This window comes from uncultured Algibacter sp., from assembly GCF_963976535.1.
In the GTDB taxonomy this organism is placed as follows: Bacteria; Bacteroidota; Bacteroidia; order Flavobacteriales; family Flavobacteriaceae; genus Algibacter_B.
The window spans coordinates 115,344-173,014 of record NZ_CAXBLF010000002.1 but is presented as its reverse complement, the minus strand read 5'-3'; the positions used below and the strand labels follow the sequence as shown (position 1 = coordinate 173,014).

Genomic DNA, 57,671 nt, shown 5'->3' with positions numbered 1-57,671 from the left:
TCATTCAAAAATTAAGAAGTGGTGTTTCGATAGCACTAATAAGCGATGCAGGAACACCAGCCATTTCAGATCCTGGGTTTTTACTGTCGCGTGCATGTATCGAAAATGGTATTGAAGTAGACTGTTTGCCTGGAGCAACAGCATTTGTGCCTGCATTAGTAAATTCTGGCTTACCAAATGATAAATTTGTGTTTGAAGGTTTTTTACCTGTAAAGAAAGGCAGGCAAACCCGACTGTTATTATTAGCAGAAGAAACCAGAACCATGATTTTTTACGAAAGCCCACATAAATTATTAAAAACCTTAGGGCATTTTTGTGAGTATTTTGGAGAAGATAGGCAAGTATCTGTTTCCAGAGAACTCACTAAATTATTTGAAGAAACTATTCGCGGAACAGCCAAAGAAGTATTAGAACACTACACAAATAAACCACCAAAAGGGGAGATTGTTATTGTGGTTGGCGGCAAAAAGTAATAACGTCATGTTGTGCGCCGTCTAAACATCTCATGAATGAAAAATTTACTAAACAATATAAAGCAATGCACTATTTGCGAAAAGCATTTGATTTTAGGACCACGACCTGTAGTATCTGCACACCCAGAATCTAAAATTGTAATTATTGGTCAAGCACCAGGAACAAAAGTGCATGCTTCAGGAATCCCTTGGGACGATGCAAGCGGCAGACAATTGCGAAAATGGCTCAATGTTTCTGTTGAAGATTTTTATGATGAAACAAAATTCGCTATCATCCCCATGGGTTTTTGCTATCCTGGAAAAGGAAAAACAGGCGATTTACCACCACGACCAGAATGTGCACCACAATGGCATAAACCATTGTTTGATGAACTTAAAAATGTGGAACTCGTTATTTTAATTGGTATGTATGCCCAAAAGTATTATTTGGGAAAAGTAGCTAAGAAAACCTTAACGGAGACTGTAGATAATTTTCAAGAATACTTGCCTAAATATTTGCCGTTACCACATCCATCGCCTAGAAATCGATTTTGGTTGACTAAGAATCCTTGGTTTGAGGTTGAGGTTTTGCCTGAGCTAAGGAACATCGTTAAAGATTTGATATAAAAACTGGTGTAAAAAATCCTCCACATCCAGATAAAAAATCAAAGAATAATTTATTTTTCATTTTTGTTTAAGGTACTATTAGAGAATAAATTAAAAAATCTTTTAATTGGAAGGTTACTAAAAAACTCACCCATGTATTTTATTTTTGGGTTAGGGATATCTTTAATAATAAACACCATGATAATTATCCATATAAGAAAAAAAATAAAGCATATACTTAGAGTTATAGCAATTGTTATTGACGCATTTTTAAATATTTCCATGATGTTTAATTAATTTCAGCTAAAGTAAATCAGTCTTTTGAAATGGTTTAAGACATGAAATTCTTCTGATTAATGCAATGAAAACATTATTAATTAAATGAAGAGCTTTTAGGAGTAATCTAAAGTTGTAAATAAGCCAAAACGGATTTTAAAATAGAATTCAACAAAAAAACCTCCCCATTTCTGGAAAGGTTTCAAATAAATTATTCGTGTATTAGCGGCTAATAAAAAGGCAGATAATTATCATGAGATTCCTGCCTTCGCAGGAATTAAATATGTTTTCCCTTCTCCCAACCATGTTTTCCCAAATATTGGTCGCCACTTTCAACAGCACCACCTTCAATTGAGGTTCCCATACTATCATTCCATCTATTTAAATATCCAAATAATGAAATAACACCCAACATTTCAACAATTTCACCTTCATTCCAATGTTCATATAATCGTTTTTTAATTTCTTCGTCAACGCCATTTGGTACTTGAGAGGCAAGTAAAGAAAAATCAAGTGCAGCACGTTCCGATTCACTAAAAGCGGGATGTGTTCGGTATTCCCAAATATTATCAAGCTGTTCTTGTTCTGCGCCATAGCGCTCTGCAGCTCGAATAGCATGTGCTTGACAATATCTACAACCTGTAGAATTGCTAGACACCCAAGCAATCATTCGTTTTAACGCCGATGTAACTTTGCCTTCATTTGCCATAACAGCTTTATTCAAATTAATAAACGCTTTACTTATTGCAGGGCGACGTTGCATGGTTAATACCGAGTTAGGGCAAAACCCTAAAGTTTCATTAAAAAACTCAGCAAGTTCTTTGGTTTCTTTATCGTAATCAGCAGATAATGGTGTTACTAAAGGCATAGTTTTATTTTTTGTAGTATTTTTGACACCTACAAGAAACATCAAATTTATAACTCCAAATATAACTGGGGTTTTTTATAGATGTTACTTGTGTCAGACTTATTAAAGTAATATTATCACAAGAAACAAAAATTATTTATAAAAATGGCAGATCAGGTTACTACAAAGTGGTTAGGCAATATGAAGTTTGAAAGCACAAATCCATCAGGACATAACTTATTTATTGATGCAGGAGAAGAAAGCGGAGGAAAAGGCGAAGGGTATCGGCCCAAAGCCTTAATGTTATCAGGTTTAGCAGGGTGTTCGGGTTTAGACGTGGCGGCATTAATAAAAAAGATGAAGCTAGAAGTTGATACGTTTAAAATTGAAACTGAAGCTAATTTAACTGAAGAACATCCCAGATATTATGATAAAGTAGCGATGCATTTTCATTTTTATGGTGATGATTTAAACGAAAAAAAGCTTCAAAGAGCCGTTGATTTATCTATTGAAAAATATTGTGGCGTTATGGAAATGTTTCGTCAGTTTTCAGAATTAAAAATAGAAACACATTTTCATAAGAATAAAGGGCAATAAAATTCGTTGAACTTTTATCATAAATTTTCATTCTCTCAATGCGTTGGACTTTAAAACCTAAACCTCATACTGAAACAGTTGAAGCTTTACAAAAAGCACTTCAAGTAGATTGGACAACAGCTACTATGTTGGTGCAAAGAGGCATTGAAACATACGAGGATGCCAAAACCTTTTTCAGACCCAGATTAGAAGATTTACATGATCCATTTTTAATGAAAGATATGGATAAGGCTGTGGCGCGTATTGAAAAAGCCATTGCAAATAATGAAAGTATTCTTGTTTATGGTGATTATGATGTTGATGGAACAACTTCTGTGGCGTTAATGTCTTCTTACTTAAAAACAAAGCATAATTTAGTTTACACTTACATTCCAAATAGATATGACGAAGGTTACGGCATTTCTTATAAAGGTATAAACTTTGCTTTAGAAAATGGGTTTTCACTAATTATTGCATTAGATTGTGGGATTAAGGCTGTTGAAAAAGTAGCGCACGCCAAGGCTTTAGGAATCGATTTTATTATTTGCGACCATCACAGACCTGCAGATAAAATTCCAGAAGCGGCTGCAGTTTTAGACCCAAAACGAGAAGATTGCGAGTATCCTTTTAAAGAATTATGTGGTTGCGGTGTTGGTTTTAAATTAGTTCAAGCTTTAGCATCAAAAGAAGGTAAAACAGCTAATGATTTAACTGAATATTTAGATTTGGTAGCCACCGCTATAGGTGCAGATATTGTTCCTATAGATGGAGAAAATAGAGTGCTCGCTTATTTTGGTTTAATGGTTATAAACACCAATCCTAGGTCTGGAATAAAAGCGATTTTAGATCAGGTTGAAAAAACGGAATTAACGATTACCGATGTTGTTTTTATTATTGCGCCTAGAATAAATGCTGCAGGACGCATGAAACATGGAAATTATGCGGTAACTTTATTAACTGAAGAAGAGCCAGATATGGCTGAAAAATATGCTGCTGAAATTAATGACTATAATTTAGACAGGCGTGAAACAGATAAGCAAATTACAGAGGAGGCTCTTAAGCAAATTGAAGAACAAAAAGAACAGAACCGCCTTACTACTGTTGTTTACCATGAAGATTGGCATAAAGGTGTTATTGGTATTGTGGCTTCTAGATTAACTGAAACCTATTACAGACCAACATTAGTATTTACAAGAAGTGGCAATAAATTAGCAGCTTCTGCGCGATCAGTAAGAGATTTTGATATTTACAATGCTTTGGAAAATTGTAAAGAACATATTGAGCAATTTGGCGGCCATAAATATGCAGCGGGTTTAACCCTTGAAGAAGAAAATTATGAAGCGTTTAAACAAGCTTTTGAAGATGAAGTGTCAAGAACTATAGATAGAAGTCTATTGATACCAGAAATTAAGATTGATGCAAAAATTGATTTAAAAGATATCACACCCAAGTTTCACAGGATTTTAAAACAGTTTGCACCTTACGGGCCAAGTAATATGACACCTGTTTTTTTGACTGAAAATTTAATAGATACGGGTTACGGAAAATGTGTTGGTGCAGATAAAACACATTTGCGATTAACGGCTACCCAACCAGAATCAGCAAGTAGGATGGTGGCGATTGGTTTTAGCATGGGTGATAAATTTGATAAGATTTCTGAAGGAAAGCCATTTAAGGCTGTCTATTCCATTGATGAAAACGAATGGAGAGGAAATGTAAGTTTACAATTGAAGTTAAGAGATTTAAAAAAACAAAAGTAGACCTGAGCTTAAATTATGGCAAAAAACGACCCGTATGCCGCATTGCGAATTAAAGAGTTCAACATTTTCTTATTAGTCCGTTTTGTCTTAGTTTTTGGATGGTCTATGCAATTTATAGTTATTGAGTGGCAAGTATATAGTATTACTAAAGATCCACTTTCTCTTGGTATTATTGGTCTTATGGAAATTATTCCAGCTTTTACAATGGCACTTTTTGCAGGTCATATTGTAGACCAAAAAGAAAAACGAAACCTTTTTGCACTTTGTATTGCTGCTTTTTCTCTTATTAGTTTGGGGTTATTTCTTTTAACTTCTGATGAAGTAGTTGGTAACTGGTCAACAAAGTCTATTTTATATTCTATTTATGCTCTTGTTTTTTTTGGTGGTTTTTTGCGTTCTTTTTTCGGACCAATAATTTTTTCTTTAGTGGCTTTAATTGTACCTAAAAAAATATATCCTAATGCCGCTACATGGAGCACAAGTACATGGAAAACAGCTGCGGTTTTAGGTGCACTTTTTGGTGGGTTTTTTATTAGTTGGATTGGAGTAGATAACACCTTGTGTGTTGTTTTTGTGATGGTTGTTGTTTCTTTTTTCTTAAATTTTCTCATAAAAAAGAAACCTATTCTAAATAAGAAAATAGGCGAGCCTGTAAAAGAGAGTTTAAAGGTTGGTATTCGTTTTGTGTTTCAAAACAAAGCTATTTTAGGGGCTTTAACTTTAGATATGATTGCGGTTTTATTTGGTGGAACAGTAGCAATACTTTCCGTTTTTGCTCAAGATGTATTGGACGTTGGTAGTGAGGGTTTTGGAATTTTAAACGCATCCATATCCATGGGAAGTATTGTTACTATGTTTATTACAACATATATTCCTATAAGTAGAAATACAGGTAAAAAACTACTTATTTCAATTTTTATATTTGGTGTTAGTATTATTGGTTTTGGCTTATCTTCTGTGTTTTGGATAAGCGTTTTAATGTTATTTATTAGCGGAGCTGCAGATGGGGTTTCTATGATTATTCGTCAAACCATTCTACAATTAAAAACACCTGATAACATGCGTGGGCGTGTATCTTCTGTTAATTCTATGTTTGTGGGGTCGTCCAACGAGTTAGGTGCTTTTGAAAGCGGTTTAGCAGCTAAATTAATAGGCCCTGTAGCTGCCGTAGTTTTTGGAGGTACTATGACTTTAATTACAGTTTTTGCTATTGGTGTTAAAAACCCGGTGCTTAGAGATTTAGATTTAAGAGCCGATATGGAAGCTCATGAAGATGAAAATTAATATGCTTTCAACTCCATTGTCTCTCCATCAAAAACACCATAGGTATAATATGTAATCCAATCACCAAGGTTTATGTATTTTGAGTTTTCGTTGAGGTCTATATTTAGTGGCAAATGTCTGTGCCCAAACACAAAATAATTGCGGTGTTTGTCTTTTAGTTTCTCCTTGGAATATTGTACCAACCATTCATTTTCTTCTCCTAAAAAAGTAGCGTCATCATCTCCAGAAATCAGTTTATTTTTCACAGATAAATATTGTGCAATACGCATACCAATATCAGGATGTGCCCATCGAAAAATCCATTTAAAAAACGGATTGGTAAACACTTTTTTCATGCGTTTGTAACCTTTGTCATAAGGCCCTAAACCATCGCCATGACCTATAAAAAAGGTTTTACCATTAAACGTGAATTCTTTTGGTTTGTGGTAAACTGGAATATTGAGTTCTTCTTCAAAATAGCCATTCATCCATAAATCATGATTTCCAACAAAATAGTGAATAGGAATTCCTGAATCTGATATTTCTGCAAGTTTACCTAAAGTTCTAGTGAATCCTCTAGGAACTACGGTTTTGTATTCAAACCAAAAATCGAATAAATCGCCTAAAAGGAAAATAGCAGCGGCATCTTGTTTTACTTCGTCTAACCATGTTACGAATTTCTTTTCGCGAGGAAAAGAGGCTTCTTTTGTTGGGGCTCCTAAATGATTATCTGAAGCGAAATATATTTTTTTGCCTTTTGGGATTTGCATGTTGTAAATATACTAATTCCTGCGAATGCAGGAATCTCATGTTTTTATTTTTCTATGTTCGTTTTGCCTTGATACACTATTTAGCTTTTTTAGGAATGTCTAGTAGACATTTCAAGCTAAATACAAAAACCAAGAAACCGATTTGAAAACTCCGCGTCGAACTTTCGTTCTCCAGTTCTCGGAGCTTTTCTTCATCTATTCTGAGCCTTGACGGTCAATTCTGTGAATTGATTAAGGACTTTACTTTTTGCTAATTATTGGATTATTGATGTTTATATTGACCATCGATTTTGTACCGAAAATTATGGATTTGCCCGTTAGGGATTGAACGGTTCGACTGCGCTCACCGCAGGCTATATGTTTGATCTCCCCCGACGAAGGAGAGCGAGCGAGTAGTGAAATATTTATAGTCATGAGTTCAATAATTTATCGTTTTAGTGTGACATGTCCTGTAAACTTTTGATTATCAATAATAACAACATACCAATAATCGCCTGTTGGTAAGAGTGCATTATTAAAGGTTCCGTTCCAAGAAAAAGGAGTGTTTACAGCATTTTTTAATAGTTTTCCATACCTATCAAAAATAGAGACTTCTGAAAAGCTATAAAACTCGATACCTTTTAAATTAAAGGTGTCGTTTATTGTGTCTCCGTTTGGAGTGAAAAATTTAGGAATGTAAAAATGAATGTGTTGTGTGGTTATAATTTCGGCACAATCTTGATGCTTTACGTAAATAGTATATTGACCACCTTCTATATTGAAAAATGTGGGGTTTGATTGAAATGTAATGCCGTCTATTGAATATAAAAAATCGCCAGTGTTTGATGTTGATATTATGATATTACTACCATCGGAGATAGTGCTTTCGATTATTGGGTTGTCAATTTGCGACAGTATTATGGTTTTTGTGACACTACAGGAGCTATTTGAAACCACAACAGAATATGTGCCTGGGCTTGAAACTTCTATTTGTTCTGCTGTATTACCATTATTCCATAAATAAGACGTTACAGCACTTGGGTCGGTTGGATTTGCTTGTAATGTTATGGATGTGTTTTCGCAAAATGAGATTGATTCATCTGTAACTTCTGGAATTTTAAAATAATCTATTTGTAATACTGTTCTTGAAGCGGATAAGCATCCGCCTTCAATAGTTTCTGCTTCGGCGTAATAGATTCCTGATATGCTCGGGTTGAATGATGTATTATTTGCTAAAAGTAAATTCCCTGCAGTTGTTGCATCATACCAATTAACATTCACATCCGCTGGAACGGTTACTGATAATGGCGTGGTATCATTTTCACAAATCATTAAATCGCCATTGCTGATAGGAGCGTTAGGCAATGGAATGACTCTCATTCCATAAATTTCCGATGACGAATTACAAGAATCATTATTTACATTTACAACAGCTTCGGCAACTTTAACTCTAAAAAACGTGGTGTTATTTATTGGTGATGTAGTGTAACTATTACTTGTTTCTCCCAGAATATCAATCCAGTTTACACCATCTGTACTTTCTTGCCATTGGTAAAAGTGTGACGAAAAAATAGTAAAATCTGGTGTTGCGGTTAGTGTTGTTGAATATGGTAGTTCATCCTCACATAAACTTACTATGTTCATATTCGATGTGTCTTCTATTTTAATGGTGTCGCCACAAGACTTAAAAACAATATCATCAAGTGCTAAATCGTTTCCGCAGCCTCCAACACCATTATTGAGCATTTTTAATATAACTGATGTTTGACTGGGCAAAGACTGAAACACTAGAGCATATTGTTGCCAATTGGGGCTTGAAGTTCCGTTTATATTGCCTGTATCACCACTTGCAAGTAGATTAGTATCTGTGTTATCCCAAATTTCAAATTTTACATTTATTGGAATTCCAATGCCACCACAACGCGAAGTTGGTAGTAAATTAATCATCCATGAAGAAAACTCATAAGTTGTATTTTCACAAAGCCCATTAATTGTTGTTCTGTAAAATTCACCTGAGGTAAAATCAGCATTTACAACCAACATTCTACCATTAGCATCATTTGGTGTATGGTCTACAATATCATGCCATCCAAACCAATTTGTATTGCTAGAAACATTATAAAAACCATCATCAGGAGCCATACTGTTATATGTATATGATGTGGTTCCTGTTGGTAACTGAGTGGTCGATCCTGTTCCAAAAGTTTCCATAAAAATAGGGTCGCCAGAATTACCAGTACAAAACCCTAATTGAGCATAAGATTGCGCTGTTATTGAAAGTACTAATAAGAGCAACCAAAGCCTGTATTTTAATAATTTATGCAGATAAATTTGATTCACAAAAGCTATATTGGATTAGCCAAAATAAGTATTAAACTTTGTTTTATAAGAAAATAATAACATTTTTTTACCTAAATATTTTGATGGACAAACCACTAATCTCATTATTAAAAATCCATATTCTAAATCAGAAAACAATGTGTTTTGGTATCTTGATGAGGTCTATATGGGAAGCACAAAAGATATCGATGAGCTTGGTATATAAACCAAAATAAGGAAAACACATCAATACGGTTGTTGATGAGTTTGGAAATGAAGGAAAAAGAAAGTTTGAAATTTCTAATTAATTTCTGGTCGCAAACAGACTATTTTTTTAATTTGAATTATTTTTGATTTTATTTTTATTTACTTTTTATGAGTTGATGCCGTAGCATCAAGCGATTAAAAATAAATGGAAAGAGCGCGAAAAGAAACAAATTTAATATTGATGTGTTTACGACCAGACACTAATTAGCGTTTTAATGTAAAATGGGCTTTAAACATTTTTCTTTCTCCTGTATTTGTATCAATATATTCTAAAGCAAACCAATAATCATTCACAGGCATTAATTCACCATTAAATATACCACTCCAACCTTCGCCATCTGGACTAATCTGCTTTAATAGTTTGCCATATCTATTGAAAATATAAATTTTTGCATTTACCTGATCTGCGATACTATTAATATTCCATGTATCATTGCTTCCGTCATTATTTGGGGTGAAAAATTTTGGGTAACTTATAACTACAAGTGTTTGGCTACGTTCCATACAACCATTCTTATTTCTAACCGTTACTATGTGTTCTCCATTAGAAACATTATTGAAAATGGACTCGTCTTGCCACGGCTCGTCATCTAATTGATATTCAAAATCTCCAGAACTTATAGTAGTAACTTGAATTGTTGGATTTTCAGAAAAAGGAGCCGTAATTACTTCAGCTTCAAATTCTGGTTCAGATAAGACCGTTACTATAGTTAGCATACTACTTTCGCACATAGTCATTACATGTTGTACAATAACTTCATAATTCCCACCTTCGATGGGCATATAAGTTCCTTGACTAGCACCTGCTATTGGGACTCCATTTAATAACCATTTGAAATTATATTCAGACGTATTTAAACCCGTATCAATAGTTACAGGTATTGCGATAATTCCATTTATATTAAAACAAAGGAAGTATTCATTCTGTAAAGAAAAAACAGGACCATTAAACACTTCTATAGTTAAACTAACGGGAGATGGACAAAATCCAGAGTCGGGTGTAAACGTATAAGTAGTTGTTATAGTATTATCTAATGTAGGACTCCAAGTTCCTGTGATCCCTTCGTTGGATGTGGTTGGTAATGGTGATAAAGTGTCACCACTACAAATAGCCGATATTTGAGTAAAAGTTGGTGTTCCCGTTGGATTCACCATAATGGTCATGGTTTGATTTGCGGCACACTGTCCTGAATCTGGGCTAAATGTATATGTTGTTGTTGCAGTATTATCTAAAACAGGACTCCAAGTTCCGGTTATACCGTCATTGGATGTGGTAGGTAATGCTGATAAAGTATCACCATTACAAATAGCAGATACTTGAGCAAAGGTTGGAGTTACTATAGGATTAACAATAATAGTCATGGTTTGACTCACTGAACATTGCCCCAAATCTGGGGTAAATGTATAAGTTGTTGTTGTATTATTATCTAATGTAGGACTCCAAGTTCCTGTGATCCCTTCGTTGGATGTGGTAGGTAGTGCAGCTAAAGTGTCTCCATTACAAATAGCCGGTACTTGAGTGAAAGTTGGAGTTACATTAGCGTTTACTGTAATACTCATCGTTTGATTCGTTGCGCATTGCCCTGTATTTGGGGTGAACGTATATATTGTTGTCGTTGTATTATCTAATACGGGACTCCAAGTTCCTGTGACCCCTTCGTTGGATGTGGTAGGTAGTGCTGATAAAGTATCACCACTGCAAATAGCAGATACTTGAGTAAAAGTTGGAGTTACTATAGGATTAACAATAATAGTCATGGTTTGACTCGTTGCACATTGCCCTGTATCTGGAGTGAATGTATATGTTGTTGTCGTTATATTATCTAATACGGGACTCCAAGTTCCTGTGACCCCTTCGTTAGACGTGGTTGGTAATGCTGATAAACTATCGCCACTACAAATGGCTGATACTTGGGTAAAGATTGGGGTAATTATCGGATTAACCGCAATAGTCATCGTTTGACTTGTTGCACATTGGCCTGCATCTGGAGTAAATGTGTAAGTCGTTGTAGCTGTATTATCCAATGCAGGAGCCCATGTTCCGGTTATACTATTATTTGAAGTCGTCGTTAATGCCGATAACGTATCACCACTACAAATCGCTGGCACTTGTGTGAAGGTTGGTGGTGTAGGTGATATGTCTGTAACAGTAACAGTAACCGTTATGGTATATTGATAACTTATATACCCATTAGTCACAGGATTGCAACCAGGATTAGAAACAGGTATTATGTCTATACTTAAATTGTCTCCAAAATCTGGTACAATATTAGGATTAAGAGGACTGCCTAAAGGACTTCCAAAATTAAATGGCGGGGGACTTGTATTGGGGGCGTAATTAGGTTCTGCAATCAAATTAGTCGCTGGCAAACACGTAGCGCCCCCAGCGTATGAAGTACATCCGTAAAATAGATTGTAATAAATTTCTAAATGGGGACAAACATTGTTATTAGCGTAGCCTGTAAGACTTATCTCCACTCTTATACCTGTAATCTGTTGGCAAGGATTTGTCCTTGCCGGCAATGTGAAATCATGGGCATAACCATCGCTGAGTGGAGATGTATTACCTAAACCACTCCAAGCTTTCCTGTCAAGTCCTATTGTAGCATCACTATGGGTCTGAGTCAAAACAATCTGGCCAAAGGAAAAATCCGTTAGTAAGATTAAAAATAATACTATAAGGTATCTAAACATTTGATTTATTTTTCAAAAGGTTGGTGAGCGTTAAAAAATAAGGTGACCCAATTTGGGTTCATAAAAATAAGGTCTCCTGAATTTCCGGTACAAAACCTAAGCTGAGCATGTGCTTTTTGAATAAGGAAATAACTTATTAAAACTCCAAATAAAAAAATATTCTTAATGATACGGCACAGCTTTTAATGATACTTCTTTAGTGTAAAAAAGTTTAAAGGCTATATTAAGCAAAATAGAGATTAAGCAAACTAACATATACCCATACAAAAACTATACAAGCTATTTCCTAATAACAGCTTTTACCATGGAATGATCTGATTTAAAAGTACTAATTTTTTCAGCTTTTATAATTTCTAAATCTTTAGAAACCCAAATATGATCTAAAGACAAAAGTGGAATATTCCAAAACCAAGTTTCTCTAAAACCATTTCCTTTTTCCGTTAAAACCTGATTGAAATTGGTTCTAATATCATTTAAAAATTTTGATTCTAATGGTGTATTAAAATCTCCTAAAAGTATTGTGTTTTCAATCACTTTAATAGATTCTGTAACAAATTTCAATTGTTGTTTTCTATAAACATTCATACTTGATGCAACGTCGATAGCATAAAAATTTATGCCATTAGTGAAGAAATTGATAACCACAGTTTCGTCTTCTGACAAAACAACTTCCTTAATATCTATTGTCATTTTTGAAAAAATTCCTATTTCACTTTCTGAATGCCAATAAAAGAAAAAATCAGGGTAGTTCAATTTAGTTTCAGCAAGTTCTTCAGCATGATATTCAACCAAAACTACAACATCTGGCAGTGTTTCAACTTCATCAAATACATCTTTAAATTCTCTTTTATGTGTAGCATTCCAAAAAACGACCTCAATATCGGTTTCTTTAATAGCTTCAGAAGTATTTATCTTGAAACTTCTACCAAACCAAATCACTGATAATACTAACGCTAGAATTAAATTATAAGTTCTAATTTTTTTACTTTGAAAAATAGAAAATAATACTACAGCTATTATAATTAATGGTAACGGAAGGGTGTAATAAAGCAGTGAAAAGAAATAGTTATTTTCTTTTAGCACAAAATGAATCAATAGCAATGCAATGACAACTATAAGATTGATTCGTAATATTTGGTTCTTTAAAAATTTAAGCATTATCTTAAAGGAAAACCTTTACCAGCCCACCAAGGATGAATTTCAATGTTTAATCGTCCAGCTATTACCATGGGGTCTGAATTTGCTAAACTATCTGCCATTTTAAGGGTAGGCACATTGTAGATAGTAATTCCTCTTAAATTTCCATCATCTCCAAAAGGCCCTGAAATATCAGCATAACCTAAATCATACATTTTTTTTAAATGTGCTATATGTAACGCTTGAAGTTCTGCTGATTCTTCTTCATTTTGTCCGCGAATTGGGCCTCTTTTTAAAAACGCCATAAAGTATTGTTGCATTAAAATAGTGTCTTGAGTTTTTTTATCAACATAGTCAAAGGTTTTAAAACCTTTAGCAGTCAGTTCTTCTTTGATTTGCTTCGTTGTTTTTGGAACAACTTTTTCAATAATGGCTTCAGATTCTACAACAACTGAATCTTTAATTTCTTTTGAAATAGCTTTAGCATCTTCATTTATTTCTAATACAGATGCTTTAGACTCATCTTTACAACTCAAAAATAATGAAAAGAGTATTAATGCGAATATGAATTTTTTCATGATTTCCATGTATTATAAGGGTGCTTACTTAATTGCGAATTATAATATTTTATTTGTCCTGTTACTTCTTCTCCTAACCATGTTGGTTTTTCAAAGGTTTCATTTTCACTTTCAAGTTCTACCTCTGCAATGATTAATCCTTCATTGTCTCCAAAAAACTCATCTACTTCAAAAATATGGTTTCCTGCTTTTATATCGTATCGTGTTTTATCTATAACTCCTTTTTCACACAAATTTAATAATTTTAGAGCATCATCTTTTGTAATTTCCTTTTCCCATTCAAAACGAGATAGTCCATTTTTTGAAGATAATCCTTTTACCGTTATAAATCCTAAATCGCCTTTTACCCTAACACGAACCGTACGGTCTTTGTGCGTATTAAGAAATCCCTGAACAATTCTTGTTTCTTGAAATGCTTCATCTTTATAAGCATCAGACTTTACTAAAAACTTGCGTTCAATTTCTATCATTACTAACTCTAAATCAAAACTTAAAATTAAGTCCCCTGAAAGGTAATAATTAAAAGACATTTAATAGTAAATTTACGCTATGTCTAACAAACTACCATTACGAAAAATTATTCATGTAGATATGGATGCGTTTTATGCCTCTGTAGCACAAATGGATAACCCGGAACTTAAAGGGAAAGCTATTGCGGTAGGTGGCGGTGGAAAACGTGGTGTGGTGAGTGCTGCCAGCTATGAGGCTAGAAAATTTGGTGTTAAAAGTGCGATGGCTGGAACTCTAGCAGTGAAATTATGTCCTGATTTAATTTTTGTGAAAACAGATTTTGAAAGATATACTGAAATATCAAAAAAAATTAGAAAAATATTTTATGACTACACTGATTTGGTTGAACCGCTATCTCTTGATGAAGCGTACTTAGATGTTACTAAAAACAAAAAAGGAAACCCAAGTGCGTCTTTAATTGCGAAAGAGATTAGAACACGCATTTTGGACGAAGTTGGTTTAACGGCTTCAGCAGGAATTTCTATTAATAAATTTATAGCCAAGGTAGCGAGTGATTACAACAAACCTAACGGACAAAAAACAGTAAACCCCGAAGAAGTTTTAGACTTTTTAGAAGTTTTAGACATTAGAAAATTTTACGGCGTAGGCAAAGTAACTGCTGAAAAAATGTATCAAAAAGGCATTTTTACAGGAAAGGATTTGAAACAGAAATCTTTGGAGTATTTGGATGAGCACTTTGGGAAGTCTGGAGGATCCTATTATTACATTGTTAGAGGGATTCATAACAGTGAAGTAAAACCAAATAGAATACGGAAAAGTTTAGCTGCAGAGCGTACGTTTAATGAAAATTTGTCTTCTGAAATATTTATGCTTGAAAAATTAGAGCATATTGCTGAAGAAGTTTCACGTAGATTATTAAAAAGCAAAGTTGCCGGAAAAACGGTAACTTTAAAAATTAAGTATAGCGATTTTACGTTGCAAACTCGAAGCAAAACATTGCCCTATTATTTAGGTGATAAAAGCGTGATTTTAGAAACAGCTAAAGATTTGTTATACCAAGAGAAGTTGAGCAATTCTGTGCGGTTATTAGGTATTTCTATGTCTAATTTAAACACTGAAAAGAAGAAAAAACCTGAAGTGAAGAAAAGCGTTAGTGTGCAGTTGAAATTTGAGTTTTAAATTGGTATTAACGATAAATAAACTACTTGACTTTGTCAGAAAAATTAGCTAACTTCGTTTAACAATCGATAAAGTTCATTGAAACGGAACTTTATCTTAGCAGGTTAGCACAAATTAGACGCGACTATATAAAAGGTTTTCAAAGACTAAAGAAATTCAATATGAAACTAGAATCTAATGCAACTATACAAATTCAAAAACCAATAGAAGAAGTTTTTGAAGGGATTGTAAACCCATCGCAAATGACTAAATATTTCATTTCGGAGAGTAGCGGACGACTCGAATCAGGAAAAGAAGTGATATGGAAATTTCCTGAATTTGAAGATAAGTTCCCTGTCAAAGAAATCAAAATTGAAACCAATCTTTCGATTTCCTTCGTTTGGGACCCAGAAACTGTTGTAAAAATTACATTAGAAAAATTAGCCGACAATAGTACCCTAATAAGAGTAAACGAAAACGGGAAAAAACTTAATGAAGACAACCTGAAATGGGCTTTAGAAAATTCGGGAGGATGGGCAAATTTCCTTGCTTGTATGAAAGCCTACCTAGAGTATGGTATACAACTTCGAAAAGGCGCATTTGACTATATGCGAAAATAATAAATCAATTAATAAAGTAAGGGTATGAAATTAACTATTGACATAGAAATAAAAGCACTGAAAGAAAAAGTTTGGAAGGTAATTACAGATATTGAAAATTCTGTGAACACAATTTCTGGAATTGAAAAAATTGAGATCCTGAATAAACCAAAAGACACAGTAGTCGGGTTAAAATGGGAGGAAACAAGAACAATATTCGGTAAATCTGCTACAGAAACAATGTGGATAACAGAAGCCACAGAAAACGACTATTACAAAACAAGAGCCGAAAGTAATGGAGCTATTTATCAAACTATTTTAAAACTTTCAGAAAAAGAAAACACTACTTTTTTAACAATGGAATTTAATTCGGAAGCTATTACAATAAAAGGGAAAATTATGGCTTTTATTTTTGGAAGAATGTTAAACAAGACTATGAAAAAACTTATTAAAAAAGACTTAATAGACATAAAGACTACTGTCGAAAATAAATAAAGATGAAAGTTACAACTGAAAAAAATGAAAAAGTTGCTAATATGATATTTGCATCCATTTATCCACTTTACTTGAATAGGTTGGAGAAGAATGGTAAAACAAAAGAAGAACTCAACCAAGTAATAGAATGGTTTACTGGTTTTGATAAAGGTGATTTACAAGCACTTATTGAAGAGAAAGTAACTTTTAGAACATTTTTTCAAAAAGCTAAAATACATCCAAACGCACACTTGATTAAAGGAGTCGTTTGTGGTTATCGAATTGAAGAAATAGCGGATGAATTTGAATTGTATAAACAATGCAGACGTATGGAAAAGCTGATTGATGAATTGGCAAGAGGTAGAAAGATGGAAAAGATTTTAAGGCAATAATCAAAATCGGAATTATGGCAAAAACAAAGACAACTTACACAGGAGAAAACGTAACAGATTTCATAAACTCATACGTTGATAACGAACAGAAAAAAGCTGATAGTTTTCGTTTGATTGAATTGATGCAGGAATGGTCTAGTGCTGAATCTAAAATGTGGGGACCGACAATTATCGGATTCGACAACTACCATTACAAATATGCTAGCGGACACGAAGGCGATGCGCCTGTTCTTGGATTCTCACCGAGAAAAGCAGCGTTCTCGCTCTACGTTTATTCTGATACGAAGAGAAGTAAATTATTATTAGCTGAACTCGGTAAATTCAAAATGGGAAAGGCTTGTATTTATGTGAAAAAACTTTCTGATATCAATATTTCGGTTTTAAAAGAACTCTGCATAGAATCAATTAAATACATTAACGAGCATCACGAATGTTCTTGCAGAATAAAACAAACCAATTAACGAAAGAAAGAAAAACTTGTGCTAACACCGTATAAAAAAAATTGCTAGCAAAAGCCTACTTACGAAAGTCCTCGCGGACTTTCTATTTGTGATTTATTTGCTAACTTTAGTGCTTAAACCACGCAACTTTCCATATACATAAACGTTAAACGAACTCTCCAAAAATAAAACAACTTTCAAAGTAAATCCAAAACTTAGCAGATAAGTGCGTTAGCGATTGAAACGGCATCCTTTTAAATAGAAAAAACTGCTTTTGGGTAGTTTTTTCTATTTAAAAGATATAGTGCAAAGCGCGACCCTTGTGGTAACGCCCAAATATTTATAATTTAAAAATTACAGGTTTCAATTTCTGTAACACGAAGGGTGTTTACCATACCCTTTTCTTTCATTGGCATTGCTGCTAAACTAATTAGCATATCGCCAACCTCTAAATACCCCATTTTACAGGCTATACCATTAACATCGTCAATAGTTTCGTCGGTACTTACAAATTTGTCATAATAAAACGCACGAACACCCCAAAGTAAACTTAAACGAGTTAAAATACGCTTGTTTGATGTAAATACTAGGATGTGACACGATGGTCTCCATGCCGAAATTTGAAATGCTGTGTACCCACTATTTGTAAGTGTTGAAATAGCTTTTGCATTAATTTCGTTTGCCATATTAGCGGCATGATAACATATAGATTTTGTAATGTAACGGTTGGTACGAATATGTGGTGGCAATTGAGGAACCTGAATTAATTTTGAGTTCTCTACACTTTTTAAAATGTTAGCCATTTGCCTAATTACTTCTACTGGATATTGACCAACTGAGGTTTCGCCAGATAGCATTACTGCATCGGCACCATCCATAACAGAGTTTGCAACATCGTTTACTTCTGCTCTTGTTGGAGTTAAACTATCTATCATAGTTTCCATCATTTGCGTAGCAATAATTACTGGAATTCTTGCTTTTTTAGCACGCAATACCAATTGTTTTTGAATAAGTGGTACTTCTTCCGCAGGTACTTCCACACCCAAATCGCCACGAGCTACCATTAAACCATCACAATGTGCAACAATTTTATCTATATTTTCTACGGCTTCGGGCTTTTCAATTTTAGCTATAATTGGGATTTTATGGTCAGAATGTTTTGCAATTAAATCACGCAATTGCATTAAATCTTCTGCATGACGCACAAAAGAAAGTGCAATCCAATCAACATCAAGACTGATGGCAAAAATGGCATCTTCAATATCTTTTTCTGTTAATGCTGGTTGTGAAATATCAGTGTTAGGAAGGTTAACTCCTTTTTTAGATTTTAACGGACCGCCTTGAATCACTTTTGCTTTTACTTCTTGTTTTTTATCTGTTGAAACCACTTCAAAAAGTAATTTACCATCATCCAAAAGAATACGTTCGCCTGGTTTTGCATCTTGCGGGAACCTATCATAGGTCATGTAAACACGTTCTTTGGTGCCTTCAAAACGTTCGCCCGTAGCAAAAATTATCTCATCTCCAGGATTTACAACCACTTCCTCTTTCATAACGCCTACACGAAGCTTTGGGCCTTGTAAATCTGCAAGAATAGCTGCCGTAAAACCATATTCTTCATTTAGCTCACGTATCATTTTAACACGCTCTTTTACATCGCTATAATCAGCATGAGAGAAGTTTATTCTAAATACATTCGCGCCTTCATCAAGCATGGCTTTTAAAACTTCTTTAGTGCTTGTAGCGGGCCCTAGGGTGGCTACTATTTTGGTTTTTTTATCTATTGACATTAGTTAAAAATTAAATTATCTTTAGATTTCAGTTCACTAGAATCTAGACTGTAAGCCGTTGCAATTTGTGGTATTTTTAATATACTATCTAAAATATATTTCTCTTTGCTGAAACTGAATTCGCTATCTATTTTTAAAAAATAGTTTACAGTTTTATGTTCTGGTAATAACTGAAATATTTTGGTTATTTTTTCTTGGTTGTCGAATAACGACTTATAATCTGTTTGTTGGAGTTCTTCGGTTTTACAAATGTTAGATACCAAACTCCATGTTACTAATTGTTTATGGTCTTCCCATTCAAAAATTGAATAAGAAACCTGTCCATTATTATAGTCTATATCTGATGCTTTTCTGGAAAGCGTAATACCTAAATGCTTATTGAGAAGGTATGCTAAACGATAGTCTTCCAACCTGCAATGTATTGCAATTAAGGTATATATTGCATCCTCAAAGGTATCATCAAGAATAAGTTTGTGAACAGCCATAACTTATATTTAACTTGCAAATATAGTATTTATAAAGGGGAGTTGTATTAAGTTAACTCTAATCTTGGCAATAAACCCAACTAAAACGTTATAGTTGATTCATTTTAAATGTAATACCAACTATCACTCAAAATAATCCATATAATTTGTTTCTGTTTCGCTCATATTTCAATATAAAATAAAACCATAACTTAGGCTATGCTTGAATTTTCTATCTTATCGGAACAAAATATAATTCAAATTATTTATACCTCATTTTAAATAATAATTGGTATAAGAAGATTATAGCATCTTCGACATTCTGCTTTGGAATGCAAAAAAGGCACGTTTTGAAGCTTTTTCTTCGGCCTTTTTCTTAGAAGTTGCTCTGGCTTTAGAAATTACTTTATCATCTATAGATAGCTTTACTGAAAAATGCCTAACATCATCATTGCCTGTGTCTTCATATACGTTGTAACCAAATGTCTTTTTTTCTTTTTGACACCACTCAATAAGTAAACTTTTGTAACTAATGACTCTTCCTTCTAGGGTTTCAATATCTACATAAGGAATTATAACACGCTTAAAAATAAACTTTTCACAGTATTTATAACCTCTATCTAAAAAAATAGCCCCTACTAAAGCTTCAAATAAATTACCGTGGATATTATCTCCGAATTGACCTGCAGGGATTTTACTTTCTACTAAATTTATCAGTTTTAAATCTTTACCTAACTCATTTAGATGCTCTCTACTCACAACTTTTGATCGCATTTTGGTTAAGTAGCCTTCATCGCCACTTGGCACTTCAAGATATAGATGTGATGCAATTACAGAACTTAGCATGGCATCTCCCAAAAATTCTAAACGTTCGTAGTTAAAAGGGTTGCCTTTCGTATCTTTAGTATTCATAGACCGATGCGTAAAGGCTTTTCTGAAGTATTTAACATTCTTAGGTTTAAACCCAAGTATTTTAGTTAACTCCATAAAAAAATTCCCGTTGCGTTTAAAACGGGAATTTAGTATGTTACGAATGCTTTTCATCTGATAATAAATATCTTATTTTAATGTCAGATGTAATAAACCATGTTGCATTTTCATGTAAAATTTAATTTAAGGTTATGGTTTATTTCATTCGGGATTTAATCTATTTTTTTGAATATTACACAAGCGTTGTGTCCGCCAAATCCAAATGTATTACTCATTCCTACTTTTACATCACGCTTTTGAGCCTTGTTTAAGGTTAAATTTAATTCAGGATCAATGTTCTCATCTACTGTAGTGTGGTTTATTGTTGGAGGTACAATACCGTGTTCCATAGCCAATATTACCGAAATTGCTTCAATAGCGCCGGCAGCACCTAAAAGGTGGCCAGTCATTGATTTAGTTGAATTTATATTTATAGTCTTAGCGTGACTTCCAAATACTTCTGAAATTGCTTTAAGTTCTGCAACATCTCCTAAAGGTGTAGATGTACCATGTGTATTAATATGGTCAACATCTTCTGGCTTTAAGCCTGCATTTTCTAAACAATTCCTCATTACCGCAATAACACCGATACCTTCTGGATGCGGCGCAGTCATATGATACGCATCAGAGGATAAACCTCCTCCAATACATTCAGCATATATTTTAGCACCTCTTGCTTTTGCATGTTCATACTCTTCTAGAATCAGGGCTCCTGCTCCTTCACCTAAAACAAAACCATCTCTTGTTGCGTCAAATGGACGCGAGGCTGTTTCTGGGCTTTCATTTCTAGTAGATAGTGCATGCATCGCATTAAAACCACCCATACCAGCAATAGTAACCGCGGCTTCACTTCCACCTGTAACAACTACATCTGTATGCCCTAAACGTATAGAGTTTAAAGCGTCAAACATAGCATTAGCAGAAGATGCACATGCAGAAACTGTTGTGTAATTTGGCCCCATAAAACCATGCTTTATGGAGATATTACCTGGTGCAATATCAGCAATCATTTTAGGAATAAAGAACGGATTAAATCTTGGTGTTCCATCACCTGCAGCGAAGTTTAAAACTTCTTGCTGAAAGGTTTCTAAACCACCAATACCTGCTCCCCATATAACACCAACACGTAATTTATCGACTACATCAAGATTTAATTTAGAGTCTTCAATAGCTTCATCTGCCGCTACCATAGCGTATTGTGCAAATTTATCCATTTTACGAGCCTCTTTTCTATCAAAAAAGTCAGTAACGTTAAAGTTTTTTAATTCGCAAGCGAATTTAGTTTTAAACTTTTCGGTATCATAATATGTTATAGGCGCAGCACCACTTTTGCCACTAATTAAGCCTTCCCAAAATTCATCTTTGGTATTGCCAATTGGTGTTAAAGCTCCTAATCCTGTGACTACAACTCGCTTTAATTCCATAAAGTATTTTGATTGTTTTACTTATTTAGCTTCTTCTATATAAGAGATAGCTTGACCTACTGTAGCGATATTTTCAGCTTGGTCGTCTGGTATTTGAATATCGAATTCTTTTTCGAACTCCATAATTAATTCTACAGTGTCTAAAGAGTCTGCTCCTAAATCGTTTGTGAAGCTAGCTTCAGTAACAACTTCGTTCTCATCTACTCCTAATTTATCCACGATAATCGCTTTTACTCTTGATGCAATGTCTGACATAATCTTTTAATTTAAATGTTTTAATTAGTTGGCAAAAATAAAAAACTTTATTTTATAATACACTTTTAAGTTAAAAATGTGTTGGTAATTTACTAAAATTACTTTTAAGTAATTAGTTTTTCGCTTCTAATTGTTAATAATTATTCTTTTTTTTGTTCGAATAATGTTTAACACGATAGTCTGTAAAATGAAATGAGCTTGATAATTTTGCTGAACATTGTAGTAAATTCGATTTACGAATTACACCTGCCTGCCGGCAGGCAGGTCTAACATTAATTTTAAAATAAAAACCAACAGATGAAACGTATTGTAATTTTTGCGTCCGGAAGTGGTACTAATGCTGAAAATTTAATTAAGTTTTTTCACAACAGCGATAATGTGTCTGTTATTCAAGTACTAACTAACAATCCCCATGCCAAAGTTTTAGAACGCGCAAAAAAACTAAAAGTTAGTGCCCTGTCATTCAATAGAATAGCTTTTTCAAAAACAGATGACGTCTTGAATGTTTTAAAAGCCTCAAAGCCTGATTTGATTGTTTTAGCTGGGTTTCTATGGAAATTCCCAGAAAATATTTTAAACGAATTTCCAAATAAAGTTATTAATGTACATCCTGCTTTACTTCCCAAATATGGAGGAAAAGGTATGTATGGTATGCATGTGCATGAAGCTGTTGTGGCTAATAATGAAACTGAAACAGGAATTACCATTCATTATGTAAATGAACATTATGATGAAGGCGCTACTATTTTTCAGGCTAAATGTGATGTTTCTTCTACCGATAATGCAAATGATGTTGCAGCTAAAATTCATGAATTGGAGATGGAACACTTTCCGAAGGTGGTTGAAAAGTTGCTTCTAAAAAAAATTTAGAACTTATAATTATAAGATTTCCGCCTTCGCGGAAATGAAAAAATGGCAAAGAAGAAAAAAAAATATTATACCGTTTGGAGTGGTCACAAAACAGGAGTTTTCGAATCTTGGAACGACTGTAAAGCTCAAATAAAAGACTACCAAGGTGCGCAATTTAAATCTTTTTTAACTTTTGAAGCTGCAAAAAAGGCTTTGAAGGGTAATTATTTTGATTACGTTGGAAAAAACAAAGGCTTTAAAAGTGAGCTATCTCCTGAACAATTAAAAAAAATAGGACAGCCTAATTATAATTCTATTTCTGTGGATGCTGCTTCCTCTGGCAATCCTGGAAAAATGGAATATCGAGGCGTAGATACTAAAACAAAAAAACAACTTTTTATTCAAGGCCCTTTTGAAGAAGGCACGAATAACATAGGCGAGTTTTTGGCCTTAGTACATGGTTTGGCGCTTCTTAAAAAAAATAAAAGTGATAGAATTCTTTACACAGATTCTAGAACCGCCATAAGTTGGGTTAAAAAGAAAAACTGCAACACCAAACTAGAACGTAACACAAAAAACAAACCTGTTTTCGATTTGGTTGAAAGAGCTATAGAATGGCTAAAAAACAACACATACAATACCGTTATTGTAAAATGGGAAACCAAAGCTTGGGGAGAAATTCCTGCTGATTTTGGGAGGAAATAAGTTATCTTAGTGTGCTTTCAGGATTTATTTATAAATTTCATGAAAACTTAGAAATAACGTATGCCATACCTATCAAAATTAAATATCAACACAGAGAGAACACATCCATTTCCTTTCGATATTCCTGCAATTAAATACGCAAAAAATATAGATTTATCCAACCCAATTACATTTTTGGTAGGCGAAAATGGCACAGGAAAATCAACACTATTAGAAACTTTGGCTTGTCGTTTACAACTACCCCATATTGATGGCTCAAGCTATTCCAAAAACAGTTTTGATGCCGCCAAAACACTATTGCCCTATTTGGAATTAAAATGGAGTATAGAACGGTCTGTTGGTTTCTTTTTTAGAGCTGAAGATTTTGGAGACTATCTAAACAGTGTTCACAGAACAGGTGTTCAAATTCAAGACCAAATGGGCGATTTACCAGACAGTATTCCAAAACATGTTATTGAGCAAATGAAGGAAAGTGCCAATTATCAGTTAAAACGCATGTGTCAAAATTATGGACAAGAACTCAATGCGTTTTCACATGGAGAAGCCTATCTTCATATTATGAACGAAATGATAAGCACAAGAGGCATTTATCTTTTAGATGAGCCTGAAGCGGCATTATCTCCAGCAAAACAACTCACGCTTATTTACTTTATAAACGACCACCTTCAACATCACAACTCGCAATTTATTATTGCAACACATTCACCTATGTTATTGGCTTATCCTAAAGCATCCATTTATGAGATTACCTCTGAAAGCATGAAACAAACATCCCTTGAAAATACTGATCATTACTCGGTAACTAAATCATTTTTGAACAATCCAAATACTTTTTTAAGACATTTTAATCCTGAAAATTAAGGTGCAATATTCACAATAAAGATTCGTGTATTCGTGGCTAAAAAAACTTATATTTGCACAAAATTAGCAATCCTTTTCATGGGTAAATTAGTAATTGTTGGCACGGTAGCTTTTGATGCTATTGAAACGCCTTTCGGCAAAACCGATAAAATTCTTGGTGGCGCAGCCACTTATATAGGTCTTGCTGCCGCTCATTTTAATGTTGATGCTGCTGCTGTTTCTGTTGTTGGTGGCGATTTTCCTCAAGAGTATTTAGACTTATTATCAAATAAAAATATTGATGTTTCAGGAATTGAAATTATAAAAGAAGGTAAAACCTTCTTTTGGAGTGGAAAATATCATAACGATATGAATTCTCGTGACACTTTAATTACTGAATTAAATACCCTTGCGGATTTTAATCCAGTAGTTCCTGAAAATTATAAGGATGCCGAAGTGGTGATGTTAGGGAATTTACATCCAATCGTCCAATCTAGTGTTTTAGATCAAATGACTAAAAAACCTAAAATGGTGATTTTAGACACGATGAATTTTTGGATGGATTGCGCCTTAGACGATTTGCTAAATGTTATAAAACGTGTAGATGTAATTACTATAAACGATGAAGAAGCGAGACAATTAACTGGAGAATACTCTTTAGTTGTTGCAGCTAGAAAAATTCATGAAATGGGACCAAAGTATGTGGTAATAAAGAAAGGAGAGCATGGTGCTTTGTTATTTCATAACGCCCATGTGTTTTATGCGCCTGCTTTACCATTAGAAGAAGTTTTTGATCCTACAGGAGCTGGAGATACGTTTGCAGGTGGTTTTGCTGGCTATATAGCAAAAACAGATGATGTGTCCTTTGAAAACATGAAGAATGCTGTGATATATGGTTCAACTCTGGCATCATTCTGTGTTGAAAAATTTGGAACAGAGCGCATGCAAAATTTATCAAACGAAGAAATTCATAAGCGACTGTTGCAATTTAAGCAACTAACGCAATTTGAAATAGAATTAACATAAAAAAACGCGCTCTATTTTAGAGCGCGTTTTTTATTTAAAACATTTTGTCATTCTCATTAAGGTGGGAATCTAAACATAGTTTTTCATTTCCTCGAAATCAAAGGTTCAAGAATTCAATGATATGAAATAAAATAATCAGTAAAGCGAAAACATTTTTATAATATGAGTGATGTCTTAAAACACGAATGTGGAATAGCAATGATTAGACTTTTAAAACCACTTGAGTTTTATAAAGAAAAATATGGCAGTGCATTTTATGGTGTAAACAAAATGTATTTACTCATGGAAAAACAGCATAACCGTGGTCAAGACGGAGCTGGTTTTGCAAGTATAAAATTAGATACTGAACCTGGGCAACGCTACATAAGTAGAGTGCGTTCTATAGAACAACAACCAATTCAAGATATTTTCGCTCAAATTAATGATCGAGTTAATAAGGAATTTGAGGCACACCCAGAATATAAAGAAGATGTTGCAGCACAAAAAAAGAATATCCCTTACATAGGAGAAGTTTTATTAGGTCATGTGCGTTATGGAACTTTTGGAAAAAATAGCGTAGAAAGTGTTCATCCTTTTTTAAGGCAGAACAATTGGATGCACAGAAATTTAATTATGGCTGGAAACTTTAACATGACCAATGTTAAAGAACTTTTTAGTAACCTAATAGAATTAGGGCAGCACCCAAAAGAATATACCGATACCATTACTATAATGGAAAAAATTGGTCATTTTCTTGATGATGCTGTGAGTAAAATATATAAAGATTTAAAAAAAGAAGGCTATAATAAACAACAAGCATCACCACTTATTGCTGAGCGTTTAAAAGTAGCTAAAATCTTAAGGCGAGCTGCAAAAAATTGGGACGGTGGTTATGCAATGGCTGGACTTATTGGTCATGGTGATTCATTTGTTTTGAGAGACCCAGCAGGAATTAGACCCGCTTTTTATTATAAGGATGATGAGATAGTAGTTGTAGCTTCTGAACGACCAGTGATTCAAACCGTTTTCAATGTAAAATTTGAAGACGTTAAAGAATTAGAACCTGGACAAGCCATTATTACTAAACATTCAGGAGAAGTAAGACTTAAACAGATTTTAGAACCTTTAGAAAAAAAGTCATGTTCTTTTGAACGCATCTATTTCTCTAGAGGTAGTGATGCAGAAATTTACCAAGAGCGTAAAATGTTAGGGAAGTTGTTGATGCCAAAGGTACTTGAAGCGATTGATAATGATACTAAAAATACTGTTTTCTCATATATTCCTAATACAGCTGAAACCTCGTTTTTTGGAATGATTGAAACTGCTGAGGCTTTTATAAATAAAACTAAAACTGCAGCCATTTTAAATGGGCAGCGATCATTATCGGCAGCAAAAGTTACCGAGATTTTATCTGAACACGCAAGAGTTGAAAAAATAGCTATTAAAGATGTTAAACTTAGAACCTTTATTACTGAAGATAGTAGCAGAGACGATTTAGTAGCACACGTTTATGATGTAACCTATGGTGTTATTAAACCTACAGATAATCTAGTTATTATTGATGATAGTATTGTACGAGGCACCACTTTAAAAATGAGTATCTTAAAAATGCTAGATCGATTAAATCCTAAAAAAATAATTGTAGTGTCTTCTGCTCCACAAATTCGATATCCAGATTGTTATGGCATTGATATGGCAAACCTTGAAAGCTTGGTGGCTTTTAAAGCTGCTTTAGAATTACTAAAAGATTCTGGCAAATACGATATTGTAAAAGATGTTTATAATAAGTGTGTAACACAAACAGATTTAGAAGACAAACACGTACAAAATTTTGTCAAAGAAATATATGACCCTTTTACAGACGAAGACATATCAGATAAAATATCAGAGTTGTTGAGTGATGATTCGATAAAAGCAGAAGTAAAAATTATTTTTCAGCCTGTAGAAAATTTACATAAAGCTTGCCCTGAGCATTTAGGAGATTGGTATTTTACTGGAAACTATCCAACTGTGGGTGGAAATAGAGTTGTTAACCGTGCGTTTATTAATTTTTATGAAGGGAATAATGAACGCGCCTATTAATTACGAAATTAATAATTTTAGTGAAGGAAAACAGGTATATGTGTATTTCACCCAAAAAAAATGCGGTTCATCTAAAAAATAGTCAAAATATTTAAATTACACATAAATTGGTCTCACCATAACATAAGTAGGTTAAGTTCATGGTAGATTTGGGGCAAAAAAAGGTGAACTTCTGTTCGCCTTTTTTTATGCAATTTAGTTTCCTAATTAATTTGATTTTGCGTATTTCATTTTATCCTAATTAACTAACATAATTCCTTTTAAGCCAATATTTGCGTAGTTTAACTAAAATATTTTAGCAAACAATATTGCTGTCATATATTTGAAGAACCATAACATAAGTAGGTTAAGTTTATGGTAGATTTGGGGCAAAAAGGTGGACACTAGTTCACCTTTTTCATTTTATAAACTTTCCTCAAATAGTAGCTCTTTTTTTTTAATAATTATTCGGCTTTCTTAATGGGAGTTTTTAGTTTTGGTTAGGAATTGAAAATACTATAAATTTATTACACAGAGGTACGTAAAGTTTTCACGGAGCTTCACAGAGTGGCTTGTGCTGTTTTTGAAATTCTCGTTTTTAATTAAAATCTTAATGTATGTTATTGGGTTTTCTCTGTGCGACTCTATGGTTCTTGGTGTGTCTCTGTGTAATCTTTTGGGAAGATAGTTTTTGAATTGAGTTCTGCATTGGTTGGAGATAGAAGCCGCATCCTTTTTAAAAAATTGAATACCATAATCATTGATTAGAACAAAAACATAAGGGACAGCTTATTCCTTAAAAACACTTAATAGTCTTTTTAAAAAGATATGAGCCCGACCTCCCGATAGCTATCGGGAGGGTAACGCCATAAAAAAAAGCAAATCCACTTATGAATTTGCTTTCTCATTTAAAATATTAAATATTTTACTTAGCTTCTGCGTAACGCTTTTCAATTTCATTCCAGTTAATCACATTAAAAAATGCTTTAATATAATCCGGACGTCTGTTTTGGTAGTTTAAATAGTATGCATGTTCCCAAACATCAAGCCCTAAAATTGGTGTTCCACCGCAGCTAACTCCTGGCATTAATGGGTTATCTTGATTTGGTGTAGAGCAAATTTCTACTTTACCACCCTTGTGTACACATAACCAGGCCCAACCAGAACCAAAACGTGTTCCTGCTGCTTTAGAAAAAGCAGCTATGAACTCATCTTTAGATCCGTAAGCAGACTCAATAGCCTCTTTTAAATCGCCAGATAAATAACCTCTATCTTTTGGATTCATAACGCTCCAGAACAAAGAGTGGTTATAAAATCCGCCACCGTTATTTCTAACTGCACCATTATTCATATCTAAATTTCCAAGAATATCATCAATAGATTTTCCTTCTAAATCTGTTCCTGCAATAGCGTTATTTAAATTATTTGTATATCCTTGGTGATGTTTAGAATGGTGTATCTCCATGGTTCTTGCATCTATATGAGGTTCTAAGGCATCATAAGCATATCCTAATTTCGGTAATTCGAAAGCCATAATTATTTTGTTTTAATTAATTAATATTTAATTTCTTTCAAATTTACACATAAAACAGGTCAATTAAAAATAATAAATTGTTATCAAATCATAGATAGTTTTTATCTTGTAAGCAAATCATTCTTCATGCAACAAACGCAGCCTTTTACCATTTATAATGCCTCAGCCGGAAGCGGAAAAACGTACACACTTGTAAAAGAATATTTGAAAATTTTATTTCAATCCAACCATCCAGAACCTTTTAAGCGTATTCTAGCTATAACCTTTACTAATAAGGCCGTTGCAGAAATGAAAGCACGTATTGTTGAAACGCTTAAAACGTTTTCTGATGAAACTATCTTAAAAGATAAAAACGCCATGTTTGAGAGTATTTGTGAAGAATTGCGAATGGAACCTCTTAAACTCCATGAAAAATCTAAAGGTTTATTAGATACCATACTGCACAACTATGCCGCTTTTGATATTTCTACTATTGATGGTTTTACTCATAAATTGATAAGAACTTTTGCTTATGATTTAAGACTGCCATTGAATTTTGAAGTGGAGTTAGACCAAGACTCATTGCTGAACGAAGCCGTAGATAGCTTAATTGCCAAAGCTGGAAATGATAATGATCTTACAAAGGTTTTAGTCGATTTTGCTATTGAAAAAGCTGATGATGATAAAAGTTGGGATGTATCTTTTGATTTTAATAAGATTGCTAAACTCCTGATGAATGAAAACGACATGCCCTTTATTAATGGTTTAAAAGACAAAACGTTAAATGATTTTAAGGTGCTTAAAGCACAACTGAAAAAAGAAATTTCAGATTTAGAAAAACATATTGTTGAACATGCTAAAACGGTACTTATATTAATTGAAGAATCTGGATTAGAGCATACCGATTTTTCTAGAGGTACATTACCAAATCACTTTTTAAAAGCTTCAAATTTAGACATATACAATCTATACAGCAATAAATTAGAAGAAAATATCACTGAAAGAAAAAGTATTTATAATAAGACATTAAATTCTGAATTAGCCAACACCATTGATACTTTATTACCAGAAATTGAAGTGTTATATAAAACCATTAAAACTCAGGTTTATCATTTAAAATTTTTAAAGGCTTTTTATAAAAACACGACGCCATTATCGGTTTTAAAGGCCATAAATAGTGAGTTACAAATTTTAAAAGAAGACCAAAACAAAATGCTGATTTCAGAATTTAATGCTATTATAAGCAAAGAAATTTCGGCACAACCTACACCTTTTATATACGAACGTTTGGGTGAAAAATTTAAACATTATTTCATTGATGAGTTCCAAGACACATCTGTCATGCAATGGGAAAATTTAATTCCGTTGTTAGAAAATTCTTTATCTACTGCAAACGGAAGCACCATGCTAGTTGGTGATGCTAAACAAGCTATTTATCGTTGGCGTGGTGGAAAAGCTGAACAGTTTATTGATTTGTTTAATAATAAAAGCACCCCTTTTCAGGTATTACAAGATGTAAGAAATCTTGAAGAAAACTACCGAAGTTTTAAAGAAGTCGTAAATTTTAACAATGGCTTTTTTAAGTTTTTGTCTCAACAGTTTTTTAATCATGAAGACCATATTAACCTTTACCAAAATTCGAATCAAAATATAACAAAAGAAAAAGATGGTTTTGTAGAACTATCTTTTTTAGATATTGATAAAGAAGATGATAGAAACGACCTATTTCCTGAAGCCGTTTTAAGAACTTTAAATACCTGCATAGAAAACGGTTTTAGTCTTGAAGATATTTGTGTTTTAGTAAGAAAAAAGAAAGAAGGTGTTGCTATTGCTGATTATTTGAGTCAGCGTGAAATTCCAATAATTTCTTCTGAAACTTTACTGATTAATAATTCACCCGATGTTGTTTTCATAAATGATTTATTATCACTCCTTATTCAGCCAGAAAACAATGAAACAAAGATTAAGGTTTTAAATTATTTAGCCACACTTTTTAATATTGAAGACAAGCATCATTTTTTTACAAATCACATCCATCTTTCTACTGATAAACTATTAAAACGTTTGGAAAATTATGGGGTATTTGTGGATGGTAATTCATTATTACAGTTGCCACTTTATGATTTAGTTGAAGCTGTTGTTAGACGTTTCAATTTAGTCAAAACATCAAATGCATACATTCAATTTTATTTAGATATTGTTTTAGATTTTTCTCAAAAAAAAGGCTCAGATATTTCAGGATTTATAGACTACTTCGATAAGAAAAAAGAGAGTTTGAGTATTATTTCACCTCAAGGACAAAATGCCGTTCAAATTATGACCATTCATAAATCTAAAGGCTTAGAATTTCCTGTAGTGATTTTTCCTTATGCCGATTTAGATATTTATAGAGAATTAGAGCCCAAAGAGTGGTTTAGCATAGATAAAGAAAAATACAATGGATTTTCGCATACACTCTTAAATTACAATAAAGATTTTGAAAATTATGGAGATGAAGGATTACGCATTTATTACAAACATCAATCTGAACAAGAATTAGATAACATTAATTTGCTGTATGTGGCACTAACTCGTGCCATAGAACAGATGCATATAATCTCAACAAAAGACATATCGTCTAAAGGTGAAGTTAATACCAAAAAATATTCAGGCTTATTAATAAACTATCTTCAGCATCTAGGAATTTGGAATGATGCAGAGGAGATTTATAGCTTCGGAATCCCGATAGCTATCGGGACTAAGAAATTATCAAAAAGTTCCACAAATCAAAAAGAAATGCATCTTCAACAATCGTTTATTTCAACAGCAAAAGAAGATCATAATATAAGAGTGGTTACAAAATCGGGGTTGTTGTGGGATACCAATCAACAAGAAGCTATTGAGAAAGGAAATTTGATTCATAATATTATGGCTCAAATAAAAACGAGCGATGATATTGATTATGTAATTACCGATTTCCTAAAGTCGTCAACTATAAATGAAGAACAAGCCAAATTCTTAAAACAAACAGTTACAAATATTCTTGAGCACCCAAAACTTCAAGATTATTATTCTTCAAATTATATTGTTTATAATGAACGTGATATTATTTCAAAAGATGGTATCATTTTAAGACCTGATAGAATAGTATTAAATTCTCAAAACGAGGCCATAATTATGGATTACAAAACAGGTTTGGAAGCCAAAAAGTATGAACAACAACTTCAGTCTTATCAAGATGTTTTAGAAGACATGAAAATAAGTGTCAAAAAGAAGATTCTTATCTATATAAATGACGATATTTTAGTTAAAGAAGTTTAAATTTGCATAAAACGCAATAAAATGTACGGAAAACTGAAAAATCATCTCCAAGAAGAATTGCAAGACATAAAAAATAATGGCCTTTATAAAGAAGAGCGCATCATAACTTCTGCTCAAGGAGCGGAAATAACTTTAAATACCGGTGAAACTGTATTGAATTTTTGTGCTAATAATTATTTAGGTTTATCATCACATCCAGAAGTTATACAGGCAGCGAAAGACACCATGGATACGCATGGATTTGGTATGAGTTCTGTTCGTTTTATTTGTGGAACACAAGATATTCACAAAGAGCTTGAGCAAAAAATAGCTGATTTTTACCAAACCGAAGACACCATTTTATATGCTGCTGCGTTTGATGCTAATGGAGGTGTTTTTGAACCACTACTAGGAAAAGAAGATGCCATTATTTCAGATGCTTTAAATCACGCCTCTATTATAGATGGTGTGCGCTTATGTAAAGCCGCTAGATACCGCTATCAAAATAATGATATGGCAGATTTAGAAAAGCAATTGATAGCTGCCAATGAAAATAAAGCGCGTTTTAAAATCATAGTTACAGATGGTGTGTTTTCTATGGATGGTCTAGTAGCACCTTTGGATAAAATTTGTGATTTAGCTGATAAATACGATGCTTTAGTTATGATTGACGAATGTCATGCTGCAGGATTTATAGGAGAAACAGGCAGAGGTACTCTTGAAGAAAAAGGTGTTTTAAACCGTATTGACATTATAACAGGTACTCTTGGAAAAGCATTGGGAGGTGCTATGGGAGGTTACACTACTGGTAAAAAGGAAATTATCGAAATGCTACGTCAGCGTTCTAGACCCTATTTATTCTCCAATTCGTTGGCTCCCGCCATTGTTGGTGCTTCTATAAAGGTTTTTGATATGTTAGCAAATAATACGGAGTTTAGAGATACCTTAGAATGGAATGCAAATTATTTCAAAAAAGGAGTGAAAGCTGCTGGTTTTGATATCGTAGATGGGGATTCTGCTATAGTACCCGTTATGTTATATGATGCAAAGCTCTCTCAAACTATGGCAAATATGCTTTTAGAAGAAGGGATTTATGTTATAGGGTTCTTTTTCCCTGTTGTTCCAAAAGATAAAGCAAGAATACGCGTACAACTCTCTGCAGCACACACAAAAATACATTTAGATAAAGCTATCACAGCTTTTAATAAGGTTGGAAAAGCGCTAAATATTATCTAAATTCATTCTAGACTATCGACGAACTACCAATTTGCACTATTTTTTTTTATATTTGTCTTTGTTAATAACATTTAACAACTTACTTTTGTCCACGATTAACACTTAAAAATTAAACTTTTGAATATGAAAAATCTTAGCAGATTATTGTTCGCTATGTTGCTTGTACTTGGTTATAGCAACGTAAATGCGCAAGACCAAAACAACCCATGGCAAATAACCATTGGGGCAAACGCAGTTGATGCTTATCCTTCAGGAGATGGCGGGTTATTTAGTGATACTTTCGGTGACGAATTATATAATGTATCTGATCACTGGAGCATTTTACCGTCTCTTTCAACGATCTCTGTATCTAAATATTTAAATGACGGTTTTTCTTTTGGAATTGCTGGTTCTTTAAATAAAATAGATAAATGGGGAGACATCAGTAAAGGTCCTGATGTAACTAATGAAGTTGATGATTGGTCATACTACGCAATTGATGGTACAATAAAATACAACTTCTTAGAAGGAAAAACTTTAGATCCTTTTGTAGGTGTAGGCGGTGGTTACACTTGGGTAGATGAAATTGGTGCTGGTACATTAAATGGTACGTTAGGTTTTAACGTATGGTTTAGTGAAAATGTTGGTTTAACTTTTCAAAGTTCTTACAAACATGCTTTTGAAGATTATTTAGCATCACATTTCCAACATACAGCAGGTTTTTCTATCAAATTTGGTGGAACTGATACTGATGGTGATGGTATATACGACAAAGATGATGCTTGTCCAGATGTTGCTGGTTTAGAAGCATTCAACGGCTGTCCTGATACCGATGGTGATGGTATTGAAGATAGTAAAGATGACTGTCCTAACGAAGCTGGTTTAGCGGAACTTAATGGATGTCCTGATACTGATGGTGATGGTATTGCAGATAACAAAGATAACTGTCCTACTGTTGCTGGTTTAAAAGCTTTAAATGGTTGTCCTGATGCTGATGGTGACGGTGTTACTGATGCTGATGATAAATGTCCTAACGAAGCTGGTCCTGCTGCAAACAAAGGTTGTCCTTGGCCAGATGCTGACGGTGATGGTGTATTAGATAAAGATGATAAATGTCCAGACGTTAAAGGTACTGTTGCTAACAACGGATGTCCTGAAGTTTCTGAAGAAGTTCAAAAAACGCTTAACGAATACGCTAAAACGATTTTGTTTGATACTGGAAAATCAAGTATTAAAGCTCAGTCTCAAGCTGTATTAAGTGATATCATAGGTATCCTTAAAGAATATCCAACAGCTAAATTCACAGTTGAAGGTCATACTGATAGTGTAGGTAGCGAGAAATTAAACCAAAGATTATCTGATTCTAGAGCTAACTCTGTTAAAGAACACTTAATAGAACATGGTATTGATGCATTCAGACTTTCTGCTCTTGGATATGGAGAAGCTAAACCAATTGATTCTAACAAAACTAGAAAAGGTAGAGCTAACAATAGACGTGTAGAAATTAACTTAGCAAAATAAGCTAACGCAATTTTAAAATAAATAAGTTTACAAAAAACGCTTCGGTTTACCGAAGCGTTTTTTATTTTTAGGGTATGACAACTTTCATTAACGATGTTTTAAAAGATTTACAAAGTAATAACCAAAATCTTTCCGATTTAACCTTTGTATTACCTAGTAAAAGAGCTGGACTCTTTTTAAAACATCAACTATCTAAAGTTGTTAAGAAAACTATATTTGCTCCACAGATTGTAAGTATTGAAGAGTTTGTTGAAGAATTATCGCAAATTAAATCTATTTCTAATACTGAACTACTTTTTGAATTTTACACGACATATACTCAATTAACAAAAAAAGAAAATTTAGATTCTTTTGAATCCTTTTCAAAATGGGCACAAATATTACTTCAAGATTTTAATGAAATTGATCGCTATTTAATTCCTCAAGAGCATATTTTCAACTACTTAAGCGCTATTCAAGATTTAAAACATTGGTCGTTAGAAGAAAACAAAACCGATTTTGTAAAAAACTATTTGTCTTTTTGGAACAAGTTACATAACTACTATACACATTTTACAGATTCTCTTTTAAATAACAAAATTGGATATCAAGGTTTAATTTATAGAGAGGCTGTGAAGAATTTGGAAGCTTATATTCAAAACAATTCAAAAAAAAAGCATGTGTTTGTGGGATTTAATGCCCTCAACACTTCAGAAGAAACTATTATTCAAGAATTACTTCAAAATGATTTAGCCCAAATTTATTGGGATATTGATAAAGTCTTCATGAAAAACCAAAAACATGATGCTGCTTTATTCACCAGGCAACATATACGCAACTGGAAATTTTTTAAAAACAATTCTTTTGATTGGATAACCGAAAATTATTCAAAAGATAAAAATATTTCCACAATTGGTATTCCTAAAAATATAGGTCAAGCAAAATATATTGGTTCACTTTTAAACGACCTACAAAAGGAAAATGATTTACTAAATAATACAGCGGTTGTTTTAGGTGATGAGAATTTATTGATTCCTGTACTTAATTCATTACCACCAAGTATTCAGGCTTTAAATGTGACTATGGGATTTCCTTTAAAATTAATCCCATTAGCCTCATTGTTTAATGCCCTTTTTCAATTACACAAAATCAATTCAAAATCCTTTTACTATAAAGATGTCATCAACATTATATCACACCAATTTATAAGACCATTATTTTATATTGAAGGAATCGATTATTCATCTAAAATCATTGAAACTATTGATAATAATAATTTAGTTTTTTTAAATAAAGACCGATTAATTAAAATAGCTGAGAAAAGTAATTTCATCTTAGATTTATTATTTTCTAGTTGGGATAATTCAATAGTACTAGCATTAAAGAATTGCTCTAAACTCATACTAGTCATAAAAGCTTCTTTATATGAAAGCAAAAAATCAAATTTATTACCGTTAGAATATGTATTCCGTTTTAACGAGCTATTTAATGAGCTTACAAGATTAAACTCAGAACATCAGCACATAAAAGACATATCGGCACTGTATAGTATCTATAAAGAACTTTTAAGCAGTGAAACTCTAGATTTTCAAGGAGAACCATTACAAGGTTTACAACTTATGGGCATGCTGGAATCTCGCGTTTTAGATTTTGAAACGGTCATTATTTCATCTGTGAACGAAGGGATATTACCCGCAGGGAAAAGCAATAATTCTTTTATTCCTTTTGATGTAAAACTTGAGAACAACTTACCAACTTATAAAGAGAAAGATGCTGTTTATACCTATCATTTTTACAGACTGTTACAACGCGCTAAAAATGTTTATATATTATACAATACCGAAGCTGATGTTTTAATTGGCGGCGAGAAAAGTCGATTCATAACGCAATTGGAGCTTGAGGGTATTCATAAAATCAAGCATCAAATTATAGCGCCTCAAGTCCCAACCATTGAGACGCATTTAAATGTTGTAAAAAAGACTGAAGCTTTACAAAAACAAATAATTCATCTGGCTAGTGAAGGGTTTTCGCCATCGTCATTAACAAACTATATTAGAAACCCCATTGATTTTTATTATCAGAAAATTTTAAAAATAAAAGATCATGTTGATGTTGAAGAAACGGTCGCAGCCAATACTCTTGGAACAGTCGTACATAATACACTAGAAGATTTCTATGAGCCTTTTATAGGTAAGCTTTTAACTGTTGATGGTATTAAAGGCTTAAAACCTAAAATTGAACAAACGGTTACTTATCATTTTAAAAATGAGTACAAAGAAGGCGATATTTCTAAAGGTAAAAACCTTATTATTTTTGAAATAGCAAAACGTTATGTTTCTAACTTTTTAGACTTAGAGATTAAAACTTTGAAAGCCGGAGATAAAATTAAAATTATTGCTATTGAAGCTGATAATAATATTACAATTAATATCCCTGAACTAAATTTCCCTATTAAAATTAAAGGTAAAGTTGATAGAGTTGATGAATGCAATGGAGTAACCCGAATAATTGATTATAAGACAGGAAGTGTCCAGCAAAACCAAGTAGAGGTGGTTAATTGGGAAGACATTGCTACAGATTATAAAAAGTATAGCAAAAGTTTTCAAGTATTAACTTATGCTTATATGATGCAGAAATCTAACAAGATTAATCTTCCTATTGAAGCTGGTATTATTTCATTTAAAAATTTAAGTTCTGGGTTTTTAAAATTCTCCAAAAAAGAGAGTACTTTTAGTAGAAGCAAAAACGCTTTAATAACCGCTGATACTTTAGTTGATTTTGAAACTGAATTAAAAAAACTAATCCTTGAAATTTGCAACCCAAAAATAGATTTCACTGAAAAAGAAGTTTAAAATGACTATTACAAAAAACATTATCATTCCAGGAAAACACAAAAAACCTATAATTACCGATGTTTTTTATACAGAAAATGGTATTCCAAAACCTGTTGTGATATTTTGTCATGGTTACAAAGGTTTTAAAGATTGGGGCGCTTGGAATTTGATGGCGAAAGCTTTTGCTGAAGCTGGGTTCTTTTTTGTCAAATTCAATTTTTCACACAATGGAGGAACAGCTGAACAACCTATAGATTTCCCAGACTTAGAAGCTTTTGGAAATAATAACTACACTAAAGAATTAGATGATTTAGAAACTGTTATTGACTGGATTTGTTCGAACACGAAATTTGAGAATGATGCTAACTTAAACACTATTAATTTAATAGGTCATAGTCGAGCGGGTGGTATAGTTACAATAAAATCAGAAGAAGATAATCGTATAAAAAAAGTTATAAGTCTTGCAGGCGTTTCTAGTTTTGGCAAAAGAACATCTACAACGGGCGACTTAGAGCAATGGAAAAAAGATGGTGTTAAATATGTTTTAAACGGACGCACAAAACAGCAAATGCCTCATTATTACCAGTTTTATGAAGATTATATTGAAAACGAAAAAAGACTTACCATAAAACGAGCTGTTTCAGATTTAAAAATACCTTATTTAATTATTCATGGAGATGCAGACACCAGTGTTTTAATTGAAGAGGCAAATAATCTTCACAAATGGAGCCCTAAAAGCAAATTAGTGGTTATTGAAGGTGCAAATCATGTTTTTGGAGTTTCACATCCTTGGGAAAAAGACACTATTCCAAAACATATAGAAGAAGTTATCGAAAAAATAACTATATTTTTGAATCACTGAAAAAGTATCTCTCATAGCGTATGGAAATTGTTTTTGAAAATATAAATAAATTAAAATCTGCTAGACATTTAAACAAACATGAAAAGTTAATTAGTGGTATTACAAGCGCGATAGAATCTAAAGATTTAGTAAAAGGAGACCGTTTACCATCAATAAATAAAATGGTTGCTGAAATTGGTTATGCTCGTAAAACAATTGTTAAAGCTTATGAAGAATTAAAAGGTAGAGGTATTGTAGAATCCAAAAACTTTAAGGGCTACTATATTGCTGACGTGAATACTGGTACAAAGCTAAGAGTTGCACTTGTTCTTTACGCATTTCATACTTTTCAAGAAGATTTTTATAATACATTTAGAGAGGAGTTAGGCAAAAAATACATTATTAACGTATTTTTTCATCATAATAATTTGGATGTATTTAAAGATATTATGACAAGAATTTCTGGCAGATATGGCATGTATGTAGTCGCTCCTATTCAAATTCCAGAAGTTGGTGTTTTATTAAAAAAAATCCCGTCAGATAAATTGTTGGTTATCGATAGACATATTCCACTTCCTCTTGATTACTCTTATATAACTCAAGAGTTCGAAAATTCTACCTATAACCAGTTAACAAAATTGCTGACAGAAATAAATAAATATAAAGAGTTTGTTCTTTTTTATAGAGAGGATTCTGATTATCCCGTGGGGATACTTAAAGCTTTTAACAAGTTTATTAAAGGTTTTAAAATTAGAGGATTAGTTAAAGAAAGTTATACTAAAAGCAGCATAGAAGAAGGCACGGTATACTTTTTTATTGATGACACCAACTTATGGGAAGTATTAAGAGATTCTAAACGAAAAGGATATACAGTAGGGACCGATATTGGCGTGCTAGCGCACAACGATAATGCTATAAAAGAAATTATTTTTGGTGGTATTACTACAATTTCTACAGATTTTAAAAAAATGGCCAAAGAGTCTGCAAAATACGTAAAAATGGGAGATAAAACCCATAAAATCATACCTTCGGAGCTCTTTCAAAGAAACTCATTATAGCAAAAAAACAGTGCTTTTCTAAGGTATATTGTGTTAAAATCAACATTTTTTTTTCGAATTCGTATTTTTAATCATCTTTTTATATATATTTGCAAAGTAGCATACTGTAGCACAGATGCTTTTTGATTATAAAAGTAGCATACTATAGTATATTAACAAACAACTAAATATTACTAACATTAAACAATTATCTTATGAAAAAAGATTTACTAAGATTGTTATTTTGTACAGCCTTTCTCTTTTTTGGACTAAGTGCTTATGCACAAACAATCACAGTATCAGGAACAGTTTCTGATAGTGAATTCCCTTTACCTGGAGTTAATATTATAGTAAAAGGCACATCAAAAGGAGCAACTACAGATTTTGATGGAAACTTTACTATTTCAGATGTGAACTCAAATGACGTACTTGTATTCAGCTATGTTGGTTACAAAACACAAGAAGTAGCTATTGGAGATAAAACAGCCCTTAGTGTAATATTAATAGAAGATGCCGCTGCTTTAGATGAAGTAGTTATAGTAGGTTATGGTACAACAAATAAAAGAGAACTTACCGGCGCCGTTGGATCTATTAAAGGAGGCGAACTAGTAACTACTGTAGCAGGTAACCCAACTTCTGCTTTGCAAGGAAAGCTTACAGGGATTCAAGTAGAAAACCCTGGGGGACAACCAGGAGGAACAGGAAACGTGTTTATTAGAGGGATTAACTCTTTAAGTAATGCCTCTCCCTTATATATTGTTGATGGTTTATTTGTAGACAACATGAATTATATTAATCCAAACGATATAGAAAATATTTCAGTTTTAAAAGATGCTGCAGCAGCTGCTATCTACGGGTCACGCGCTGCCAATGGTGTCGTTTTGATTAAAACAAATCACGGTAGAAAAAACAGGGATTTAGAAGTGTCTTTTAATTCTAGAATTGGTTTCGATACACCAAGTAAGAAACTAGATTTTATTAACGGACAACAATATACAGATTATTTAAACCAACGTTTTGCTAATGACGGAAGTTCTACAACCGTATCTTTTAATGGAACAGATACCGATTGGCAAGATGAAAATTTACAATCTGGAATAATTGAAGATTACGGATTAACTTTATCTGGAGGTGGGGATAAATCATCTTATTTCTCTTCAATTAACTACTTCAATCAAGATGGTATTTTGATAGGTTCTGGTTTTAAAAGATTAAATGCTAGATTTAATAGTGAGCATGAATTTGGAAAATTTAAATTATCTCAATCTTTAGGAATTACTGAAGGCAAGTTACAAGAGAATAATTGGTATGGTTTTGATGGGGTAACCGCTCCGACTGTAGCTTTAAGAAATGCCGCTAATGATGGAGGTTTTGAAGCACCTTCAACGGACGTACAAGGCCCTGGTGGTGTAAATCAGTTTGCTTTGGCGACCTTAGAAAACAACTTAGAAACAATTCGCACATTGTTTGCTAGTTTAAAACTAGACTACCAAATCACTGAAAACTTATCAGCAGGAATTAACTTAGGTGTAGATTACACAAATCAAAAACGTTTTCAGTTCTCTCCAACTTATTTTATGAGTAATGTTGATGCCGTTAGAAATGTTAACACTTCAAATGATTTAACAGATTTTAGACAAGAGGATATAAACCTTTTATTTGAGCCAACTCTATCATATAATAAAACATTCAATGATGTTCATAAAGTAACTGCTGTTGTAGGTTCTACTCGTTTTATTGAAACACAAAATAGTAGCGGAATTTATGGTCAGGGAACACCTGCAAATAGTATTCAGGTTGTAGGAGCATTGCCTTCTAGTGCGCAGAATATTTTATTAGGTGAAAATAATGAAGCTGGTTTAATATCATACTTTGGGCGTTTAAATTACAACTATAATGATAAATATATTTTTTCTGGAACGTTAAGGCGTGATGCTTCTTCACGATTTGCAAAAGCAAATCAGGTAGGTTACTTCCCTTCAATATCTGGTGCATGGAATATTAGTAATGAAGATTTTTGGAAATCAGAAAACATCAACTTCTTTAAATTAAGAATGTCTTATGGTGAATTAGGATCTTATCCAGATGTGTTTTATCCAACACAAGCTGTTTTTCTAGCGAATCAATCTAATACAAGTTTTGGAGGTGGAATAGCTAACGGTTTAGCACAAACAACACTTGCTGATGAAAATTTAGTATGGGAAACCACAAAAACTTTTGATATTGGTGTTGACATGTCATTTTTAAATAGCGCGCTTAATTTTACGGCAGATTATTATTCAAAAAATGTTGAAGATGCTCTTGTGCCAATTAGTATCCCTTCAACTGCGGGTGTTAGTTTACCTGTAACAAGAAATGCCGGTACTTTAGTAAATAATGGATTTGAATTTGATGTGACTTATAGAAAATCTGAAGGAGACTTCACATATAGCGTAGGTACAAACTTCTCCTTCAACCTTAAAAATGAAGCAAAAGATATTCCTGCTACTATATTAGGTCCAGGGATTGATGAAGATTTACGTGTGGTTAATAGAACTGAGGCGAATGGTCCTGTTGGAGCGTTTTACGGTTACATCGTAGAAGACAAAGTAGATCCTGCAACAGGAGATTTTATAAGAGTGGATACTGATGGTGTAGCTGGAATAACTTCTGACGACCAAACCATTATCGGAAACCCAACACCAGATTTTACTTATGGTCTTAATTTTAACGGAAATTACAAAAAATTTGATATTGCTTTAAATTTTAATGGGGTTTCTGGTAACGAAATTTATAACTTGAGTAGATACTACAACATCTTATGGCAAGATGGTGGTAAGTTAACCGATGTTTTAAATTCTTGGACACCTAGCAATACTGATACTAATATTCCAAGAGCTTCTGTTGATGATCCTGCAGGAAACAAAGAACCATCTTCTTTCTTTGTAGAAAACGGATCTTATTTCCGTCTTAAAAACATGGAAGTTGGATATAATTTTGGCGAAAATGCACTTGGTGTAGACTGGATTAAAAGCGTAAGATTATCATTAAACATTCAAAACGTTTTTGTAATTACCGATTACTCTGGATACGATCCAGATGTGGCATCAACAAATAGTGGTAGAGCCAATATCAATTCTGGTGTACCAGGAGTAAGGTCAGATGTAAATCCTTTACTTGGTAGAGGGTTAGATCAAAGAGCATATCCAAATGCAAGAACATTCATGTTAGGTTTACAAGCTAAGTTTTAAAAAATATAAATTATGAAAAATTTAATTAAAATAAAGTCCTCAATAGGCATAATAACAGCTACGTTATTTATGACAATTGGTGTTGCTTGTTCTGATGATATTTTAGATCAAGGTAACAACAACGCTACGTCAACAGCAAACTTTGGCACCTCTGTAGAGCAAGTAGAATCTGCAATAAATGGTGCATTCCATCCAATAACCGGAACTTTTTTCTGGGGGAGAATTGTACATACGGGTGCAATGTTGCGGTCGGATGAATTTAATGTATTTCCGTTTGGGTCAAATACAGCCATGTCAACCTTTCAGGGAAATCCTGGAGATCGTTGGGCAACAGAACCTTGGCAAGAACTTTACAAGTCTATTGCTAGATGTAACAATATCATTATTAATGTTAATGAAGATGGTATCTCAGATACAACAACTAGAGAGAACTTAGTTGGGCAAGCTTATTTTTTAAGGGCTTTTGATTATTGGTACTTAGCAAACTTATATGGTAATGTGCCTTTAATAACAGATTTACCAGATTTGGATAATCTGTTGGTAGAACAAGCAACCCCTGAGGCTGTTTGGGCACAAATTATTGCAGATTTAGAAATGGCTGAAAACATGTTACCTGAAAACTGGACTGGTGAGAATTTAGGACGTCCTACATCTGGTGCAGCAACTGCCCTAAAAGGAAAAAGCTATTTATATATGAAAGAGTACGAGCCTGCAGCTACGGCTTTAGGAAGCTTAGTAGGTAAATACAGTTTATTACCAGGTGCGCAATTTGGAGATAACTTTACAACCACCAACGAGAACAACAGTGAGTCCGTATTCGAATTACAATTCTTAGGTCAAGATACATTTGTATGGGGCTCAGATATTCCTGGAACAGGTAGCATGGGTAATTTTCATATTGATTATGCGCCACCTTCTAAATCACCAGATAGAAGTCATGTTGTAAACCCTTGGTTGAAAGATTTATTTGAAGCTAATGGCGATACTACACGTAGAAATGAAACTTTAGTATATGATTTTCCTGGTGCAACGGGATATGGTGGTGTTGCGTTTACAACTGATATGGCTGAAGACATTACCACTGCCAATGATGCCGGTGTAGAACCTATTTTTTCAAGAAAATATGCTGGTATGGATTTAGGAGAAAGAGATGCCGTTGACTTTTTAGGCACCAACGTAGGCAACAACTGGAGAATAATTCGTTATGCTGATGTATTGCTAATGTTGGCTGAGGCTTTAAATGAAGATAGCAGAACTTCTGAAGCTATTCCTCATATAGATATGGTTAGAGACAGAGCGGGTTTAACTTTAATTGCTGATACTAATCCAACAATTAATCAAGCAGATATGCGTCAAGCAATCATAGAGGAACGTGCTATGGAATTAGCTGGCGAAGGCCATCGTTTCTTTGACTTAGTAAGATGGGGTCTTGCTGATGATTATATGGGAGGAACTTCTTTACATGGCGATCATCCAAAATCTTTAAGTGGTGGTGCTTTCGAAAATGGAAAGCATGAATTAATTTGGATTCCAAATTCTGAAAGAGATGCAAATCCTAACCTTAACCAAAACCCTGGTTATAATTAAAATATATATTTGATTTAGTTTAGTTTGATTTTTGATTAAAGACCGAGTTTTTTGTTTGACTCGGTTTTTACTCAAATCAATTATTACAAACTATGTAATAAACATTTAATTAATCGCCAATTACAATTGATAAATGACGCAAATTGTCGACACTACATCTAAAAAAGACATCACCATTAAAAGTGGTTGTAATAATTTCAAAACTGAAATAACTACCATTTCTAAAGATTCAAATGTGTCTTTATACAATATTCAAATCACTTCTGATACTCCAAAAAAACCCGAGCCATTAACACTGAAATGGAAAATACCAGCTCATAATGTCAAGGGGGTTTGGAAACCTACTACAGATTTCGCAAAACGCATACATGCCGATTGGGAAAAGAAGCCTATGGAATCTAGAATCTCCATTGATGCGCCAGTTATAAGTCTATTTGGTCATGATGACGGCAACATTCACACATTTGCTTGCTCCAACGCTATTAATAAACTTGAGTTAAATGCCGAAATAAGAGAAGAAGATGATTGTTTTTATTGTTATGTTACCTTTTTTGCAGAACAACAATCTAAAATCAGTCATTTTAATACACAAATAAGAATAGATACTGGAGAAAAACATTTTTCAAAAGCACTAAAAGAAGTTTCAAAATGGTGGGAAACTTATGAAAATTTAAAACCAGCTCCTGTCCCAGAAATAGCATTAACACCTCTGTATTCAACTTGGTATCAATTTCATCAAAACTTGGAAGAAAACGTATTGTTTGATGAATGTAAAATAGCTTATAAGTTGGGCTACAAAGCCATTATTATAGATGATGGTTGGCAAACCAATGATGGTAATAGAGGGTATGACTATACAGGCGACTGGAAACCAGAGCGTCTTTTAAAAACCAAAGCATTTGTAGATACTATTCATACTATTGGCATGAAAGTAGGGTTTTGGTTTTCTGTGCCTTTTTGCGGAAAAAAATCAGAAGCTTACAAAAAATTCAAAGGCAAGTTTTTAACTGAAAATCATTTTTGGGCGCCCGTTTTTGATCCTAGATATCCTGAAGTGAGAGCATATCTTATAAACATCTATAAAAACGCCTTGATTGAGTGGGAATTAGATGGTTTTAAGTTGGATTTTATTGATGATTTTAAATTGTATGTTGATACACCAAAGCATAATTCTGAAATGGATTTTGTGTCAATAAATGAAGCTGTAGATAGGTTATTAACGGACGTAATGGTAACTCTAAGAAATATAAATCCGGATGTGTTTATCGAATTCAGGCAAAAATACACCGGTCCCGCCATGCGTAAATATGGCAATATGTTTCGTGCATTTGATTGCCCTGGAGATGCGACTATGAATCGTGTTAGAATAGCAGATATTAGAATGTTAGCAGGAAATTCCGCGGTGCATTCAGATATGATTACATGGCATTATGATGAGCAATTAGAAGTAGCTGCTTTACAAATGGTAAATGCCCTTTTTGGGGTTCCACAAATTTCAGTGGTATTAAAAGAATTACCAAAGGATCATTTGAAAATGGTTGAATTCTATACCAATTATTGGAATGAAAACAAAGACTTAATCGTGTCCGGAGATTTTACACCTTCAAGACCTTTAGCGAACTATCCTGTTCAAAAAGTGATTAAAAATAATAAAGCAATCATTGGAGTTTATGACGATCATGTTATTGAAATAAAAGAAAATTTTGATAATATTCATATTTTAAATGCAAAACTTTCAGAGAGCACCATTCTTAAAATCAACAATGATTTAGGAAACTATAATTGCAGTATCTTTAATTGCAAAGGTGAACTTGTAAATCAAAAAGATATAGTGCTAAACCAAGGTGTCATGGAAATTAATATTCCCCATTGCGGATTAGCAGAACTAACTTTAAATAAATAACAACTATGGATATTCTATCAATTGTTTCATTTCTTGGATTTACATTATTGGTAGCATTTATTGCATGGTATGCCACCCGAAAGACAGATGAAAATTCAGCTGATGGGTATTACCTAGGTGGAAGAAGTTTGGGTTATATAACTATTGCTGGTTCTTTACTTTTAACAAACCTATCTGCAGAACAAATTGTTGGACTTAACGGACAATCGTTTGCACAAGGGGTTTTAGTAATGGCATGGGAGACACTGGCAGCAATTTCGTTGATAGTTACTGCCATTTATTTATTGCCTAAATACATGCGCTCTGGAATCACGACCATCCCAGAGTTTATTCAGGAGCGTTTTGATGCACAAACTAAATCAATTTTATCCATTTTGTTTTTGGTGGCTTTCGGAATTGTTCTTCTGCCCACGATACTTTACTCAGGTTCATTAGCATTTAGCACCATGTTTGATTTACCTGAAACTTTAGGTATATCACAATCATCTGTTATTTGGATTTGTGTGTTATCTATTGGAATTATTGGTTCTATTTATGCGATTTTTGGTGGACTAAAAGCCGTTGCTGTTTCAGATTTAGTAAATGCCATTGGTTTATTAATTGGAGGCCTTTTAATACCAATTTTTGGTTTGATGCTTATTGGAGATGGCAATGTTTCAGATGGATTAAACGAATTATGGACTGAAAACCCAGATAAATTTAATGCCAAAGGCGAGATAGATTCGTTCATTCCTTTTAGTACCATTTTTACAGGAATGATGATTGCGCAAATGTATTATTGGGGAACAAATCAATCTATTTTACAACGTGTTTTTGGTGCTAAAAGCTTAGCAGACGGACAAAAAGGAATGATATTAGCTGGATTTGTAAAATTCTTAATCCCAATTATTGTGGTGCTACCAGGTATTATTGCGTGGCATATTTTTGGAAACGACTTAACAAACGCAGACCAAGCGTATCCTGCTTTAGTTAGAAAAGTATTACCTAGCGCGTTTTTAGGGTTTTTTGCCGCTGTTTTATTTGGCGCGGTTTTAAGCTCTTTTAATAGTTTATTAAACAGTAGCTCCACATTGTTTGGTGTCGATTTATACCGCCAATATTTTGATAAAAACGCGTCCGAACATAAAATGGTAAAAGCTGGAAAAGTATTTGGTCTTTTATTGGCATTAATTTCCATGAGTATTGCGCCATTTATAGCGAATGCTCCAGATGGACTATTTTCCTATATTCAAGAATCTTTAGGAAGTTTAAGCGTGCCTATTTTAGCAGTTGTTGCTGTTGGTATGGCTACCAAAAACGTTCCTGCTTTGGGCGCAAAAATTGTGCTTACCGTTGGAGTACTCATGTACCTAGTTAGTCAGTTTGTATTAAGTCCACATTTTGTTGATGCAGCATTAACAGAAGCTGCAGCAAATGGTATTACAGATGCTAAAGCACTAGGTATTATAAAAGCAAAAGCGTATCCACACTTCTTACATATTATGGGTATTCTGTTTGTTATCAATGTTGGTTTCATGTTATTACTGGGTAAACTTTATCCTAATAAAAATGAGTATAAACCAAAAGTTACAGAGCAAATCGATATTACACCTTGGAAATACGCTAAAGTCGTTGGTATAGCCATTACAATTTTAGTGTTAAGCACTTATTTAATTTTCTAAATTGAAGACTTCAAACCATGAACAAAAAATATGTCATAGCCTTCGATCAAGGCACAACAAGTACAAGAACCATTGTTTTTGACAAAAAAGGTCAGATTAAAGCCATTGCACAAAAAGAATTAACACAACACTATCCGCAATCTGGTTGGGTTGAACATAATCCTTTGGAAATATATAAAGATCAATTGGATACCTTTAATCAAGCCGTATCTGAATCGGGAATTAATCCTGAAGAAATTGCATCAATTGGCATTACCAATCAAAGAGAGACTACTGTTGTTTGGGATAAAGAAACGGGCGAGCCCATACATAATGCGATAGTTTGGTTAGATAAGAGAACCACTGATATCTGTAAAGATTTAAGCAAAAAGGGGTTGTCCAGTTACATCAAAAAAAATACGGGCTTAGTTATAGATTCTTATTTCTCAGGTACCAAACTAAAATGGATTTTAGATCATGTGGAAGGTGCCCAAGAAAAGGCCGAAGCAGGAGAGTTGCTTTTCGGAACAATTGACAGTTGGTTAATTTATAAATTCACAAAAGGAAAAAAACATCTAACAGATCATACAAACGCATCAAGAACACTCATTTACAATATAAAAAAACTAGAATGGGACGATAAATTGCTTAAAGCGCTTAACATACCAAAAAACATGTTGCCCAAAGTTCAAAACTCGTCCTCAGATTTTGGCGTGATTGACTATAAAGGAATTCAAATTCCAATTTATGGGGTGGCTGGAGACCAACAAGCTTCATTATTTGGTCAAGGTGGTTTTGAAGCTGGTATTGCAAAAAGCACCTTTGGGACGGGTTGTTTTATTTTGCTTAATACTGGAGGAAAACAAGTAAAATCAAAAAAAGGGTTACTGACCACGTTAACTTGTAGCTTAGATTCCGAATCTGTAAATTACGCTTTGGAGGGTAGCATTTTTGCAGGCGGCGCTTCCATTCAATGGTTGAGAGACCGCATGAAAATTATAGAAAAGGCCAGCGATACAGAAGTGATTTGCAACAGTATTCCTCCATTAAAAAACGTATATGTAGTGCCCGCTTTTGCAGGTTTGGGCGCACCACATTGGGACGGCAAAGCAAAAGGTAGTGTTTACGGCATGACCTTAGATACAGGAAGAGAAGAATTGATTAAAGCTACTGTTGAAGCCTTAGCATACCAAACCAAAGATGTTATTGGTGCTATGGAAAAAGATAGCAATAAAAAAATAGTAACTTTAAAAGTTGATGGCGGTGCAAGTGCTAATAACTATTTAATGCAATTTCAATCAAATTTGTTGAATGTTGAAGTTGATAGACCAATAATGATAGAAGTTACCGCTTTTGGAGCGGCACTATTAGCTGGTATAAAAGCAGGTGTTTGGACAAAAAGTGACATTGCTCAAATACGAGAAATAGATACTGTTTTTAGCCCCAAAATGGATGAAAAAACAAGAAAAAAGAAATATAAAGGCTGGAAAGAAGCTATAAAAAGAACAAAAAGAAAGTAAGATGTTGGCGAAGGAAAAAATCATAGAATTTTCAGTTTTAAATAGAACAGCTCAAATCGAAAAATTACAAACTACAAAATTTGATTTAGCAATTATTGGTGGTGGTGTTACTGGTGCAGGAATAGCTTTAGATGCGGCTTCTCGTGGTTTAAAAGTATGTCTTGTCGAGAAAAATGATTTTGCCTCAGGAACCAGTAATAAATCCACAAAATTAATTCATGGTGGGTTACGTTACCTTAAGCAATTTGAAATTGGTTTGGTAAGGGAGTCGGGTTCTGAGCGTGCCATAGTTCATAAATTAGCACCGCATTTAGTCATTCCAGAAAAAATGTTGTTGCCTTTAGTTGAAGGCGGTACTTATGGAAAAATGATGACCTCTATCGGACTAAAAGTTTACGACTTTTTAGCGGATGTTAAAGGAGATGACAGACGCCGAATGCTAAACAAAGAAGAAACGCTTCAAAAAGAAACTTTACTTAATAAAGATGCCGTTTTAGGCAGTGGTCTTTATGCAGAATATAGAACGGATGATGCTAGATTAACTATTGAAATATTAAAAAAAGCAGCGTCTTTGGGAGCAACCATCATTAATTATTGCAAAATGGAATCCTTTAATTACAATGATGATTCCAAAATTAAAAGTCTGAACTGTATCGATGGAAATACTGAAAATACAGTCAAAATAAAGGCAAGAAATTATGTGTCTGCTGCTGGTCCTTGGGTTGATAAATTACGTGCTAAGGACCATTCTATAAGCAATAAGTATTTACATTTAACCAAAGGCGTTCATATTGTATTTCCGTTTAAAAAACTACCCGTAAAGCAACCGCTTTATTTTGATGTACCTGATGGTAGAATGATTTTTGCCATTCCAAGGGGTCGCGCTACTTACGTGGGAACTACCGATACAAATTATTCAGGAAATTTAGACCGTGTTGTTGCCACAAAAGACGATGCTAAATATCTATTAAATGCGATAAATGTAACATTCCCAGACGTTACTTTATCCATTGATGATATTGAATCTAACTGGGCAGGCTTAAGACCATTAATTCATGAAGAAGATAAAGACCCTTCTGAATTATCAAGAAAAGATGAATTGTTTATTTCTAAAAGCGGATTGATTTCTATAGCCGGAGGAAAACTTACAGGGTATCGTAGAATGGCAGACCGTGTGATTGAAGCCGTTTTAAAAACCATGAAGAGTAAGCACAAAAAAGACTTAAAAAAGTCTAAAACAGCAAAAATTCCTTTGGTTAGTCCTTCACTTGAGAATTCACATAACGTAGAAATTTATGAAAAGGAATTAGAAATAAAACTTCTAGAATTGGGTATTTCAGATGCTTATCATGCTTGGTATTTATGCACAACCTATGGTAAACAATCAGATATTATTATCAATAAATCAAAAACATTCGATAACCAAGATGCCTTAGAACGATTAATTAGAGCCGAACTTTGGTACTGTATATATCATGAAATGACAAATAGCTTAACCGATTTCTTTGTACGCCGTACGGGAAGGTTATATTTCAATATTCCAAGTGTAAAAAAGTATATGAAAATCATTTCTGAAGATTGTGTAAAATATTTAAAATGGGATATAAAACGTATGACCTTTGAAAACGAAAATATGAAACTGCTTTTAGAAGATGCCACAACTTATTATGAAAAAGAATTCCTGAATAATCTATGATAAAAATAATTAAACAAACAATTTTCATGACATTACATTCACAAAATAGAGAAAAGCTAGAGAATTTTGGATTATCGTATGAGATTATTATTAAATCTCCAGGTAGAATAAATTTGATAGGTGAACATATAGATTATAATGGTGGTTATGTTTTACCTGCCGCAATAGATAAAACTATAACATTAAGTTTCAGAAAGAATAATAGTGATTCATGTAAAATATATTCAAGTAATTTTAAAAGTAGTTTCGAAATAAATCTAAATAATTTAAAAAGGAGTGAGACCGAATGGCAAAACTATATTCTTGGAGTGGTTTATCATATAAATATAGTAAAACCAAATTTGGTAAAAGGGTTTGATTGTATAATAGAAAGCAATTTACCATTAGGCTCTGGAATAAGCTCTTCAGCCGCTCTAGAATGCGGTATGGCAAAAGGTATAAATGAATTGTTTAATCTTGGATTAACTGATATAGAAATAATTACAGTATCAAAAGATGCAGAACATACTTTTGTAGGTACCAAATGCGGGATTATGGATCAATTTGCAGTTGTAAAAGGTAAAAAAAATCATCTTATACTTTTAAACTGTAAAACGTTAGACTATGAATTAATTGAGGCAAATTTGGCTCCATATAAAATAGTATTACTCAATACAAACATATCTCATAATTTAGCAAGTAGTGAATATAATATAAGAAGAGATGAATGTAAAATAGCATTGAAAGCTATACAAATGAAATATCCTAATTTTAATAACTTAATAGAAGTTAAACCAAAAGTTGTTCGGGAATTTAAGAAAGTATTACCAGAAAAAATTTTCAACAGAGCCTTATATGTTACTAAAGAAAATAGAAGAACATTAAGAGCCGTAAAATTTCTAAAAAACAATAATTTAAAAGAGTTTGGTGAATGTTTAAACAGATCTCATAGAGGATTAAGATATCTTTATGAAGTTAGTTGTCAGGAACTAGATTTTTTAGTAGACTTTTCAACGAATTTAGATTACGTAATTGGATCCAGAATGATGGGTGGCGGTTTTGGAGGATGCACGATTAATCTTGTTCATAAAAGTCATATTGACGAATTTATTGAAAAAATATCAGGGGCGTATCAGGAAAAATTTAATATAGAATTGACTCCAATACATGTTAGTATAAGTGATGGGGTTACAAAAATTTGATATGGAATTTCACATAAATACACAACCACATAGAAGATATAATATCCTTATAGATGAATGGGTGCTAGTTTCTCCTCATAGAACTAAGCGTCCTTGGCAGGGTAAAAAAGATAAGGCAGTTGTTATAAAGAAAATAACATATGATGAGAATTGCTATTTATGCCCTACAAATATAAGAACGAGCGGCAAAGAAAATTCAAATTATAGAGGGGCTTATAGTTTTGTAAATGATTTTTCAGCACTTATATCAGAAGTTAAAAAAGAGGTGTTTAATGATGGTTTGTTAAATGCACAAATAGAATCAGGAATCTGTAAGGTAATTTGTTTTTCTCCCAACCATGCATTAACATTGCCTTTAATGTCTGTAGATGAAATTACACAAGTAATAAAATTATGGAAAAAGGAATATGCAGAACTCGGCAGTCAGTCATCAATAAGTCATGTTCAAATATTTGAAAATAAAGGCGAAATCATGGGATGCAGTAATCCTCATCCACACGGCCAGATTTGGGCACAAAACTCGATACCTGAAATTGTATTAAAAAAGCAACAACAACAAAAAAGATATTGGGAAGCAAACAAGAGAAGTCTTTTATCTGATTATGTAAAACAAGAGCTAGAACTGGATGAACGTATTATCTTAAAGAATAATCATTTTGTAGCCTTAATTCCATATTGGGCTGTTTGGCCATATGAAACCATGATTATTCCGATGAAACATTATCAACATATCGGACAATTAAATAGAGAAGAAGAAATTGCATTTGCAGCCATTATCAAACAATTAACCACTAGATATGATAATCTTTTTGAAACCTCTTTTCCCTATTCATCAGGAATACATCAGAGTCCTACGGATGGCAATTTGCATCCTGAATGGCATTTGCACATGTCGTTTTATCCGCCGTTATTGCGTTCAGCTGAAGTGAAGAAGTTTATGGTAGGTTACGAAATGTTTGCAAACCCACAACGAGATATAACTGCCGAACAAGCAGCAGAGGCATTAAAAAAGTTAAAAAATATTCATTTTAGTTTAGAAAATAATTAGTAAAAAGGCCTTTGATAGAAGGAAGGAATGAGATGAAAATAAAAATGATAAGCGGGTTTTTGATATGTTCAGCATTAATAATGTTGTTTTTAAATTGCTCTAAAGAAAAAAATATTGACGATTATACGGTTTTTAAACCTCTTCATCAATCAGAAACTGGAATTGGATTTAGCAATAATCTCACAGAAAACGATTCTTTAAATTACTTTACTTATTCTTATTTATATATGGGTGGCGGTGTTGCTGTCGGAGATATTAATAACGATGGTTTAAAAGATGTGTTTTTTACAGGAAATCAAGTTTCAAACAAATTATACTTAAACAAAGGTAATCTTAAATTTGAGGATATTTCTGAAAAATCAGGTGTTTCGGGCGATAAAAGATGGTACACAGGAGTTACAATGGCCGATGTAAATGCTGATGGTTTTTTAGATATTTATTGCTCAGTAGCTGGGAAATTTACACCAAAATCAAACGAACTTTATATTAATAATCAAGACGGAACGTTTACAGAAAAAGCTCAAGAATTCGGTTTAGCAGATGCTGGACAAAGTGTTCAAGCGACGTTTTTTGATTATGATAAAGATGGCGATTTAGATGTCTATGTAGCTAACTACCCAATAACAAAATTCAATGCGTCAGTTTACGTTTACGAACAAAAAATGAAAACTGTAAACGACGTTGAAACTGACCACTTGTATAGAAACGATAATGGCAAATTTACTAATGTTACCAATGAAGCTGGTGTTAAAAGTTTCGGACTAACGTTGAGCGCAACAGTTGGCGATTTAAATAATGATTCTTGGCCAGACATTTACATTTCAAACGATTTTGCTTCCCCTGATTATTTATACATGAACAATCAAGATGGCACGTTTAGAGAAGTTATAAAAGAAGCAACGTCACATACGGCTTTTTATGGTATGGGCGTTGACATTGCCGATTTTAATAACGACGGAAATCTCGATGTATTTCAAGTAGATATGGACGCCAAAACCAACAAGCGCAAAAAAGCAAATATGGCAGGTATGAACCCCGATTTGTTTTGGGGTGTTGTAGACGCAGGTTTTCATTACCAATATATGCAGAATTGTTTGCAGATGAATACGGGAGTTTTCGAGGAAGGAAATCCGTTTTTTTCAAATGTGTCTAGAATTACAGGTGTATCGTCTACAGATTGGAGTTGGGGACCTCTTTTTGCTGATTTTGATAACGATGGTTTAAAAGATTTGTTCGTTTCAAACGGTACACGTCGAGAAGTTAACAATCGTGATTTCTTCAATCAAATTGATGATGCTTTTACCATTGAAAGTGATAAAACACTTGAAATGAGCATGAAAATACCTTCAGAGCGTATTGATAATTTCATATATAAAAACAACGGAGATTTAAACTTTGAACAAGCTAATAAAGATTGGGGTATCGAATTTAAAGGGTTCTCAAATGGAGTGGCTTACGCCGATTTAGATAATGATGGCGATTTAGAAATCATTACTAATAATATTGATGACAAAGCTTCCGTTTTTCAAAATAACAGCTCGAAAATCAATAATTATATCACTATTAACTTTGAAGGTACTTCTAATAATAAATTCGGTTTAGGAAATCGTGTTTTCGTTACAGTTAATGATGAAACCCAAATGCAAGAATTGACACTAACTCGTGGTTTTCAATCATCTGTTGCTCCAGAATTGCATTTTGGATTGGGGCAAGCCAATAAAATTGACGAGCTCAAAGTTGTTTGGATTGATGGAAGTGTTGAAGTAAAAAGAGACGTTTCAGTAAATGAAATTCTAACTTTTAATCATTCCAACGCAAGTTTAGAAAATGAACAATTCAATATTGAAAACACTATTTTTAATTCAAATGTTAAAGATGTTTTTCCTGAACATAAACACGATGAAAATACATTTGATGACTTTAAATATCAAGTGTTATTGCCACATAAAATGTCAACTTTTGGGCCAGCTCTAGCAGTTGGCGATTTGAATAATGATGGTTTAGATGATTACTTTGTTGGAGGTGCTTTTAATAGGATAGGAAATTTGTTTTTTCAGGCTGAAAACGGATTTGAAAAGAAAGAAAGCATTTTTCTAGAAGAAGATAAACTTAGTGAAGACGTTGGGGCGTTAATTTTTGATGCTGATAACGATGGCGACAACGATTTATATGTAGTTAGTGGCGGTTATGAGTTTTCACCTAAATCTAAAATGCTTCAAGATAGACTTTATTTGAATGATGGTTCAGGAAAATTTACAAAATTAAGCGCACTTCCTGAGATGATTACAAGTGGTTCAAAGGTCTATAATCTAGATTTCAACAAAGATGGGAAACAAGATTTACTGGTTTTAGGCAGACAAGTTCCTGGAAATTATCCTGCTTCTGCAAATAGCTACTTATTAGAAAATAAAAGTGAAAACTGCATTGTAAAATTTGAAGATGTCACTATTACTTCCGCTGAAACGTTTAAAAATTTAGGAATGGCAACGGCAGCTATTATAACCGATTTTAATAATGATAATGTAGAAGATATCATCATAGTTGGCGAATGGATGCCTATTCGAGTTTTTGAAAATACGAATGGAACTTTTAAAGATGTGTCTGAAATCATGGGCTTAAATAAAGACACTACAGGTTGGTGGTGGAGCATTAATGAGGGCGATTTTGATGGCGATGGCGATATGGATTATTTAGTTGGAAACAACGGTTTAAACTATAAATACAAAGCCACACAAGATGATACCTTCGATATTTATGTGAATGATTTTGATAACGATAATAAAAAGGACATTGTTTTAAGTTACTACAACGAAGGAAAGCAATATCCTGTTAGAGGTCGTGAATGTTCATCGCAGCAAAATCCAAATATTAAAGAAAAATTTAAAAATTATGAAACCTTTTCTAATGCCACACTTGTTGATGTTTACGAAAAAGATGCTCTAGAATCTGCGATTCACTATCAAGTAAAATCCTTTGCTAGCGTTTATTTAGAAAATAAAGATGGTAAATTCATCATTCATGAGCTGCCTATTGAAGCGCAACTATCAAGCATCAACAAAATACAAGTTGATGATTATGACAAAGACGGTGCCCTTGATGCAATTATAGCAGGAAACTTATTTTCATCTGAAGTTGAAACTCCAAGAAACGATGGTGGTTATGGTTTGTTTTTAAAAGGAGATAATAAAGGTAGTTTTAAAGCTATATCATCATCTGAAAATGGATTATTTATTCCTGGTGATGTTAAAGATATAGAACCTATTTCTGTTCACGGAAAAAAATATATTATAGCCGGGAAAAATAATGATTTTCTTCAATTTATTAAGTATGATTAGTGGATAAACATCCCCACTATACTTTTATAATTATTTTTCTCTTATACATTACATAACCTAATAACACGTAAAATACAACTACGATTAACCCATACAGTAATGAAGAAAATTTAAGGCCAAAAAAATCGTGTACAAATACGGCATTATAAACCCATGAATGAATATTACTATCGGCTTCAATTTTTATTAAATACATGGTTTTAGTAACAAGACTGGACAAAAAATAAATAGTAATGGCGTTCATGCCTACATATTTAAAAACGGTTCCAAATTCAAAACGTTTAATATCTTTTAGGTAATAAATAATGGCCAATATTAAAGTGCCCCAGCCACTTGTTACTAAAACAAAACTACTACTCCAAATAGCCTTATTTATTGGAAAATAAGTATTGAACGAATAGCCAGAAACAAGCAACGTTAAAGCAACCAAAAACAACCATTTTATTTCAGTAAGTCCATCTAACAATTTACCTATTAAAATACCTGAAACACAGGTTACAATTGCAGGAATTGTACTAACAACACCCTCAGGATCATAATCTGGTTGCCACATGTGTTTTCCTAACATACTTAAATCTAAATAATTAGCCCAATTGTTTGGCGCTCTTTCAAACGTTGATGTGATACCGTTTGGATTTGGAAAAGGCATGAACCCAAGAAATAACCAATATCCAAGTAAAATAAAAATTGAAAGACCTAGCAAGCCTTTCCAATTACAATTAAGATATAATACAGATGAAATAAAAAAAACGATTCCTATTCTTTGTAGTACGCCAGGAAATCTCATGGTTTCAAAATCCTGGATAAAAGGAAAATAAGGTAGAAATGCATTTAGAAACAACCCTAATCCTATGAGTTTTAAACTCCTAATGGCTACTTTTTTATAAGTGGA

At 33.2% G+C, this 57,671-nt stretch carries 44 protein-coding genes (2 of these 44 cut by a window edge); 30 read left to right on the top strand and 14 right to left on the bottom strand.

From position 1 onward, the window contains the following. Both rsmI and AAC024_RS01655 read left to right on the top strand, forming a co-directional pair. On the top strand, positions 1–473 hold the 3' portion of the coding sequence (gene rsmI / locus AAC024_RS01660; protein WP_339893433.1) for a 16S rRNA (cytidine(1402)-2'-O)-methyltransferase. The gene continues 199 nt to the left of window position 1, outside the view; the window shows 473 of its 672 coding nt (coding positions 200–672); its start codon lies beyond the left edge, outside the window; it ends in the stop codon at positions 471–473. A 36-nt stretch (positions 474–509) separates the two neighbouring features. Next, complete coding sequence (locus AAC024_RS01655) at positions 510–1,079, top strand: uracil-DNA glycosylase family protein (protein ID WP_339893432.1); 570 nt, start codon at positions 510–512, stop codon at positions 1,077–1,079. Between the two features lie 532 nt (positions 1,080–1,611). Here AAC024_RS01655 and AAC024_RS01650 read toward each other — a convergent pair. Next, entirely contained in the window at positions 1,612–2,202 is a 591-nt protein-coding gene (locus AAC024_RS01650) for a carboxymuconolactone decarboxylase family protein (protein WP_339893431.1), read from the bottom strand. A 144-nt stretch (positions 2,203–2,346) separates the two neighbouring features. Between AAC024_RS01650 and AAC024_RS01645 the strand changes: the two genes are divergently transcribed. Genes AAC024_RS01645 through AAC024_RS01635 form a run of 3 tightly spaced genes read left to right on the top strand, consistent with a single transcriptional unit; the run spans position 2,347 to position 5,801 of the window. Next, positions 2,347–2,778, top strand: coding sequence for an OsmC family protein (locus AAC024_RS01645; protein WP_339893430.1), 432 nt, complete (start codon positions 2,347–2,349; stop codon positions 2,776–2,778). Positions 2,779–2,816: 38 nt separating this feature from the next. Continuing rightward, a complete protein-coding gene (gene recJ / locus AAC024_RS01640; RefSeq protein ID WP_339893429.1) occupies positions 2,817–4,517 on the top strand; it encodes a single-stranded-DNA-specific exonuclease RecJ in 1,701 nt (566 codons plus the stop codon). Between the two features lie 15 nt (positions 4,518–4,532). After that, positions 4,533–5,801, top strand: a complete 1,269-nt coding sequence (locus tag AAC024_RS01635) for an MFS transporter (protein WP_339893428.1) — start codon at positions 4,533–4,535, stop codon at positions 5,799–5,801. Here AAC024_RS01635 and AAC024_RS01630 read toward each other — a convergent pair. The 6 genes from AAC024_RS01630 to AAC024_RS01605 all read right to left on the bottom strand — a co-directional run bounded on the left by AAC024_RS01630 (position 5,798) and on the right by AAC024_RS01605 (position 13,994). After that, positions 5,798–6,550 (bottom strand): UDP-2,3-diacylglucosamine diphosphatase, encoded by a 753-nt coding sequence (locus AAC024_RS01630; protein WP_339893427.1) that lies wholly within the window; start codon positions 6,548–6,550, stop codon positions 5,798–5,800. The genes AAC024_RS01635 and AAC024_RS01630 overlap by 4 nt on opposite strands. A 426-nt stretch (positions 6,551–6,976) precedes the next feature. Continuing rightward, positions 6,977–8,869 (bottom strand): T9SS type B sorting domain-containing protein, encoded by a 1,893-nt coding sequence (locus AAC024_RS01625; RefSeq protein ID WP_339893426.1) that lies wholly within the window; start codon positions 8,867–8,869, stop codon positions 6,977–6,979. A gap of 450 nt (positions 8,870–9,319) precedes the next feature. Next, complete coding sequence (locus AAC024_RS01620; protein ID WP_339893425.1) at positions 9,320–11,809, bottom strand: T9SS type B sorting domain-containing protein; 2,490 nt, start codon at positions 11,807–11,809, stop codon at positions 9,320–9,322. Positions 11,810–12,088: 279 nt separating this feature from the next. Continuing rightward, complete coding sequence (locus tag AAC024_RS01615) at positions 12,089–12,967, bottom strand: endonuclease/exonuclease/phosphatase family protein (protein ID WP_339893424.1); 879 nt, start codon at positions 12,965–12,967, stop codon at positions 12,089–12,091. Then, the gene (locus AAC024_RS01610) at positions 12,967–13,524 is read right to left on the bottom strand and encodes a YciI family protein (RefSeq protein ID WP_339893423.1); all 558 of its coding nucleotides are present in this window, start codon (positions 13,522–13,524) and stop codon (positions 12,967–12,969) included. The genes AAC024_RS01615 and AAC024_RS01610 overlap by 1 nt, the downstream gene beginning before the upstream one ends. After that, a complete protein-coding gene (locus tag AAC024_RS01605; protein ID WP_339893448.1) occupies positions 13,521–13,994 on the bottom strand; it encodes a CYTH domain-containing protein in 474 nt (157 codons plus the stop codon). Before AAC024_RS01605 ends, AAC024_RS01610 begins: the two co-directional genes overlap by 4 nt. Before the next feature lie 79 nt (positions 13,995–14,073). Between AAC024_RS01605 and dinB the strand changes: the two genes are divergently transcribed. The 5 genes from dinB to AAC024_RS01580 all read left to right on the top strand — a co-directional run bounded on the left by dinB (position 14,074) and on the right by AAC024_RS01580 (position 17,079). Next, entirely contained in the window at positions 14,074–15,174 is a 1,101-nt protein-coding gene (dinB, locus tag AAC024_RS01600) for a DNA polymerase IV (protein WP_339893422.1), read from the top strand. A 161-nt stretch (positions 15,175–15,335) separates the two neighbouring features. Then, positions 15,336–15,773 (top strand): SRPBCC domain-containing protein, encoded by a 438-nt coding sequence (locus AAC024_RS01595; protein ID WP_339893421.1) that lies wholly within the window; start codon positions 15,336–15,338, stop codon positions 15,771–15,773. A gap of 24 nt (positions 15,774–15,797) precedes the next feature. Beyond that, a complete protein-coding gene (locus AAC024_RS01590; protein ID WP_339893420.1) occupies positions 15,798–16,247 on the top strand; it encodes an SRPBCC family protein in 450 nt (149 codons plus the stop codon). A gap of 2 nt (positions 16,248–16,249) precedes the next feature. Next, on the top strand, positions 16,250–16,618 hold the full coding sequence (locus AAC024_RS01585) for a DUF2200 domain-containing protein (protein ID WP_339893419.1): 369 nt from the start codon (positions 16,250–16,252) through the stop codon (positions 16,616–16,618). A gap of 14 nt (positions 16,619–16,632) precedes the next feature. Then, positions 16,633–17,079: a DUF1801 domain-containing protein gene (locus tag AAC024_RS01580; protein WP_339893418.1), complete on the top strand. Its 447-nt coding sequence runs from the start codon at positions 16,633–16,635 to the stop codon at positions 17,077–17,079. Between the two features lie 326 nt (positions 17,080–17,405). On the opposite strand, the gene pyk is transcribed toward AAC024_RS01580, so the two are convergent. The 5 genes from pyk to AAC024_RS01555 all read right to left on the bottom strand — a co-directional run bounded on the left by pyk (position 17,406) and on the right by AAC024_RS01555 (position 21,960). Further along, complete coding sequence (pyk, locus tag AAC024_RS01575) at positions 17,406–18,848, bottom strand: pyruvate kinase (RefSeq protein ID WP_339893417.1); 1,443 nt, start codon at positions 18,846–18,848, stop codon at positions 17,406–17,408. After that, positions 18,848–19,333, bottom strand: a complete 486-nt coding sequence (locus AAC024_RS01570; protein ID WP_339893416.1) for an IPExxxVDY family protein — start codon at positions 19,331–19,333, stop codon at positions 18,848–18,850. The genes pyk and AAC024_RS01570 overlap by 1 nt, the downstream gene beginning before the upstream one ends. Before the next feature lie 282 nt (positions 19,334–19,615). After that, the gene (rnc, locus tag AAC024_RS01565) at positions 19,616–20,356 is read right to left on the bottom strand and encodes a ribonuclease III (RefSeq protein ID WP_339893415.1); all 741 of its coding nucleotides are present in this window, start codon (positions 20,354–20,356) and stop codon (positions 19,616–19,618) included. 98 nt (positions 20,357–20,454) lie between these two features. Further along, on the bottom strand, positions 20,455–21,705 hold the full coding sequence (gene fabF, locus AAC024_RS01560; protein ID WP_339893414.1) for a beta-ketoacyl-ACP synthase II: 1,251 nt from the start codon (positions 21,703–21,705) through the stop codon (positions 20,455–20,457). Positions 21,706–21,726: 21 nt separating this feature from the next. Continuing rightward, on the bottom strand, positions 21,727–21,960 hold the full coding sequence (locus AAC024_RS01555) for an acyl carrier protein (protein ID WP_008269813.1): 234 nt from the start codon (positions 21,958–21,960) through the stop codon (positions 21,727–21,729). Positions 21,961–22,257: 297 nt separating this feature from the next. Between AAC024_RS01555 and AAC024_RS01550 the strand changes: the two genes are divergently transcribed. The 5 genes from AAC024_RS01550 (at position 22,258) to AAC024_RS01530 (ending at position 27,441) form a co-directional block, all read left to right on the top strand. Then, positions 22,258–22,830, top strand: coding sequence for a phosphoribosylglycinamide formyltransferase (locus AAC024_RS01550; RefSeq protein WP_339893413.1), 573 nt, complete (start codon positions 22,258–22,260; stop codon positions 22,828–22,830). 42 nt (positions 22,831–22,872) lie between these two features. Beyond that, the gene (locus AAC024_RS01545; RefSeq protein WP_339893412.1) at positions 22,873–23,514 is read left to right on the top strand and encodes a ribonuclease H family protein; all 642 of its coding nucleotides are present in this window, start codon (positions 22,873–22,875) and stop codon (positions 23,512–23,514) included. 60 nt (positions 23,515–23,574) lie between these two features. Beyond that, positions 23,575–24,375, top strand: a complete 801-nt coding sequence (locus AAC024_RS01540; protein ID WP_339893411.1) for an AAA family ATPase — start codon at positions 23,575–23,577, stop codon at positions 24,373–24,375. A 78-nt stretch (positions 24,376–24,453) separates the two neighbouring features. Further along, a complete protein-coding gene (locus AAC024_RS01535) occupies positions 24,454–25,380 on the top strand; it encodes a PfkB family carbohydrate kinase (protein ID WP_339893410.1) in 927 nt (308 codons plus the stop codon). A gap of 162 nt (positions 25,381–25,542) precedes the next feature. Further along, positions 25,543–27,441: an amidophosphoribosyltransferase gene (locus AAC024_RS01530; RefSeq protein ID WP_339893409.1), complete on the top strand. Its 1,899-nt coding sequence runs from the start codon at positions 25,543–25,545 to the stop codon at positions 27,439–27,441. Between the two features lie 904 nt (positions 27,442–28,345). On the opposite strand, the gene AAC024_RS01525 is transcribed toward AAC024_RS01530, so the two are convergent. Further along, positions 28,346–28,954, bottom strand: coding sequence for a superoxide dismutase (locus tag AAC024_RS01525; RefSeq protein WP_339893408.1), 609 nt, complete (start codon positions 28,952–28,954; stop codon positions 28,346–28,348). Positions 28,955–29,080: 126 nt separating this feature from the next. On the opposite strand from AAC024_RS01525, the gene AAC024_RS01520 reads away from it, so the two are divergent. The 15 genes from AAC024_RS01520 to AAC024_RS01450 all read left to right on the top strand — a co-directional run bounded on the left by AAC024_RS01520 (position 29,081) and on the right by AAC024_RS01450 (position 56,779). Further along, the gene (locus AAC024_RS01520; RefSeq protein ID WP_339893407.1) at positions 29,081–32,233 is read left to right on the top strand and encodes a UvrD-helicase domain-containing protein; all 3,153 of its coding nucleotides are present in this window, start codon (positions 29,081–29,083) and stop codon (positions 32,231–32,233) included. A 21-nt stretch (positions 32,234–32,254) separates the two neighbouring features. Then, the gene (gene kbl, locus AAC024_RS01515) at positions 32,255–33,448 is read left to right on the top strand and encodes a glycine C-acetyltransferase (RefSeq protein WP_339893406.1); all 1,194 of its coding nucleotides are present in this window, start codon (positions 32,255–32,257) and stop codon (positions 33,446–33,448) included. 123 nt (positions 33,449–33,571) lie between these two features. Next, positions 33,572–34,948, top strand: a complete 1,377-nt coding sequence (locus AAC024_RS01510) for an OmpA family protein (protein WP_339893405.1) — start codon at positions 33,572–33,574, stop codon at positions 34,946–34,948. Between the two features lie 74 nt (positions 34,949–35,022). Continuing rightward, on the top strand, positions 35,023–37,779 hold the full coding sequence (locus tag AAC024_RS01505) for a PD-(D/E)XK nuclease family protein (RefSeq protein WP_339893404.1): 2,757 nt from the start codon (positions 35,023–35,025) through the stop codon (positions 37,777–37,779). A 1-nt stretch (position 37,780) separates the two neighbouring features. Beyond that, a complete protein-coding gene (locus AAC024_RS01500) occupies positions 37,781–38,623 on the top strand; it encodes an alpha/beta fold hydrolase (protein WP_339893403.1) in 843 nt (280 codons plus the stop codon). A gap of 20 nt (positions 38,624–38,643) precedes the next feature. After that, a complete protein-coding gene (locus AAC024_RS01495) occupies positions 38,644–39,660 on the top strand; it encodes a GntR family transcriptional regulator (RefSeq protein ID WP_339893402.1) in 1,017 nt (338 codons plus the stop codon). A gap of 194 nt (positions 39,661–39,854) precedes the next feature. Continuing rightward, positions 39,855–42,869 (top strand): TonB-dependent receptor, encoded by a 3,015-nt coding sequence (locus AAC024_RS01490; RefSeq protein WP_339893401.1) that lies wholly within the window; start codon positions 39,855–39,857, stop codon positions 42,867–42,869. A gap of 12 nt (positions 42,870–42,881) precedes the next feature. After that, entirely contained in the window at positions 42,882–44,456 is a 1,575-nt protein-coding gene (locus tag AAC024_RS01485) for a RagB/SusD family nutrient uptake outer membrane protein (protein ID WP_339893400.1), read from the top strand. A 133-nt stretch (positions 44,457–44,589) separates the two neighbouring features. Continuing rightward, a complete protein-coding gene (locus AAC024_RS01480; RefSeq protein WP_339893399.1) occupies positions 44,590–46,359 on the top strand; it encodes a glycoside hydrolase family 36 protein in 1,770 nt (589 codons plus the stop codon). 5 nt (positions 46,360–46,364) lie between these two features. Next, entirely contained in the window at positions 46,365–48,020 is a 1,656-nt protein-coding gene (locus tag AAC024_RS01475) for a solute:sodium symporter family transporter (protein ID WP_339893398.1), read from the top strand. A 17-nt stretch (positions 48,021–48,037) separates the two neighbouring features. Next, positions 48,038–49,519, top strand: coding sequence for a glycerol kinase GlpK (glpK, locus tag AAC024_RS01470; protein WP_339893397.1), 1,482 nt, complete (start codon positions 48,038–48,040; stop codon positions 49,517–49,519). Position 49,520: 1 nt separating this feature from the next. After that, positions 49,521–51,215, top strand: a complete 1,695-nt coding sequence (locus AAC024_RS01465; protein ID WP_339893396.1) for a glycerol-3-phosphate dehydrogenase/oxidase — start codon at positions 49,521–49,523, stop codon at positions 51,213–51,215. A gap of 26 nt (positions 51,216–51,241) precedes the next feature. Beyond that, positions 51,242–52,396: a galactokinase gene (locus AAC024_RS01460; protein ID WP_339893395.1), complete on the top strand. Its 1,155-nt coding sequence runs from the start codon at positions 51,242–51,244 to the stop codon at positions 52,394–52,396. A 1-nt stretch (position 52,397) separates the two neighbouring features. Continuing rightward, positions 52,398–53,444, top strand: a complete 1,047-nt coding sequence (locus tag AAC024_RS01455; protein ID WP_339893394.1) for a UDP-glucose--hexose-1-phosphate uridylyltransferase — start codon at positions 52,398–52,400, stop codon at positions 53,442–53,444. A gap of 32 nt (positions 53,445–53,476) precedes the next feature. Beyond that, entirely contained in the window at positions 53,477–56,779 is a 3,303-nt protein-coding gene (locus AAC024_RS01450; RefSeq protein WP_339893393.1) for a CRTAC1 family protein, read from the top strand. A gap of 16 nt (positions 56,780–56,795) precedes the next feature. Here the strand turns inward: AAC024_RS01450 and AAC024_RS01445 are convergent, their stop codons facing one another. Next, positions 56,796–57,671, bottom strand: the 3' portion of a protein-coding gene (locus tag AAC024_RS01445) for a heparan-alpha-glucosaminide N-acetyltransferase domain-containing protein (protein ID WP_339893392.1). 222 nt of this gene lie beyond the right edge of the window; only the last 876 of its 1,098 coding nucleotides appear in the window; its start codon lies off the right edge, out of view; the stop codon is at positions 56,796–56,798.

Bases quoted from the DNA above. Each gene is read 5' to 3' on its own strand.
- AAC024_RS01580 (WP_339893418.1), top strand. From the start codon at position 16,633: ATGGCAAAAACAAAGACAACTTACACAGGAGAAAACGTAACAGATTTC.
- AAC024_RS01555 (WP_008269813.1), bottom strand. From the start codon at position 21,960: ATGTCAGACATTGCATCAAGAGTAAAAGCGATTATCGTGGATAAATTA.
- AAC024_RS01530 (WP_339893409.1), top strand. From the start codon at position 25,543: ATGAGTGATGTCTTAAAACACGAATGTGGAATAGCAATGATTAGACTT.
- AAC024_RS01605 (WP_339893448.1), bottom strand. From the start codon at position 13,994: ATGATAGAAATTGAACGCAAGTTTTTAGTAAAGTCTGATGCTTATAAA.
- AAC024_RS01645 (WP_339893430.1), top strand. From the start codon at position 2,347: ATGGCAGATCAGGTTACTACAAAGTGGTTAGGCAATATGAAGTTTGAA.
- AAC024_RS01450 (WP_339893393.1), top strand. From the start codon at position 53,477: ATGAAAATAAAAATGATAAGCGGGTTTTTGATATGTTCAGCATTAATA.
- AAC024_RS01590 (WP_339893420.1), top strand. From the start codon at position 15,798: ATGAAATTAACTATTGACATAGAAATAAAAGCACTGAAAGAAAAAGTT.
- pyk (WP_339893417.1), bottom strand. From the start codon at position 18,848: ATGTCAATAGATAAAAAAACCAAAATAGTAGCCACCCTAGGGCCCGCT.
- AAC024_RS01550 (WP_339893413.1), top strand. From the start codon at position 22,258: ATGAAACGTATTGTAATTTTTGCGTCCGGAAGTGGTACTAATGCTGAA.
- glpK (WP_339893397.1), top strand. From the start codon at position 48,038: ATGAACAAAAAATATGTCATAGCCTTCGATCAAGGCACAACAAGTACA.
- recJ (WP_339893429.1), top strand. From the start codon at position 2,817: ATGCGTTGGACTTTAAAACCTAAACCTCATACTGAAACAGTTGAAGCT.
- AAC024_RS01585 (WP_339893419.1), top strand. From the start codon at position 16,250: ATGAAAGTTACAACTGAAAAAAATGAAAAAGTTGCTAATATGATATTT.
- AAC024_RS01455 (WP_339893394.1), top strand. From the start codon at position 52,398: ATGGAATTTCACATAAATACACAACCACATAGAAGATATAATATCCTT.
- AAC024_RS01615 (WP_339893424.1), bottom strand. From the start codon at position 12,967: ATGCTTAAATTTTTAAAGAACCAAATATTACGAATCAATCTTATAGTT.
- AAC024_RS01500 (WP_339893403.1), top strand. From the start codon at position 37,781: ATGACTATTACAAAAAACATTATCATTCCAGGAAAACACAAAAAACCT.
- AAC024_RS01570 (WP_339893416.1), bottom strand. From the start codon at position 19,333: ATGGCTGTTCACAAACTTATTCTTGATGATACCTTTGAGGATGCAATA.
- fabF (WP_339893414.1), bottom strand. From the start codon at position 21,705: ATGGAATTAAAGCGAGTTGTAGTCACAGGATTAGGAGCTTTAACACCA.
- AAC024_RS01535 (WP_339893410.1), top strand. From the start codon at position 24,454: ATGGGTAAATTAGTAATTGTTGGCACGGTAGCTTTTGATGCTATTGAA.
- AAC024_RS01650 (WP_339893431.1), bottom strand. From the start codon at position 2,202: ATGCCTTTAGTAACACCATTATCTGCTGATTACGATAAAGAAACCAAA.
- AAC024_RS01485 (WP_339893400.1), top strand. From the start codon at position 42,882: ATGAAAAATTTAATTAAAATAAAGTCCTCAATAGGCATAATAACAGCT.
- AAC024_RS01630 (WP_339893427.1), bottom strand. From the start codon at position 6,550: ATGCAAATCCCAAAAGGCAAAAAAATATATTTCGCTTCAGATAATCAT.
- AAC024_RS01465 (WP_339893396.1), top strand. From the start codon at position 49,521: ATGTTGGCGAAGGAAAAAATCATAGAATTTTCAGTTTTAAATAGAACA.
- AAC024_RS01480 (WP_339893399.1), top strand. From the start codon at position 44,590: ATGACGCAAATTGTCGACACTACATCTAAAAAAGACATCACCATTAAA.
- kbl (WP_339893406.1), top strand. From the start codon at position 32,255: ATGTACGGAAAACTGAAAAATCATCTCCAAGAAGAATTGCAAGACATA.
- AAC024_RS01595 (WP_339893421.1), top strand. From the start codon at position 15,336: ATGAAACTAGAATCTAATGCAACTATACAAATTCAAAAACCAATAGAA.
- AAC024_RS01635 (WP_339893428.1), top strand. From the start codon at position 4,533: ATGGCAAAAAACGACCCGTATGCCGCATTGCGAATTAAAGAGTTCAAC.
- AAC024_RS01460 (WP_339893395.1), top strand. From the start codon at position 51,242: ATGACATTACATTCACAAAATAGAGAAAAGCTAGAGAATTTTGGATTA.
- AAC024_RS01490 (WP_339893401.1), top strand. From the start codon at position 39,855: ATGAAAAAAGATTTACTAAGATTGTTATTTTGTACAGCCTTTCTCTTT.
- AAC024_RS01620 (WP_339893425.1), bottom strand. From the start codon at position 11,809: ATGTTTAGATACCTTATAGTATTATTTTTAATCTTACTAACGGATTTT.
- AAC024_RS01610 (WP_339893423.1), bottom strand. From the start codon at position 13,524: ATGAAAAAATTCATATTCGCATTAATACTCTTTTCATTATTTTTGAGT.
- AAC024_RS01655 (WP_339893432.1), top strand. From the start codon at position 510: ATGAAAAATTTACTAAACAATATAAAGCAATGCACTATTTGCGAAAAG.
- AAC024_RS01510 (WP_339893405.1), top strand. From the start codon at position 33,572: ATGAAAAATCTTAGCAGATTATTGTTCGCTATGTTGCTTGTACTTGGT.
- AAC024_RS01475 (WP_339893398.1), top strand. From the start codon at position 46,365: ATGGATATTCTATCAATTGTTTCATTTCTTGGATTTACATTATTGGTA.
- AAC024_RS01495 (WP_339893402.1), top strand. From the start codon at position 38,644: ATGGAAATTGTTTTTGAAAATATAAATAAATTAAAATCTGCTAGACAT.
- AAC024_RS01545 (WP_339893412.1), top strand. From the start codon at position 22,873: ATGGCAAAGAAGAAAAAAAAATATTATACCGTTTGGAGTGGTCACAAA.
- AAC024_RS01540 (WP_339893411.1), top strand. From the start codon at position 23,575: ATGCCATACCTATCAAAATTAAATATCAACACAGAGAGAACACATCCA.
- AAC024_RS01505 (WP_339893404.1), top strand. From the start codon at position 35,023: ATGACAACTTTCATTAACGATGTTTTAAAAGATTTACAAAGTAATAAC.
- AAC024_RS01525 (WP_339893408.1), bottom strand. From the start codon at position 28,954: ATGGCTTTCGAATTACCGAAATTAGGATATGCTTATGATGCCTTAGAA.
- dinB (WP_339893422.1), top strand. From the start codon at position 14,074: ATGTCTAACAAACTACCATTACGAAAAATTATTCATGTAGATATGGAT.
- AAC024_RS01520 (WP_339893407.1), top strand. From the start codon at position 29,081: ATGCAACAAACGCAGCCTTTTACCATTTATAATGCCTCAGCCGGAAGC.
- rnc (WP_339893415.1), bottom strand. From the start codon at position 20,356: ATGAAAAGCATTCGTAACATACTAAATTCCCGTTTTAAACGCAACGGG.